Here is a 57,671-nt window from a genome sequence, read left to right as displayed (position 1 = left end):
CAATGGATTTACTTCAACCAGTGATGCGTCATTCTCCATGAAAATTTTGTAGAGTGCTTGCAGAATAGCGGCCATTCTGCCGGCTTGTTCTATGTGAGGGAAGAGCGAGAATGCGAAACGGCGTGCCAGATAATCAGGCAGACCGATGAATGGGTCAATAGCATAGCGAATGATTTTTTCCGGTGATTGCCGGGCTACTTCTTCGATATCCATACCACCGGACGCACTCATCATAAGGATGACCGAGCGTGTGTTTCTGTCAATGGTGAAGCTGACATAGTATTCTGCGGCAATATCAACCGCCTCGCTGACCAGTATCTGATTGACAGGAAGCCCTTTAATACTCATACCCAGAATGTTTTTAGCTTCCTGATAGGCATCTTCTGTATTATCTACCAGTTTAACACCTCCGGCTTTTCCCCGTCCGCCGGTCAGCACTTGTGCTTTAATAACCACTCTGTCCGAGCCCATTCTCCTGTATGCGGCAACTGCACCGGCGGCCGTTCGACATAGGGTATGCCTTTCAACGGGGATCCCATACTTGGAGAAAATTTCTTTTGCTTGATATTCATGTATTTTCATGGTCCGCGAATTTGAATAAATGATTCCTATAATGAAAACAAGTGAAAGATTCGGAATGTTTGCTGACAGAGAGAACTAATGATGTGTTTTACAGCATATTAATTATTTTATATTTTACTAATAAGCATAAAAAAAGCGTGTCAGCAAACTAGCCGACACGCTCTATCATTGAGAAAAGGTAAAGTATATCTACGGATGCTTATGCAATGCCGTGAGCGCTTACTGTACCATCTATTTTCTTGATCAAACCCTGCAATACTGCACCCGGTCCGCATTCTGTAAAATCAGTAGCACCATCGGCAACCATATTCTTAACAGACTGAGTCCAACGTACGGAAGCAGTCAGCTGGGCAACCAGATTCTTTTTGATTTCTGCAGGATCAGTATGAGGAAGTGCATCCACATTCTGATATACCGGACATTTGGGAGTATGGATTTCTGTTGCGTTGATAGCAGCTTCCAGCTCAACTTTAGCCGGGTCCATCAACGGAGAGTGGAAAGCACCACCTACTTTTAATGGGAGAGCACGTTTTGCACCGGCAGCTTTCATCAGTTCGCAGGCTTTTTCGATGCCTGGTACAGAACCGGAGATTACGATTTGTCCCGGGCAGTTATAGTTGGCAGGTACGCAAACTTCACCTTCTGCATTAACAGATGCACAGATTTCTTCTACTTTTTCATCCGGCAATGCAATGATAGCGGCCATCGTAGAAGGAGTTGCTTCGCAAGCTTTCTGCATAGCCATCGCACGGGCATAAACCAGTTTCAATCCGTCTTCAAAGCTCAAGGCACCGGCAGCTACCAATGCAGAGAACTCACCGAGTGAGTGTCCGGCTGTCATTTCCGGTTTGAAATCATCGCCCATACAAAGAGCAGAGATAACAGAGTGAAGGAATACGGCAGGTTGAGTAACCTTTGTCTGACGAAGATCTTCGTCTGTACCATTGAACATGATATCTGTAATGCGATATCCGAGGATATCATTTGCTTTTTCAAACAATTCTTTTGCTAAAGCTGAGTTTTCATACAGGTCTTTACCCATTCCTACGAACTGAGCACCTTGACCGGGAAATACAAATGCTTTCATATCTTTATTATTTAATTGATTTTTAAATGCGGGTGCAAAGTTACAGATTTTTATGATACGACCGCACAAAATGTACACATTTGTGCAATGGAGTCGGGAAAATGCCACAGAGGTCCGTTGCCATGGCCTATATTCAAGTTCTTGCCTGCAATGATGGCATGAGTAATGTATTCTTTAGCGTGACGGATGGATTCTTTCATCGAATATCCCTTTGCCAGATAGCTTGCAATAGCGGAGGAGAGGGTACACCCGGTCCCATGCAGGTTTTTACTTTCTATCTTTTTCTCTTCATATATATAATAGGTGTGCCCCGGAGAATATAAGAGGTCGCACATTTGATCGCCTTCCAGATGTCCGCCTTTAATCAGGATATGGGTCTGATAACTGTCGGAGAGTTGTTTGGCAGCTTCCAGCATATCCTGTGTATTTTGGATGCTCTTGCCTGTCAGCACCTTTGCTTCATCGATATTGGGGGTGACTAATGTAACAAGCGGCAAAAGTTCTTTCTTAATCTCTTCGATGGCTTCATCTGTCATCAGCTTCCGGCCGCTGGTAGATACCATCACCGGGTCGTAAATGATGTGCTCCGGTGAATATTTCCGTATACAGTCGGCGATGACATGAACGATCTGAATATCGTTAACCATACCTATTTTTACAGCGACAGGCTGCAAGTCCTCCATCACCGCTTCGATTTGTCCGCAAACAATTTCGGGTGGTATTGCATGGACGGCGCGTACCCCTAAAGTATTTTGCACGGTGACAGCGGTGATGGCAGATGCCGCATAGCCTCCTAATGCCGAGATTGTTTTGATATCTGCTTGAATGCCCGCTCCTCCCGAACAATCGGAACCGGCAATGGATAAAATGACGGGATGACGTTCCATTTTAGATTTTTTAATATTTATCCGGCAAAGATAGAATAAAAACGGCAAGATACAAAATGGGATATCGTTTAAAATACAATAAGTCCGTTGTCAGAGAAGACAAAGGGTGAATATGAAAAGTACTGATAATAAAGAGCCATTCCACTTTTTGTACTTTATACAATTACTCGTTGCCGGAACGGGTAAAATACATATTGTAATTCAGAAGATAACACTAAGTACTCATATTGTAGATTGTATGATATGTATATCTATGAAAAACAATGTTTTATAGCATATCATTTGTTATTGTTCGAATCATAAAGCGCCCCTATATTTGCATCGTATTAAAGAAAAGGATATGCAAAGTATACAGAAAAAAGCACCCTTGGCAAACAATCACATATCAGTAGACTGTGTAGTGATTGGTTTTGACGGAGAACAACTCAAAGTGTTACTTGTAAAACGTGCGGGCGAAGATAATGGTGAAGTATATCACGATATGAAACTTCCCGGTAGCCTTATCTATATGGATGAAGATTTGGATGAAGCAGCACAACGTGTACTGTATGAATTGACGGGGCTCAGAAATGTAAACCTGATGCAATTCAAGGCATTCGGCTCTAAAAACAGAACCAGCAATCCAAAGGATGTACGCTGGCTGGAACGGGCTATGCAGTCAAAAGTTGAACGTATCGTGACAATTGCTTATCTGTCGATGGTGAAAATAGACCGGGCACTGGACAAGAATCTGGATGATCATCAGGCCTGTTGGATTGCCTTGAAAGATGTGATGACATTGGCTTTCGACCATAATCTGATTATTAAAGAGGCAATGACCTATATCCGTCAGTTTGTGGAGTTCAATCCTTCCATGCTGTTTGAGTTGCTTCCACGTAAATTTACCGCTGCCCAGTTGAGGACTCTTTTTGAGTTGGTATATGACAAGCCTGTGGATGTACGCAACTTCCATAAGAAAATAGCGATGATGGAATATGTAGTTCCTTTGGAAGAAAAACAGCAGGGGGTAGCCCATCGTGCAGCACGTTATTATAAATTTGATAAGAAGATATATAATAAGGTGAGACGGTAGTAGGTAATAAGTAATAAGTGAACAGGCTGTCTGTTCAAATATATAATTCAAAATTTTAAAAATCATCATGTTTCTATTAGGTTATGATATAGGTAGCTCGTCCGTTAAAGCGAGTCTGGTCAATGCTGAAACAGGTAAATGTGTATCGTCAGCGTTTTTCCCGAAAACAGAAGCGAAGATTATCGCAGTTAATCCCGGATGGGCAGAACAAGATCCTGAGAGTTGGTGGGAAAACCTGAAGTTGTCCACTCAAGCTATTATGGCGGAGTCAGGAGTGAGTGCTGCTGAGATTAAAGCTATCGGTATTTCCTATCAAATGCACGGACTGGTATGTGTAGATAAGAATCAGCAAGTATTACGTCCTGCTATTATCTGGTGTGATTCTCGTGCGGTACCTTTTGGGCAGCAAGCATTTGAAACAATCGGAGAGGAGAGATGCCTTTCTCATTTGCTGAACTCGCCCGGTAACTTTACAGCGTCTAAACTGGCTTGGATCAAACAAAATGAACCGGCTGCCTATGAGCAGATATATAAGATCATGCTTCCAGGGGATTATATTGCCATGAAGTTAAGCGGAGATATCTGCACAACTGTTTCCGGTCTTTCGGAAGGAATGTTCTGGGACTTCAAAAATAATCGTATAGCCGATTTCCTGATGGATTACTATGGTTTCGACTCTTCACTTATTGCGGATATCAAACCGACTTTTGCAGAACAAGGGCATGTGAATGCAGTTGCTGCGAAAGAACTGGGATTGAAGGAAGGAACACCGATTACTTACCGTGCCGGTGACCAGCCGAACAATGCGCTTTCTTTGAATGTGTTCAATCCGGGTGAAATCGCTTCTACGGCAGGAACATCGGGAGTTGTCTATGGGGTGAATGGTGAAGTGAATTATGATCCTCAATCCCGTGTCAACACCTTTGCGCATGTGAATCATACGATGGAACAGACGCGTCTGGGAGTGTTACTTTGCATCAACGGAACAGGTATTCTCAATTCATGGGTAAAAAGAAATATAGCTCCCGAAGGTATCTCGTACAATGAAATGAATGTGTTGGCTTCCAAGGCGCCGATCGGGAGCGCAGGTATCAGCATCCTGCCTTTTGGTAATGGTGCGGAACGTATGCTGAATAATAAGGAGATAGGTTGCAGTATTCGGGGGGTAGACTTCAATGCACATGGCAAACATCATATTATTCGTGCTGCACAGGAAGGAATTGTATTTTCTTTTAAATACGGTATTGACATCATGGAACAAATGGGAATTCCGGTCAAAAAGATTCATGCCGGACATGCAAATATGTTCCTTAGCTCCATCTTCCGTGATACATTGGCAGGAGTGACCGGAGCCACTATCGAACTTTATGATACGGACGGTTCTGTAGGAGCAGCGAAGGGCGCGGGTATCGGTGCAGGCATTTATAAAGATAATAATGAGGCATTTGCAACTCTTGATAAACTGGATGTTATCGAACCGAATATAGCTAAACGTCAGGAATACGCCGACGCATACGCCAGATGGAAATATAATATAAATAACGATATAATAACTTTTTAAATAACAAGAATTATGGCAACAAAAGAATTTTTTCCGGGAATTGAAAAGATTAAATTTGAAGGTAAAGATAGTAAGAACCCGATGGCATTCCGTTATTACGATGCAGAGAAGGTGATTAATGGTAAAAAGATGAAGGATTGGCTGAGATTCGCTATGGCATGGTGGCATACATTGTGCGCTGAAGGTGGTGATCAGTTCGGTGGCGGAACAAAGCAATTCCCATGGAATGGTAATGCAGATGCTATACAGGCAGCAAAAGATAAGATGGATGCAGGATTTGAATTCATGCAGAAGATGGGTATCGAATACTATTGCTTCCATGACGTAGACTTGGTTTCGGAAGGTGCTAGTGTAGAAGAGTACGAAGCTAACCTGAAAGAAATCGTAGCTTATGCAAAACAGAAACAGGCAGAAACCGGTATCAAACTACTGTGGGGTACTGCTAATGTATTCGGTCACGCCCGTTATATGAACGGTGCAGCTACCAATCCTGACTTCGATGTAGTAGCTCGTGCCGCTGTTCAGATTAAGAATGCGATTGATGCAACGATTGAGCTTGGCGGAGAGAATTATGTATTCTGGGGTGGTCGTGAAGGCTATATGTCTCTTCTGAACACAGATCAGAAACGTGAAAAAGAACACCTTGCACAGATGTTGACGATTGCTCGTGACTATGCCCGTGCCCGTGGTTTCAAAGGTACTTTCCTGATCGAACCGAAACCGATGGAACCGACTAAACATCAATATGACGTAGATACGGAAACTGTAATCGGCTTCCTCAAAGCTCATGGTCTGGATAAGGATTTCAAAGTAAATATCGAAGTGAATCACGCAACTTTGGCAGGTCACACTTTCGAACACGAATTGGCTGTTGCTGTAGACAATGGTATGTTGGGCTCAATTGACGCCAATCGTGGTGACTATCAGAATGGCTGGGATACAGACCAATTCCCGATCGACAATTATGAACTGACTCAGGCTATGATGCAGATTATCCGTAATGGTGGTCTTGGTACCGGTGGTACGAACTTTGATGCTAAAACCCGTCGTAATTCTACTGATTTGGAAGATATCTTTATTGCTCACATTGCAGGTATGGACGCTATGGCCCGTGCACTTGAAAGTGCAGCGGCTCTGCTTAACGAATCTCCCTATAAGAAGATGCTGGCTGACCGTTATGCTTCATTCGATGGCGGCAAAGGTAAAGAATTTGAAGACGGCAAGCTGACTCTGGAGGATGTGGTTGCTTATGCAAAAACAAAAGGCGAACCGAAACAGACTAGCGGCAAGCAAGAACTTTATGAAGCAATTCTGAATATGTATTGCTAATTAATATTTAAAACAGGCGGTAAAGCAGCGGTAGGGCTGCTGCTTTATCGCCTGATTTTTTCTAATCCAACTACTACACTACTTTATCCACTTTTTAAAACTATGAATAATACAACGAACGAAGGAAGTAAACTCTACTTGTATTCGATTACTTCTGTTGCTATTTTGGGCGGTTTGCTCTTCGGTTATGATACGGCGGTTATATCCGGCGCGGAAAAAGGGCTCGAAGCCTTCTTCCTGTCCGCTTCCGATTTTCAGTATAATAAGGTAATGCATGGCATTACTTCTTCCAGCGCATTGATAGGCTGCGTGCTGGGTGGTGCTTTATCCGGTGTCTTTGCTTCCCGTTTGGGACGTCGTAACTCATTGCGGCTTGCTGCTGTATTATTTTTCCTCTCGGCTCTCGGTTCTTATTATCCGGAAGTTCTATTCTTCGAATACGGAAAACCGAATATGGATTTGTTGATAGCATTCAATCTGTATCGTGTTCTGGGAGGTATCGGAGTAGGACTGGCTTCAGCGGTATGTCCGATGTATATTGCTGAAATTGCTCCTTCCAATATTCGTGGAACCCTTGTTTCGTGCAACCAGTTTGCCATTATCTTTGGTATGTTGGTTGTGTACTTTGTGAATTATCTGATTATGGGTGACCATCAGAATCCGATTATTCTGAAAGATGCTGCCGGTGTGTTGTCAGTAAGTGCTGAGTCGGATATGTGGACAGTTCAGGAAGGATGGCGTTATATGTTTGGTTCGGAAGCTTTCCCGGCTGCTTTCTTCGGTCTGTTGCTGTTCTTTGTTCCAAAGACTCCTCGTTATTTGGTTCTTGTACAGCAGGAAGAAAAGGCTTACACTATTCTGGAGAAAATTAACGGTAAGAATAAAGCTCAGGAAATTCTTAATGATATTAAGGCTACTGCTCAGGAAAAAACAGAGAAACTCTTTACTTATGGAGTAACAGTGATTGTGATCGGTATTCTATTGTCCGTATTCCAGCAGGCGATCGGTATTAATGCAGTACTTTACTATGCTCCGCGTATTTTCGAAAATGCAGGTGCCGAAGGTGGTGGCATGATGCAGACAGTGATTATGGGTATTGTGAACATTATCTTTACGCTGGTTGCTATCTTTACGGTAGACCGCTTTGGTCGTAAACCATTGCTGATTATCGGATCTATTGGTATGGCTGTAGGAGCATTTGCAGTGGCAATGTGTGATAGTATGGCAATCAAAGGTGTTCTTCCGGTACTTTCCATCATCGTATACGCTGCTTTCTTCATGATGTCATGGGGACCGATTTGCTGGGTCTTGATTTCAGAAATCTTCCCGAATACGATTCGTGGTAAAGCGGTTGCTATTGCAGTGGCTTTCCAATGGATATTCAACTACATCGTATCTTCTACTTTCCCGGCATTGTATGACTTCAGTCCGATGTTTGCGTATAGCTTATACGGAATCATCTGTGTCGCTGCCGCTATCTTTGTCTGGCGTTGGGTACCCGAGACTAAAGGGAAGACGCTGGAAGATATGAGTAAGCTCTGGAAGAAAAACAAATAAATTAGGTTAGTGTTTTTTATCATGTCATTGTGACGTGAGATTATTAAGATTATGACATCATGCAAATTGTATGATGTCATAATCATATATGGATATTATAATCTGTGAATCAGTGGTTTATTTTGCATTATCTATTTCTGGATACTCCGAACCATCCCGGCACAGGAAAATAAAAAGGAGAACGGATATAGCCCGGATGAGTCAGCTTTCCTTCATCCACCCGCTTTTGTAATCTGCGGAGTGCAGTGGCTTTTCGAAGTCCACATAATGAACAAAGCTGCTGTGTGGTAATACAAGGGTTATCTTTGAAGAATTCAGCTAATCTCCCGTCTATTTCTATATCGCTCAATTCCTGTGACCTGCGGGTCTCACTAACCTTTTCAAAAGTCGTAGCCTTTAATTCGCGAAGCAAATCTTTTTCCGGAGTAAAAACGATTCCGCTGCAATGGATATTTTCGGCACGGATTTCTTTGGGAGAACGTACTTCGGGTGATTCCGCTTTGATACGGAATGAACCGATTCCCGGAATGTGAATACTATTCCCGTTGGATAATTCTTGTTTGAAAACATTGGCAAACTCTATAAAAGACCCTATTACGTCGCTTTGTCTTAAACTACTTCTGGATTCAATCGTTTCGGCTATATCTTCCAGTGTGATGGTGTCCCGTACAACCAGTCGGGCGTGATATCTGGTTTTATTGGAATCTTTAGGTTGGGGAGTCAGGAAGAAATCATAAAGTGCATTCATTGCTTTAGTTGTTTTGTGCGTATCAATTAGCAGACTTACGCAGTCATTTTATTTATTTTGTGCCTTTCTATTGATTGGCTCACATTATGTGCAACAGCTAACTCACATATTGTGTAATAACTGTCGCTCATTATGTGCGACAGCTATCGCACGAATGGTGCTACGCCTAATATGATGCGTCAAAATTACTAATAATTCTAATCAAAAACAACACTCCAAAGGCTTATTTCTGTTAGATCATTTTTCAAAAAAGAATGAGTCGGCTTATTTGCAAATCCGGTATTCGGTAGTCTATTTTTGTGTCTCAAACCTCATAATAATTAAAAAAACAGCAAGTATGAAAACAATAATTAGAGAAATGGTAGAGACAATAAAACAATTGTTTGCACAGAAACAACAAATGCAGGAGCCGGTAGTTGCCAATTACGAGGTATCCGGAATCGTGGAACAAAAGACACTGAAGAAGAAGGAGGAGCTTGAGAAGGCAGGTGAAAAAACGGGTAAATCTAATAAATGGAGTCAATCGTTGACTTTGCAATTAAAAGAGTATTTGAATGACAATTTTGATTTCCGTTATAACAATCTGACAGGAGCTACGGAATATAGGGAGAAGAGTGGAAAGAACTGTTTCCGACCTATTGATGAACGCGAAATGAATGGAATGATTGTGGATGCCCGCCTGGAAGGAATACCTTGCTGGAGAGGGGATGTACCCACCATGATTCTTTCAAATAAAGTGGAGTCTTATAATCCTTTCCATCTTTATGTAAAGGAATTGCCGGGTTGGGATGGAGTAGATCGTGTGACTCCTTTATTGTTACGTGTTTCAGATAATAAGATATGGCTCAGAGGAGGACGTTGCTGGTTACGGGCAATGCTTTCACAGTGGAGTGGGGAAGAACGTCTGCACGCCAATGTACTTACTCCTGTATTGATAAGCGGGAAGCAGGGATTGAGTAAAAGTACTTTTTGCCGATTGCTGATGCCCGACTCATTACGGCATTATTTTATTGATAATCTGAATCTGACAGCAGGTAGTTCGCCGGAGAAGAAACTCGTGAAAAACGGATTGATTAATTTAGACGAATTTGATAAGATTAAAGAGAGTCAACAGGCTACATTAAAGAATCTTCTTCAAATGGTGAATGTTCCCGTTTTTCGCGGCAAGCGACTGGGATGGGTGAATGAGTCCCGTCTTGCTTCTTTTATAGCCACAACAAATGTCTATCAGGTATTGATTGACTCCACAGGAAGTCGTCGTTTTCTGTGTGTGGAGGTGTTAAAACCTATTTCGGAAGAACCTTTGGAGCATAAGCAAATATATGCGCAACTGAAAGAAGAGCTGAAATCCGGCGCACCGGATTATTTAAACAAAGAAGAAGAAAAGGCTTTGCAGAAACATAACAAGGCATATTATCGCCAATCCTTACTAGAAGATGTGTTTCATTGTTGTTTCCGTCATCCTTTGGAAACGGAAAAAGGTATCTGGCTGACAACAGCTGAAATATTTCAAGTGATGCGTAAATTCAACTCTGCAGCTTTGAAAGAAGTCTCTGCACGTCAATTGGGTCTGAAACTTTCAGCCATGGGATATATGGCAAAGCATACGTCTTTTGGAAATCGGTATTATGTGTTTAATCTTTCGGCTGAGAAAAAAGAAGTGTCATTGTAATGCGTTATTATACAGGTGGTTATTGTGAAAAGTGATTTGCTGGTATATACATTTTATGCTTACTCCTTGAAAAAATACCGAATTAATTTTGCGGATTAAAATATTGTTCGTTGTTTTGCGAACAATAAATATAGAGGAGATATTGAAGTGAAAGAAAAGCAGTATACAGTAGAGCAGGAGCAGATAGCTCGTTTTGCTAAAGCTATGGGACACCCGGCACGAATGGCTATTCTTAGTTTCTTGGCTAAACAGGAAAGTTGTTTCTTTGGAGATATTCACGAAGAATTGCCTATTGCTAAAGCAACCGTTTCACAGCACTTGAAAGAGCTGAAAGATGCAGGATTAATTCAGGGAGAAATAGAAACGCCCAAGGTGCGATATTGTATTAACAAGGAAAATTGGGAACTTGCCCGCAAATTATTTGCAGCATTTTGGGGAGATTGTAAATGTACAGGAACATCGTGCTGTGGATAACAGCACTTTTTTTTGAGAATATTGTTCGTAGTTCTACGAATTACGATTAAGAGAAAAACTTTAATATAGAATAGAAAATGGAAATCAAAGTATTGGGAACCGGGTGTGCAGGCTGTAAGGCATTGTATGAAACAACTAAACAAGCAATTTTTGAATTGGGTTACGATGTCGTATTAATCAAAGAGGAAGATTTATTAAAAATCATGGAATATAATGTTTTAAGTCTTCCGGCTTTAGTCATTGACGGAAAAATCGTATCCGCTGGGAAAAGATTATCACTTGCAGAAGTAAAAGAATTGATAACCCAATAATACTATAGTTATGAAGAAATTCTTTTATTTACTATTCTCAACCATTATCTTAATATCCTGTGGTAATGGTGCAAAAGCAAAAACAGAGGCACAGAGTATGGAAGAAAAGCAGCCTGACCATATTGAGGTGCTTTATTTCCACGGAGCGCAGCGTTGTATCACCTGTCGGGCAATAGAAACTAATATAGTAGCCCTTTTGGATAGCCTTTATTCCAAAGAGCAGGCAGACGATAGGATTATCTATAAGGTTATAGATATTTCAAAAAAAGAAAATGGGCAAATTGCAGACAAGTACGAAGTTACTTGGTCGTCCCTGTTTGTGAATGGTTGGAAAGATGGAAAAGAAAATGTAAACAACATGACAGAGTTCAGTTTTTCCAATGCAAGAAAATCACCGGACAAATTTAAAGAGGGAATTAAAAATAAAGTTGATGAATTGCTAAAACAGTTGTAGGATGGATTTTCTTCAATCACTATTAGACAATAGTTCTGTCCCTGTTATAACAGCCTTTATCTTAGGAATTTTAACGGCAACCAGTCCGTGCCCTTTAGCTACTAATATAACGGCAATAGGTTTTATAGGTAAGGATATAGAAAACCGTCACCGTATATTCATAAATGGGTTACTTTATACATTTGGCAGGATAGTGACTTATACAGTACTTGGGTTTATTCTTATTCCGGTTCTTCGTGAGGGGGCAAGTATGTATATGGTTCAAAAGGTGGTAAGCAAATACGGTGAGATGTTGATTGCTCCGGTATTAATTATCATAGGGATATTCATGCTCGATATTATAAAGCTAAATATACCCAAAATCAATATTGGCGGAGAGGGGCTAAAGAAGAATATAAAAGGTAGTTGGGGAGCTTTGTTATTGGGTATTTTGTTTGCTCTAGCCTTTTGCCCCACCAGTGGAATTTTCTATTTCGGTATACTTATGCCTTTGGCGGCAGCAGAAACGGGCGGGTATTTTTTACCCGTAATATATGCTATCGCTACAGGGGTGCCTGTAATCCTTGTTGCTTGGATATTGGCGTATAGTGTAGCCGGATTAGGTCGGTTTTATAACAGCGTACAAATTTTTGAAAAATGGTTTCGCAAAATTGTTGCTATACTCTTTATAGTCATAGGAATCTATTATGCGGTCGTTTTTTATTTCTGAACAATTTGATAAATTAAAATAAAAGACAGTATGAAAAAGATAGAAATTTTTGACCCGGCAATGTGTTGCCCTACAGGTTTGTGTGGAACAAATATCAATCCTGAATTAATGAGGATTGCAGTTGTTGTCGAAACATTGAAAAGACAGGGTGTTATTGTTATCCGTCACAACTTACGGGATGAACCACAGGTGTATGTGAGTAATAAAACAGTAAATGAATATCTTCAAAAGAATGGTGCAGAAGCTTTACCTATTACTTTGGTAGATGGTGAAATTGCAGTTTCTAAAGTTTATCCTACCACTAAACAAATGAGTGAATGGACGGGAGTAAATTTAGATTTAATGCCCGCTAAATAAATGTATAACAGATTTATATTAAAAAAGAAATGAAAGCATTCAATTTATCCGATATAGAACTGACTAAATACCTGTTTTTTACAGGTAAAGGTGGAGTAGGAAAGACTTCCATTGCTTGTGCCACAGCAGTTGGCTTGGCTGATATGGGAAAGAAAATACTTCTTATCAGTACAGATCCGGCTTCTAACTTACAAGATGTTTTCGATCAATCCTTAAACGGACACGGTACAGCTATTTCAGAAGTGCCGGGACTGACTGTTGTAAACCTCGACCCTGAGCAGGCAGCAGCAGAATACAGAGAAAGCGTTATCGCACCTTTCAGGGGAAAATTACCTGAAAGTGTTATTCAGAATATGGAAGAACAGCTTTCAGGTTCCTGCACGGTGGAAATCGCTGCTTTTAATGAGTTCTCAGATTTTATTACCGATGCTGTTAAAGCAAAGGAGTATGACCATATTATTTTTGATACAGCACCTACCGGACATACATTGCGAATGTTGCAGCTTCCATCTGCGTGGAGTACATTTATTAGTGAAAGTACCCATGGTGCATCCTGTTTAGGGCAGTTATCAGGCTTGGAAGAACGGAAAGGAATTTATAAACAGGCGGTAGAAACCCTATCTGATACAAGCGCAACTCGGTTAGTATTGGTCAGTCGTCCAGAAATTGCTCCATTGAAAGAAGCTGCCCGCTCTTCACATGAATTACAGCTATTGGGAATTAAAAATCAGTTATTGGTGATAAATGGTATTTTACAGCAACTGAATGAAGCGGATGATGTGTCACGACAACTGCATAACAGGCAGCAAAAAGCATTACAGGATATGCCTGCTGAACTATCTGAATATCCTATGTACAGCGTTCCTCTACGTTCTTATAATTTATCTGATATAGCTAATATACGCCGTATGTTATACAGCGACAGTCTAACGGATGATATTTGTTATCAGCCGATAAGTGATGCCAAAAGTATAGACGATTTGGTTAATGACCTCTATACTTCCGGTAAGAGGGTAGTGTTCACAATGGGAAAAGGCGGTGTAGGTAAAACCACCTTAGCAACTGAAATAGCTCTGAAATTAATAAAACTTGGTGCAAAGGTACATCTTACTACCACTGACCCGGCAAATCATCTGAACTATGACATCGCTATAAAATCGGGTATCACAGTCAGTCATATTGATGAAGCGGAAGTATTGGAAAACTACAAGAATGAAGTTCGTAGCAAAGCGGCAGAGACCATGACTGCCGAAGATATGGAATATATTGAAGAAGATTTACGTTCGCCATGCACACAAGAAATAGCAGTTTTCAAGGCATTTGCCGAAATTGTAGATAAGGCGGACAATGAAATTGTAGTGATTGATACAGCACCGACAGGTCATACATTGTTGCTTTTGGATGCTACCCAAAGCTACCATAAAGAAGTAGAACGTACACAAGGAGCAGTTACGGGAGCAGTAGCCAATTTATTGCCTCGCTTGCGTAATCCAAAGGAAACGGAAGTTGTAATTGTTACTTTACCTGAAGCGACACCTGTGTTTGAAGCTGAACGCCTGCAAATGGATTTGCAACGTGCCGGAATTAATAACAAATGGTGGGTAGTAAATGCCTGCCTGTCAATGACAAATACGGAAAATACATTCTTGCAGGCGAAAGCGCAAAATGAAGTGAATTGGATTGAGAAAGTAGAACAATTGTCAAAAGGTAATGCTGCCTTGATCGGATGGAAAAATATATAGGAATTGGATTTTTTGAAAGATACCTGACTGTTTGGGTAACTTTGTGTATTGTTGCTGGTATTGCTATCGGACAATGGTTTCCGGCAATATCGCAAACATTGAGTAAATTAGAATACGCCAATGTGTCTATACCTGTGGCTATCCTGATTTGGTTAATGATTTATCCCATGATGCTGAAAGTGGATTTTCAGAGTATTAAAAACGTTGGTAAGCGTCCGAAAGGAATTATCATCACTTGTATTACAAATTGGCTTATAAAGCCTTTTACAATGTTTGGAATAGCTTATCTATTCTTTTACGTTATTTTTAAGTCTCTAATATCTGCCGAATTGGCCGAGGAATATTTAGCCGGGGCAGTCTTATTGGGTGCTGCACCTTGTACGGCAATGGTATTTGTATGGAGTTATCTGACCAAAGGGGATGCTGCCTATACATTGGTACAGGTTGCAGTGAATGATTTAATCATATTGGTTGCTTTCGCTCCTATTGTTGCTTTTTTATTGGGTATAGGTGGCGTTACGATTCCGTGGGATACATTATTGCTTTCAGTTGTATTGTTTGTTGTCATTCCTCTTTCTGCCGGAATAATAACCCGTATACTGGTCATCCGGCGAAAAGGGATAGAATATTTTAATACTGTATTTATCCGTAAGTTTGATAATTATACGATTGGCGGATTACTATTAACGCTTATCATTTTATTTTCATTTCAAGGAGAAACCATATTGAACAATCCATTGCACATCGTATTGATTGCTGTTCCGCTTGTGTTGCAAACAGTTCTGATATTCTTTGTGGCCTATAGTTGGGCGAAATGGTGGAAATTGCCTCACAATATAGCTGCACCTGCCGGAATGATTGGTGCAAGCAATTTCTTTGAATTGTCGGTGGCTGTGGCCATATCGCTTTTTGGTTTGCAATCCGGTGCAGCATTGGCTACAGTGGTAGGGGTATTGGTAGAAGTTCCGGTCATGCTGATGTTAGTGAGAGTTGCAAATAATACATGCAGTTGGTTTACAATAAAATCAAGTATGAGTAAATAGAATACTCCGGACTGTGCGTATAGGAAATCAAGACATCGAATAGGAGACTTTGAAGTAAGAATGATAAATATTCATTGGTTTAAAAACACTATTAAAGTATAAGCTGTACCTTTGCACTGTCTTTTTATAAAACATGTATTGTTATGGAACAACATCCTATTAAAATCAATAAAGTACAGATACGTAATCTTCAAATTGAAGACTATGCACAGTTATCCCAATCGTTTACCCGTGTTTATTCTGATGGTAGCGATGTCTTCTGGACTCATGCCCAGATAAAGAAATTAATAAGTATTTTTCCGGAAGGGCAGATTGTTACAGTCGTTGACGACAAGATTGTAGGTTGTGCTCTTTCTATTATAGTTGACTATGACAAGGTAAAGAACGATCATACGTATGCACAAGTTACGGGTAAGGAAACATTCAATACTCATAATCCGGAAGGAAACATCCTGTACGGTATTGAGGTATTTATTCATCCGGGATACCGCGGTTTGCGCCTGGCTCGTCGTATGTATGAATATCGCAAGGAACTTTGCGAAACATTGAATTTGAAAGCTATCATGTTCGGTGGTCGTATTCCGAATTATCATAAATATGCCGATAAGATGCGCCCGAAAGAATATATCGCACGGGTACGCCAGCGTGATATTTATGATCCGGTTCTTACCTTCCAATTATCGAATGATTTCCATGTTCGCAAGGTAATGACCAATTATTTGCCGAATGATGAGGAATCCAAGCATTATGCCTGTTTGTTGCAGTGGGATAATATTTATTATCAGCCGCCTACACAGGAATATATCAACCCAAAGACGACTGTCCGTGTGGGACTGGTACAGTGGCAGATGCGTAGTTACAAGACATTGGACGACCTCTTCGAACAAGTGGAGTTCTTTGTAGATGCCGTATCAGATTATAAAAGTGATTTTGTTCTTTTTCCGGAATATTTCAACGCTCCTTTGATGTCGAAGTTTAATGATAAAGGAGAATCACAGGCTATTCGTGGATTGGCAAAGTATACCGATGAGATCAGAGACCGTTTTATAAACCTGGCTATCAGTTACAATATCAATATTATCACAGGAAGTATGCCGTATGTAAAGGAAGATGGTTTGTTATATAATATAGGCTTCCTTTGCAGGCGTGACGGAACTTATGAGATGTATGAAAAAATGCACGTTACTCCGGATGAAATCAAGAGTTGGGGATTGAGTGGTGGTAAACTGCTGCAAACTTTCGATACAGATTGTGCGAAGGTCGGAGTGCTGATCTGTTATGATGTGGAATTTCCTGAACTTTCCCGTTTGATGGCAGATCAGGGAATGCAAATCTTATTTGTACCTTTCCTGACTGATACACAGAATGCTTACTCCCGTGTTCGTGTTTGTGCCCAGGCACGTGCGATTGAAAATGAATGCTTTGTAGTCATAGCAGGTTGTGTCGGAAATCTTCCCCGCGTTCATAATATGGATATTCAATATGCACAGTCGGGAGTATTCACTCCATGTGATTTTGCTTTTCCGACTGATGGAAAACGGGCGGAAGCCACTCCGAATACGGAAATGATTCTGGTTTCGGATGTCGATCTGGATTTATTGAATGCACTCCATACTTACGGTAGTGTGCGCAATCTGAAGGATCGTAGAAATGATGTATATGAAGTGCGGCTGAAGAAGTAAAAGGAGACTGTTTAGTTGGTTTCAAACCAAGACCCCGTTGGTTTAAAACCAACGAGGCTTTCCTTTTAAACCAATAAAAGGAATGTTTTTTAACCCTTTCCGGAAGTACCGCTTTCGAGGATGCTGACGATAGAAAACAGTGTGAAGCAAATAGCTCCCAGTCCTACTAAAACCCGTGCCGGAATAAAATAATCAGTGTTTACGGTAGCAAGCTCGAATACAAAGGCAGCCAGAAACAGGCATGTTAATGCTGTCAGTACCGGAATCATAGGGATTCGGTTGGCCAGCTTGAACTCTCGTCTCCATATCTTAGCGAGCAGAATCACCTTGCTGGAAATACTGTAACATACCAGACCAAGGCCAAGCATGATGTATCCGGTAGTGCCGTTTGCACTTCCCGAGTCGGCAAGGATGACGAATATGCCCCATACAAAAGAGATCGATCCCATGAGTAAAACCAGTTTCGGCCATTTGTTACGTTCTCTTTCCGAATAGTCGTTCCGGACCTGACGGGCTATGGTTGCTACTAATGCAATCAGACTGGTACAAATACATGCGAGCCCTACCATCACATGCCCTGCTACAAAATAAGCAGGATGGGAATGACTGTTACTTAACAGGATGAACGCCCATATCCATGCGATACAGGAAATGACGATTGCGAGAAAGATCATTGCCCGTCTTTGGCCAATAGAGAACGCTCCCTCCGGCACTTCATTTCCGGTAGCTTTGGCATTGGCCGGAATCAAAGAAAATCGGGTGGAAGAGGTAGCGGCGGTAGCTACACAAGCTGTGATAAATCCTACACCGGTTATGACATGCCCTGCGACGAAGGCTGAAGTAGTGGTAGCACTATTGAAAATGCATATACCTCCGATAATTGTTATGATAGCTGCCAGATAGCCCACAACAGGTAAAACGTATTTTGTCGCTTCATTATAGGTATGTATGATTTGCCGGATTATTGTGGCTGCCGTACAGAACAGCGCAATGCATATCATACCTAGTGAAAATACAACAGGACCTGCCACCAGACGGTTTCCCGCATCACCATAACCGTAAATGAATGCTCCGTATCCGAAGCAAAAGACCGCCATCGCCAAAGGGATTGCTCTGAATAAAATACTAATACCGTAATTCATAACTTAAGTGCTTTTTATTTTCCCACTAAAACAAGGAGATATCGGTTTTGTTTAATGCAACATCCATTTATAAACGATAACTTCACATGATTCCAATTAAAAGTCCTTGCTTTTTGCTCAACTAAACAAATGTTTTTGTAAATTTGCACCCTTAAAAATGGGGATACCCCTCAAATTGTAAATTGTAAATTGTAAATAGTAAAATCGTAGATATAGCTATGGGTAAGAGATTTACTGAATATTCGCAGTTTGACCTTTCACAGGTGAACAAAGATGTGTTGAAGAAGTGGGACGAAAACCAGGTTTTCGCCAAGAGTATGACAGAACGTGATGGCTGCCCTTCGTTTGTGTTTTTCGAAGGACCTCCCTCGGCTAATGGTATGCCGGGCATTCACCATGTAATGGCTCGTACCATTAAGGACATTTTCTGTCGTTACAAAACAATGAAAGGTTACCAGGTAAAGCGTAAAGCCGGATGGGATACCCACGGACTGCCTGTGGAACTAAGTGTAGAAAAAGCATTAGGTATCACAAAAGAGGATATTGGTAAGAAAATCTCTGTAGCAGATTATAACGCTGCTTGCCGTAAGGACGTGATGAAATATACCAAGGAATGGGAAGACCTGACTCATCAGATGGGATATTGGGTGGATATGAAGCATCCTTATATCACGTATGACAATCGTTATATCGAAACATTGTGGTGGCTGCTGAAGCAACTGCATAAGAAAGGTTTGCTGTATAAAGGATACACAATCCAGCCATATTCTCCGGCTGCCGGAACAGGACTGAGTTCTCATGAACTGAACCAGCCGGGCTGTTATCGTGACGTAAAGGATACGACAGCTGTTGCCCAGTTTAAGATGAAGAATCCGAAACCGGAAATGGCGGAGTGGGGAACTCCTTACTTCCTTGCTTGGACAACAACTCCCTGGACATTGCCTTCAAACACAGCGCTTTGTGTAGGACCAAAGATTGATTATGTTGCAGTTCAGACATATAATGCTTATACAGGAGAACCTATTACAGTTGTTCTGGCTAAAGCTTTATTAAATACACATTTCAATCCGAAAGCTGCTGATCTGAAACTGGAAGATTATAAGGCAGGAGATAAGCTCGTACCATTCAAAGTAATCGCCGAATACAAAGGTGCTGACCTTATTGGTATGGAATATGAGCAACTGATTCCCTGGGTGAAACCGGTTGAAGTATCGGAAGACGGTAGCTGGAAAGTAAGTGATAAAGGCTTCCGTGTTATCCCGGGTGATTATGTAACGACAGAAGACGGTACAGGTATCGTTCATATTGCACCGACATTTGGTGCGGATGATGCGAACGTGGCTCGTGTGGCAGGTATACCATCACTTTTCATGATTAACAAGAAGGGCGAAACCCGTCCGATGGTAGACCTTACCGGTAAGTTCTATATACTGGACGAACTGGATGAAAACTTCGTGAAAGAATGTGTGGAGGTAGACAAATACAAAGAATATCAGGGTGCATGGGTAAAGAATGCCTATGATCCGCAGTTTATGGTAGACGGCAAATATGATGAGAAAGCAGCACAGGCTGCCGAATCTTTGGACGTCGCTCTTTGTATGATGATGAAAGCAAACAATCAGGCTTTCAAAATCGAAAAGCATGTACACAACTACCCTCATTGCTGGCGTACAGACAAGCCGGTGCTTTATTATCCGTTGGATAGCTGGTTTATCCGCTCTACAGCCTGCAAGGAACGTATGATGGAGCTGAACAAGACGATCAACTGGAAACCGGAGTCTACCGGAACGGGTCGTTTCGGCAAATGGCTGGAAAATCTGAATGACTGGAACTTAAGCCGTTCCCGTTATTGGGGTACTCCACTGCCTATCTGGCGTACAGAAGATGGAACGAGCGAAATATGTATCGAATCTGTAGAAGAACTTTATAATGAAATCGAGAAATCGGTAGCTGCCGGATTTATGAAATCCAATCCGTACAAGGATAAAGGTTTTGTACCTGGTGAATATACCGAAGAAAATTATGATAAGATAGACCTTCATCGTCCGTATGTAGACGATGTCATTCTGGTATCGGAAGACGGCCAGCCGATGAAGCGTGAATCTGACCTGATTGATGTCTGGTTTGATTCCGGCGCTATGCCTTATGCGCAGATTCATTATCCGTTCGAGAATAAAGACATTCTGGATAACCGTGAAGTATATCCGGCTGACTTTATCGCGGAAGGTGTGGATCAGACACGCGGATGGTTCTTTACACTGCATGCTATCGCTACTATGGTATTTGATAGTGTGTCGTATAAAGCCGTGATCTCTAATGGACTGGTACTTGACAAGAACGGTAATAAGATGTCCAAGCGTCTTAACAATGCTGTCGATCCGTTTACTACGATTGAGAAGTATGGTTCTGATCCGTTGCGTTGGTACATGATTACTAACTCATCTCCATGGGATAATTTGAAATTCGACGTTGAAGGAATCGAAGAAGTTCGCCGTAAGTTCTTCGGTACCTTATATAATACATATTCGTTCTTTGCGCTGTATGCCAATGTAGACGGATTCGAATATAAAGAAGCAGATGTTCCGATGGCAGAGCGTCCGGAAATTGACCGTTGGATTTTGTCAGTATTGAACACCTTAATCAAGGAAGTAGATACTTGCTATAATGAATATGAACCGACTAAGGCAGGACGTTTGATCTCCGACTTTGTCAATGACAATCTGTCTAACTGGTATGTTCGTCTGAACCGTAAACGTTTCTGGGGCGGTGAATTTACTCAGGATAAACTGTCTGCTTATCAGACATTGTATACTTGCCTTGAAACAGTTGCGAAGCTGATGGCGCCTATTTCTCCGTTCTATGCCGATCGTCTGTATACGGATTTGATCACTGCTACAGGACGTGATAATGTGGTTTCCATTCATTTGGCTGAATTCCCGAAGTATCAGGAAGAAATGATAGACAAGGAACTGGAAGCCCGTATGCAAATGGCACAGGACGTAACTTCTATGGTATTGGCATTGCGTCGTAAAGTGAACATCAAAGTTCGCCAGCCGCTTCAGTGTATCATGATTCCTGTAGTGGATGAAGAACAGAAAGCTCACATCGAAGCAGTGAAAGCATTGATCATGAACGAGGTGAATGTAAAAGATATCAAGTTTGTGGATGGTGATGCCGGTGTATTGGTGAAGAAGGTGAAATGTGACTTTAAGAAGTTAGGCCCGAAATTCGGCAAACAGATGAAGGCAGTGGCTGCTGCTGTAGCGGAAATGTCTCAGGAAGCGATAGCTGAACTCGAAAAGAACGGAAAGTATACATTGAATCTGGATGGCGCGGAAGCTGTGATCGAAGCTGCGGATGTCGAAATCTTCAGCGAAGACATTCCGGGATGGCTGGTTGCCAATGAAGGTAAACTGACTGTTGCTCTTGAAGTTACTGTTACCGAAGAACTGCGTCGTGAGGGTATAGCCCGCGAATTGGTGAATCGTATTCAAAATATACGTAAGTCCAGCGGTTTCGAGATTACGGACAAAATAAAGATCACAATCTCCAAAAATACGCAAACAGATGATGCGGTGAACGAATATAATACTTATATTTGTAACCAGGTTTTAGGAACATCCCTTGATTTGGCAGATGAAGTGAAAGACGGCACAGAACTTAATTTTGACGATTTCTCATTGTTTGTCAATGTGATAAAAGACTAATACTAATATTGATTAACCTTTTAAACTAGTAAAGTTATGGCAGAAAAGACTAGATATTCGGATGCGGAACTCGAGGAATTCCGTGCCATTATTATGGAGAAGTTGGAGTTGGCTCAACGTGATTACGATCAGTTGAAGATGAGCTTGATGGGATTGGATGGTAATGATACCGACGATACATCTCCTACTTATAAAGTGTTGGAAGAAGGAGCTAATACGCTTTCAAAGGAAGAAACGACACGTCTGGCACAGCGCCAGCTGAAGTTTATCCAAGGATTGCAGGCAGCTTTGGTACGTATTGAGAATAAAACGTATGGCATTTGCCGTGAGACTGGAAAGTTGATTCCGGCAGAACGCTTGCGTGCTGTTCCTCATGCTACACTCAGCATCGAGGCTAAGAACAGTGGTAAAAAATAATAGATAGCTACAAGCTACGGATGACGAGCTACAAGTAGCTGCGCAATGTTTACGCACGGCAACTTGTAGCTCGTTATGTTTAATTTATGATGAACAAATGAAGAAACTATTCACGAAGGGTAGAATTGCCCTGCTTGTTATCTTTTCCGTACTGATTATTGACCAGATCATTAAAATCTGGATTAAGACTCACATGTATTGGCATGAAAGCATACGTGTGACGGACTGGTTTTATATCTATTTCACCGAAAACAACGGTATGGCTTTCGGTATGGAAATATTTGGAAAGTTGTTTCTGACCACTTTCCGTATTGTAGCAGTAGGGCTGATAGGCTACTATCTTTATAAGATTATAAAAAAAGGCTTCAAGACCGGATATATCGTCTGTGTGGCCCTCATCCTGACCGGAGCTTTGGGGAATATTATAGACAGTGTATTCTATGGCGTCTTTTTCAATGAAAGTACTCATTCACAGATTGCCAGTTTTATGCCCGAAGGCGGTGGATATTCTACCTGGTTCTATGGCAAAGTAGTGGATATGTTCTATTTCCCGATTATCGACACAAACTGGCCCACATGGATGCCTTTCGTAGGTGGAGAACATTTTATATTCTTCAGTCCGATCTTTAACTTTGCAGATGCTGCCATCAGTTGTGGTATCATTGCTTTGCTACTTTTCTATAGCAAGTATCTGAATGAATCTTACCATTCACTGGATAAAAATAAAAAGGAAAGTTTAGGTCATGAAGAGTAGGTTTCGGTTTCATCTGTGTTGTGTTTGCATGTTGGCGCTTGCGATAGTAGGCTGTAAAGTCAAAAGACCTGACGATGTAATCTCAGAATCGAAGATGGAGAATTTGCTGTATGATTATCATCTGGCAAAGTCTATGGGAGATAATCTGCCTTATAGTGAGAATTATAAGAAGGCTTTGTATCTCGATGCCGTTTTCAAGAAATATGGTACGACAGAAGCCGTATTCGATTCGTCTTTGGTGTGGTACACACGCAACACGGAGGTATTATCGAAAATTTATGAAAAGGTGAGCAAACGCCTGAAAGCTCAGCAGAATGAAATTAATCATCTGATAGCTTTGCGTGACAATAAACCGAAGATGTCGGAATCGGGTGATAGTATTGATGTCTGGCCCTGGAAACGTCTGATACGTCTGACGGGTGAGATGATGAATGACCAGTATGCCTTTGTATTACCTGCCGATACTAATTATAAAGATCGTGATACATTAGTTTGGGAAGTACGTTATCATTTCCTCGAACCGATGCTTGCCGATTCTTTGAGAGCTGTTACGATGGCCATGCAGGTTATTTATGAAAAGGATACATTAAATCGCCTGGAAACAATCACTGATCCGGGTGTTCACCAGTTACGTTTGTATGCAGATACATTGGGTGTGATGAAGGAAATAAAAGGTTTTATCTATTACCCGGGAGTACAGGGAGAGAAAGCCGGTGCATTACTGGCTGATCGTTTTTCTTTAACCCGTTATCATTGCTCAGACTCGCTTTCTGTAGCCGAACGTGATTCGATTAATCAGCTGGAAGCTCTGAAGACAGATTCTTTAAAGAAAGTATCTGATCAAAAAGATACTAAGATTTCGAAAGACTCTTTGCGAAAAGTCGATGATCTGAAGGATAATCAACGTATATCACCGGAAGAAATGAATCGCCGTCGTACGGTGACTCCTGAAAAGAAGCCGGAACAGATTGAAGTAGAGCAACATATCCAGCAGGAGAAGATTGAGCAAAGAAGGGAACGGCAATTGAATCAGCGTAGAAATCAGCAAAGACGTCAGTCACCTTCCCGTTAATATTATGAAACGCTTTGCCGCTCATTATTTGCTTCTGCCTGATGTAGGCTTTATCAGACAACAAGTAGTAGAGATTGCTGATGAAGGATATGTACGGGATGTTTTTCCGTTGACAGAAGAAATAGAGTCTGTTGAATGGATGCCCGGGCTGATAGCATTACTCCCCGTGAATGAAATAAAAAACACTGAGATGTTCAGCAAAAACATCTCAGTGTTTCAGTTTAATTTTCCTATAGTTTCGGATCAAACTTCCCAATGTTTTAAAGAGGCTCTTGCGGCGTCTGAAAAGAGGGGAGAAGTACTGTTTCCTTATTTATTTTATCCTTTTGATTTTACTTCCATGCAGCCTGTCGCCGGAACTCGGCACAGATTACTGCGGTAGCGATAGCCACGTTGAGAGATTCCGAGGTTTCCTTTCCTTGTGGATAATTGGGGATATAAAGTTTTCGATTGATGAGTGCTTCCACTTCTTTTCCTATTCCGTTGCCTTCATTCCCCATTACAATCAGTCCGTTGGTGGATAATGGTTGTTCGTACATGTTTTCTCCATCCAAAAATGTTCCGAATACGGGAGTATCACCAAGTGAATGAATAAATTCGGGAAGAGAGGTATAATGAACCTTAACACGGGCAATTCCTCCCATAGTGGCTTGTATGGTCTTGGGATTGTATACGTCTACCGTATTCTGAGAGCAGATAATATGTTCGATACCGAACCAGTCCGCCAGTCGGATAATCGTACCCAGGTTCCCCGGGTCCTGAATATCATCCAGTGCCAGGCAAAGAGACTGGCGTGCGAACTCCGGACTTAACGTATATTGCGGTTGCTCGAAAACAGCAAGTACTTGCTGTGGCGTTTTTAGTAGACTGGCACGTGATAGTTCTTCTTGAGAGACTTCTGCAATTTCATTTGCTTGAATGTCGGGATGCGCTTGTAGCCAGGAAGAAGTCGCAGCCAGAAAACGGCAAGGGAAACGTCCTAGTAAATCGCCTGTTAATTTAGGCCCTTCGGCTAGGAATACTTGTTCTTCTTTACGTGTTTTCTTTAGTTCCAGCGAATGGATATACTTTATTTTATTTTTGCTTAGCATTATTCTTTTACTTCTTTATTTACCGCAAAGCTATAAATATATTTTTAATAAATCGGCTGTTGAACAAGTTTTTTGAAAATAATTCTTTCTCATATTAACAATATTTGTATGAATAAAAAATGATTATCTACTTAATTTTAGTAGATTTGCTTAAAATTAGTAGTTTGATATTCAGTATAAAAGATGACGATATGGAAAGATTGACACAACAAGAGGAAGAAGTGATGATTTACTTTTGGAAAATGGGACCGAGTTTTATCCGGGAGATTGTGAATGAAATGCCGGAACCAAAACCGCCATATACAAGTGTTGCCTCTGTAGTCCGTAATCTGGAGAAAAAGAAATTCTTGTCTCCTTTCAAGTTAGGGAATTCTATTCAGTATCATGTGCTGGTGAAAGAAAGCGACTATAAGCGTAGCTTTATGAATGGAGTAGTAAGTAACTATTTTACAGGTTCGTACAAAGAAATGGTTTCCTTTTTTGTCCGCGATCGTAAAATCAGCAAGAAAGAACTCGAGGATTTAATCAATATTATTGAGGATGAAGAATCATAAATCAAGATAGGCATGGAATCTTTTGCAATCTATTTGATTAAAGTAAATGTAGCTTTGATTGTATTATATGCATTCTATAAGCTCTCTTTCAGCAAGGATACATTTTTCAGGCTGAGACGGATCATGTTGCTGCTGATATGTGTGACTTCGCTGATTTATCCATTGATTGATTTTTCAGGCTGGACGGACGAGTATGCAATAGGAGAAACGATTACTACCGTTTACAATAAACTGTTACCGGAAGTGCTGGTTACTACAGCTGTACCCGTTGCTACAACTGAAGTTGAAGGGACAACCTGGCAGGCCGGTACTTGGTTATGGATTATTTATGGATTGGGAATAGGTATGTTGTTACTGCGTAATCTTTTAGAAGTTAGTAAAATACATCACTCTTTAGCCTGCTCTCAGCGCTATTCTCTGAAAGGTGTACCTGTTTATCAGTCGGAAGACGTAGGGGAGCCCTGTTCCTTCTTTCACTGGATATTCATAAATCCGATGCAATATTCGGATAAGGAAATTAATGAGATATTGATACATGAACAAACTCATGTCCGTGAGTTGCATTCATTGGATATAATACTGGTTCAACTGGTTATATTATTATGTTGGTTTAATCCGTTCTCCTGGTTGATACGCAGTGAAATACGTATGAATCATGAGTATCTGGCGGACAAGCAAGTAGTGACGTCCGGCTATGACAAGAAATCGTATCAATATCATTTGTTGGGAATTAAACATACTTCATTGGCTGCAGCAAACTTCTATAACAACTTTAGTGTATTACCCTTAAAAAAACGAATTAAAATGCTAAACAGAAAAAGAACTCATAACATCATGGTAGGTAAGTATCTGATGTTTATACCAGTGGCCGCATTATTGCTGTTATTCAGTAATTGTGCTAATAAGAAAGCGGATAAAGTCCAGTCTGATACCGAAAAAGCAGATACCATAGAGTTGACTGCTGAACCGGAGAAAACAGCAGAACCTCAAGTTGATATAACGATCACGGAGACGAAGGGTGATTCTATTTATTCAGTAGTGGAAACGATGCCGGATTTCCCTGGGGGACAGAAAGAACTACTGAGCTTTTTGAGTCGCAATATCAAGTATCCGACAAAGGCGATAGAAAGTAAAATTCAGGGTCGTGTTATTGTACAGTTTGTAGTTAACAAAGATGGCAGTATTTCTAATGCGAAAGTAGTACGTAGTGTTGATCCGGATTTGGATAAAGAAGCTCTTCGAGTCATAAATTCGATGCCCCAATGGAAGCCGGGAATGCAAAAAGGGGAGCCTGTATCTGTGAAGTATACAGTTCCTATTGTATTTAGAAATCAACAAAATTAGGAATCTTATTCGCCACGATTTATAGAAATAATTGCAAGGATACATAGTCAGTAATATATAGGTATTAGCAAAGCATACTTTGCAAATTTCTATAATTCGTGGTGAAAAGAACTTTTGTCGCATTAATTATTGTTTTGATAATTTCCCCGAACGAAAAATATGCTCTATCTTTGTCCCTATATATTTGCTTCCGCTTTTATAGAGATACTGTATGAGGAAAGGATTTCTTTACTTATTTACTTTTGCCATTATCATTCTGTCGCTCGCTTCGTGCACTGCCACTAAGTATGTGCCGGATGGCTCTTATCTGCTGGATGAAGTCAAGATTCATACAGATCAGAAAAATGTCCGTCCTTCTTCCTTACGAATGTATGTGCGACAGAACCCTAATGCCAAATGGTTCAGTTTAATCAAAACACAGCTTTATGTTTACAACCTTTCAGGACGAGACTCTACTAAATGGGGAAATAAGTTCCTGAGAAGAATCGGGGATGCTCCTGTAATCTATAGTGAGACTGAAGCGCAGCGCTCGCAAGATGAAATTACAAAGGCAATGCGCAATATGGGCTATATGGCGGCCACAGTGAAGCGTTCGACTAAAATAAAGAAGAAAAAGATCAAGCTGTATTATGAGGTGACAGCCGGCGATCCTTATATTGTCAATTCATTAAAATATGATATTCGTGATCCTAAGATTGCTGATTTTCTGAAGCAGGATTCCGCCAAAAGTCTGCTGAAAGAAGGAATGATATTTGATGTGAACGTGCTGGATGCCGAGCGTCAGCGAATTACTGACAAGTTGCTTCGGAATGGTTATTATAAGTTCAATAAGGATTATGTCGGTTATACGGCAGATACGGTTCGGGGTACTTATCAGGTAGACTTGACCTTGCATTTGCACGCCTACAGAGCGCATGTGAGCGATTCGGTGAAAGCACACCAACAATATTGGATAAATAAGATTAACTTTATTACGGATTATGATGTCCTGCAATCTTCTGCGCTGAACAGTATGGATATCAATGATTCTCTTCATTTTAAAGGGTACCCTATTTATTATAAAGATAAACTCTATTTACGCCCGAAGATGCTTACTGATAATCTTCGCTTTGCTCCGGGGGATTTGTTCGATGAACAGGATGTGCAGCAGACTTATTCCAATTTCGGACGTCTGTCCGCCTTGAAATATACCAATATCCGTTTTCTTGAAAATCAGGTAGGGGATACGGCGAAGCTTGACTGCTATGTGATGTTGACCAAGAGTAAACACAAGTCGGTAGCTTTTGAATTGGAAGGAACCAATTCAGCCGGTGATTTGGGAGCAGCAGCTTCCGTCTCTTTTCAAAACAGGAATCTCTTTCGCGGTTCGGAGACTTTTATGATCAAGTTTCGTGGTGCTTATGAAGTGATTTCCGGACTTCAGGCAGGCTATTCTAACAATAATTATACGGAATACGGGGTGGAGACAAGTATCAACTTTCCTAATTTCCTGTTTCCTTTTCTCTCTTCGGACTATAAACGGAAGATTAGGGCCACTACAGAGTTCGGATTACAGTATAATTATCAGATGCGTCCCGAATTTCTACGTACCATGGCATCGGCTTCATGGAGCTATAAGTGGACTCAACGCCAGAAAATACAACATCGTATCGATTTGATTAATATCGGTTTCCTTTATTTGCCGAGAATTTCGGAGAGGTTTAAGGATGATTTTATTAACAAAGGGCAGAGCCATATTCTTCAGTATAATTATCAGGACCGTTTGATTATTAATATGGGATATAGCTATCATTACAATAGTATTGGTGGTGCCATCATTAATAATACAATTGCTTCCAATTCATATTCCATCCGTTTTAATTTCGAATCAGCGGGAAATATCATGTATGCTTTATCCAAAGCAACGAATATCCGTAAGAATAATGATGGGGAATATGCTATTCTGGGCATTCCATATGCACAATATGTGAAAGGAGAATTTGACTTTTCTAAGAATATAAGGATAGATCATCGTAACTCGTTTGCGTTTCATATAGGTATGGGCATTGCTGTTCCTTACGGGAATGCGAAGACTATCCCGTTTGAGAAACAATACTTTTCCGGTGGTGCCAACAGTGTTCGCGGGTGGACGGTACGTGACTTGGGGCCGGGCTCTTTTGTGAGGGATGAAAATACCAATTTACTGGATCAGTCCGGTGATATCAAGCTGGATGCCAGCATTGAATATCGAAGCAAATTATTCTGGAAGTTTCAGGGAGCCATCTTTGTGGACGCCGGTAATATATGGACCATTCGTGATTATGACAATCAGCCGGGAGGAGTCTTTAAATTCGATAAATTCTATAAGCAAATAGCGGTAGCGTACGGATTAGGGCTTCGTCTGGATCTGGATTTCTTCATTCTTCGTTTTGACGGAGGTATGAAGGCGCTTAATCCTGTTTATGAAAAGGGGAAAGATCGTTATCCGATTATCCATCCTAAGTTCAGTCGTGATTTTGCTTTCCATTTTGCGGTAGGATATCCTTTCTGATCAATCATTGCTAATAAAAAAGGAGATGAAACTGGTTGTACGGTTTCATCTCCTTTTTGTTTATGGTATATGCTTTTAACGAGCGGCAAACATCAGGTTGCTCATAGTAGCCTGACGGGCAGCCATCATACCTTGAGCGTCCAATGTAACGTTCATTTTTTCGCCGTTTGGTAAGAACAGATCAGCAGTACCGTCGTTATTCATCTTTAGCAACTCAGAGCTTTCGCCGTTTGCAACTACATTCCAGGTATTAGCTTCTTTGTTGTAGATCAAATCCATAGAAGCTGTTTCGCCTTCCTTCGTAATTGAATAGCCATTTTCAAGTGTTTTAACCATATAGTTACCGTTTTCTCCTTTTACCTTCTTCACGTCGCCCACATTAGCCATCGGGTTGGAACCACTCCAGAATTCGATAGAGTTGATTACTAAGGCATCAGCAAGGTATGCTACGCCATAAACCGGAACAATGTTGAAAGCTAAAAATACAAGCTCATTTACAAATTTGTTTCCGACTCCTTGATTCCAGGAACTTAAACGGTTGAATAAGCCAAATGATCCAACACAGGAGCTGAATAATAAGCTACCACTAAGTACAACCGCTACTAATGTCAGTTTGCTTTTTTTCATGTTTACTTTACTTTTTGATTAATAAAATGTTGATAAATTCTCTTTTTAATAGATGCAAATATAACATTTTTAAATTAATCAAGGTTATTATTTCTTGTTTTTATATCATTTACGTTTGTTGTGTGCCAACTTGTTTCCAATGAAATGATCTATGGAAAATTTACCGGGTCCGGCAATGTACATTAATACAAATACTACTAAGTAGATGAATGCCAATTCTTTTACTGCAAATACGTCATTAGCATGGATGACAAAAAAGGCAACTATCATCGTAAAAATCATCGGGATCATTGCCAAGCGGTACAGAAAGCCGAAGATGAAGCCCATTGAACATACCAACTCACCAAAGATCGCCAAACCGAGGGATATGGAACTGCCCAGCCCGATCGGATCAGGAAAAGCCGTGGATAACTCCTGGAAATTGCTCCATTTCTGTATACCGTGGTTCATTAATAATATTCCGAAAATGATGCGGACTGCCAATAAAAACAAGGATACTTTTGTTGTATTTGGCTTTGTGGGGAATAAGAAATTATAAATCATAAGTCGTTCTTTTTATAAGTTTGCTTTTTATTTATATAAACATAAAAAATATTGAAATTGTTCTCTGAAAACGATAAAACATAGAAACAAAAAAAGATACCGGAAATAAAATGACTGATCAGCCGCTTTGTTTCCGGTATCTTTTGATAAGGACAGGATTTTCTTGTCTATTCTTTGTTTAGAATATAATGTTCGGCAAGTGCTCCCGTTATTTCTTGTTTGTCATCGTTTAACAGACGAACTTTGTTTTCTTCTACTTTATAATAAGATATTTCTCCACCTTCTTCTTTTAAAGTCAGGATATTACCTTCCAGTGTATAAGTTCCTTTTTCATCAAATGAACTGTCCCGGTCGATGTATACAGAGTGAAGAGTAAACGTCTTGTCAGGATTTAATGTCAGAGTTGTTTCAATGCCCGGACAGTCGGCAGCAGGAAAGACACCTTTATAGGTCCCTTCATAATCAAGCGATGTTTCGGCATTATGTATATCAGCCACTTGGGTTGCTGTACTGTCCGCACTTGTACTATTGTTTGTTTTCGCACTGTTTCCGCATGCTGCCAGAAGAAAGCAGGAACATGCCAGAATGATAACTTTTTTCATGATCGTTACTTTTAATAGTTTATCTAATTAAGTTTATAGTTCGTAAAGGTATAAATAATAAGTTGAATCCGGGCAATAAAAAGAACCGAACAACTTAATTTATGAATTTATAAACGGTCAATACTATCAGAGTACTTAGATAAACTTTATAATTGTATGTTAACATATAACTTACCATTTCTTTGAGAAGAGTTCAAGCAACTGACTTTTCTTCAATGGTTTGGCAAGAAATTCATTGCATCCTGCGTCAAGAGCGCTGATTCTGTCAGCATCAAAAGCATTGGCTGTAAGTGCAATAATAGGTATCCTATTATTAAACTCACGGATTTTGCGGGTTGCTTCCAGTCCTCCCATGACAGGCATTTTCATATCCATGAGAACAAGATCGAACTCTTCCTCACGTACTTTATTTACTGCTTCCGCTCCATTTTGAACATGGGTTAGATGGTAGTTTTTGAGAATATGTTGCACTAACGAATAGTTACTTTCATTATCTTCGGCAATTAATATCTTCAGTTCCTTCTTGTCGATTTCGTTCAAAGAAAGCTGGTGTTGCAATGGCTGTGAAATAGTTGGGGTATGCTCTTCCTGAGTGCTGATTTCACAAGGGATCCATGCCCAGAAAGTCGATCCTATACCGGGAGTGGAAGTAAATCCGACTTCTCCTCCGGCTCCTTCAATGATAGCTCTTGAGATAGCCAGTCCGAGTCCGGTGCCCTGAGCAAACTCATTGAGCTTCTGGAAACGTCCAAACACTCGTTCCTGTAATTCTTCCGGGATACCGACTCCGGAATCTTCCACATAGATCCGGATTCCTTCTCTTTCGATGCTGTATCCCATTTTTATATATCCGGATTTGGTGCATTTGACAGCGTTTGTAAGATAGTTCATCCATACTTGCTTGAGCCGGCTTCTATCCAGGAAAATCCAACAGTCCGGGCTGGAATTGTCCATTTGAAACTCAACATCCGGATTGGTAATCTTTGGCTGGATCATGGTATAAAGCTCGTTGCATACTTTGGCTAAATTGAATGTTTCTCTTTTGCGATCAAGAATTCCTGATTCAATCTTGGAAAGGTCGAGGATATCATTGATCAATCGCAATAACAACTCATTATTGGATTGGATGATGCTCATGTATTCTTCTTTTTCTGCCGGATCTTCAGAATATACCATCAGTTCGGAGAAGCCGACGATCGCGTTCAGGGGTGTACGTATTTCGTGACTCATATTGGCAAGGAAAGCCGATTTCAGGCGGTCGGAAAGTTCAGCTTTGTCTTTCAGCTCTTTTAGTTGCTGTGCCATTTTCTCCCATTTCGTATTGTTGACTTTAATACCGGTGTAGCGAATTACATTGCCTTTCTTGTCCCTTTCCACTGGTATGCCGGTAACAATGAGAGTCTGCCATTCTTTGTCCCATTTAGTTTTGGATCGGAATTTGAAGTTGAGATCTTTAGTTGTTCCTCCAATCATATAATTAATATGGTTGCGGACCTGCTCAATGTCTTCCGGGTGGGTGACATGCAGATAGTCTTCGGGTGTGATTGCATTTTCAGAATGGAAGTCATTCACGGGGTCATTAAATGCTTTGAATTGTTTGCTTTTTACTTCAAAATCCCAGTAAGACATGCCTACAGTCTTGAAGGTGAGCTGCATTTTGTAGTTTCTTTCTTCAAGTTCTTCATTCAGTTGATGAAGTTTGGAGATATTTTGTCTGAATCCGGTATATCGTACGTTGTTACCATATTCGTCTTTCTCGAATGGAACACCTATGATATTACAATATTGCCAGGATTCATCATACTTCGTTTGCATACGGCAAGTGAAGTTAATGGTGAGTTCCTTGCCTGATAGCATAGACTGTATGGCATCATAGGATGAAGAACGGTCTTCAGGATGAATAACATCCATGTATCGTTGGATGCTCACCAGTTTATCACTGGCATAATCATTGATCGGGTCATTATAGGCTTCGAACTTTTGAGTCCGTACATCGAAATCCCAATGAATGATATTGCTGACTTTCATGGCCAGTTCACGCTTGGCGATTAATTCCTGCGTCTTCTTTACCATTTGCATTCTTTCCGTTATATCCAGTTGGGTTCCTATAATCAGCAATTTCCCAAAATGTTCGAAAGATAACCGCATCATGCTTTCATAATAGCGATATTGCTTTTCTTCTTCATTATAGAAACGTAAGGTGATGTTTCCTTGCAGAATTTCTTTGTTGGTCAGTTGTGATAAAAGTTGTATTAAAGGTTCATGATCTTGTGGATGCAGTATATTTAGAATCTGATCTAATGTCGTGTTATTTTTAGCTACAGGATCTCCATGTAATGGATTGAATGTTTTCTTATACACGTCATATACCCAAGACGACATAGAGGCCGCTTCCATCGCCATTTCCAGATTCTTTTTGCTTTCATCCGTACGAAATTCAGCTTCTTTTATGGCAGTCACATCGTTGGAAAGCAATATATGCCCGATGATTTCTCCCTCCTTGCTTCGCAGCGGAACGACCTTTGCTTCATAAATGATCGTGTTCTTATTTTGGGTAGAGAAGTATGCGTTGTCTTTTATCCGGTCAAAGTCGTATTCGAATTCCAGAACAATATCTTCGCCTCTCTGAATGCGATTTTTGAGAGTTTCGTCCATATAAGGACTATTAAAAAGATTGACGATATTAACCACAGTCGTTTTATCAGTGACTCCATACATCTGCAATGCATGTTCATTGATACTGCGCAAGATACCATTTGTGTCATAGATCTCAATACTCATTGGCAGACAAGCATAAATACTTTCTGCAAACAGAAGTTGATCTTTTGTTAAAGGGAATGTTTCTGGTTCTGAAGATGACATTACATTTTGGGTAGTAGGTTCTGTTTTACTTGGGTTCATTTGTCCTTTGTTTTTGTCTATGTATGATGCTCTGATTTGTTTGCTATTGATTAATTTATACAACTTCTTGATTGCTGCAAGAAGCTATATGTTCACAAACATACAATAAAAATATGGAATAAAGAAATTAACACTAATAAAAGTGAATGACAACTTTGCATTTGATTAATGTCAGGAAAGCATGAAAGGCATCTTTTCACTCTCAAGAAATCTATATTATATAAGGTGAAATACTAAAAGTGCTTGTCCGGGTCTGCATATTCTCGTTTTTATCTTTATCTTTGTAGGAAAATATAAAAATATGGCACAACATACTTATGATGAAGAATCGGTCCAGGAGCTGTTGGGCTGGGCGAAGAAGATGCTTGAAACGAAGAGTTACCCGACAGAAAAGTATCAGGTTAATGCATGTACTTCAATCATTGATGGTAAACTTTATCTGGAGTCTTTAATTTCGATGATTTCCAAAAATTGGGAAAATCCGACTTTTCATCCTACTATTGAACAACTGTGGGAATATAGAGAAAAGTGGGAAGGTCAAAAGGAGTAATGTAAGTTTCAGACCTCCTCAGAAAATACATAATGCACTCTGAAGCGATGTGCCCGGAGTGCATTATGCATTTTTATTAATGGATGTAAGTCTGATCTTTCGCGTCGGAGATTAAAACGGCAACCATTTTCTTTTTTTCTTCTGACTGGTATTTTCTTCTCTTTGCTGGCTGTATATATCGGCAAATGTCTTTTTCTCTTTTATCATTTCATAGATAATTCCCCAGTCGGGAATACCGCCGACATTCCGGTCGTCTATAAACAGATCGGCTTTCAGTTTTCGGGAAAAGCCCTGATGATCTCTTTCTTCTTCCGGATAGTCTTTATTGGCTGCATAAAACTCCAGTCCTCTGGCTCTGCACCATTCTATGGCTTCGTCCAGAAGTTCTCCCTCGCGTACACTCCACAAGATTAAACGGTGCTTTTCTTGTTGTAACAATTTCAGCGTTTCAACTGCAAATGGAATTTCTTCACCAATACGTGGATAACGATGCTCTACAATCGTTCCGTCAAAATCAACAGCTATAGTCATTATGATATATTTAGAATACGTAATTTAGGACAAAGATACGGACTGTAAGCTAAAAAAACGTATATTTGCGCTGAATTAACATTTTAATAAAAAAACAGAGATTACATGAACAATTCCCCTCAGCGTGCCGCCAAAGGTTTTACAAGAGCCTTTTGGGTGAGTAACACAGTCGAACTGTTTGAACGTATGGCATATTATGCTGTTTTTATCGTTCTCACTATTTATTTATCCAGTATTTTAGGTTTTAATGATTTCGAAGCAAGTATGATTTCCGGCCTTTTCTCCGGAGGATTATATCTGCTTCCTATATTTTCGGGTGCTTATGCAGATAAGATAGGTTTCCGGAAGTCGATGATTATTGCCTTTTCTTTATTATCTATCGGTTATTTGGGGCTGGGCGTATTCCCTACATTGCTCGAAGCGGCAGGGTTGGTGAGTTACGGTGCGACTACCCGGTTTAATGGTTTGCCGGACAGTTCTTCCCGGTGGATTATCGTTCCTATCCTGTTTATCCTTATGATAGGAGGTTCTTTTATCAAGTCTATTATTTCCGCATCTGTGGCTAAGGAGACAACGGAAGCGACCCGCGCCCGTGGTTATTCTATTTTTTATATGATGGTCAATGTCGGTGCTTTTACGGGTAAGACAATTATCGACCCTTTGAGAAATGTGATCGGCGAACAAGCTTATATTTACATTAACTATTTCTCCGGGGCAATGACGGTGATTGCCTTGCTGGCAGTGATCCTGCTATATAAATCGACTCATACGGCAGGTGAAGGAAAAAGTCTGCGTGAGATAGGGCAGGGCTTTATGCGGATTATGACTAACTGGCGTTTATTGATTCTCATTTTAATCGTAACAGGCTTCTGGATGGTACAACAGCAACTTTATGCCACTATGCCTAAGTACGTCATCCGTCTCGCAGGCGAAACAGCTAAACCGGGATGGATCGCGAACGTTAATCCTTTTGTGGTGGTATGTTGTGTCAGCTTTATCACTCGTTTGATGGCAAAGCGCAGTGCGATTACTTCGATGAATGTGGGTATGTTCCTAATTCCTGTTTCTGCATTGCTGATGGCTTGTGGAAACATATTGGGAAATGATATTATCTCAGGAATGAGCAATATTACTCTGATGATGGTGGCTGGTATTGTTGTACAGGCGCTTGCCGAATGTTTCATTTCGCCGCGGTATCTGGAGTATTTCTCTCTGCAGGCTCCTAAGGGAGAGGAAGGTATGTATTTAGGATTCAGTCATCTGCACTCATTCCTTTCTTCTATATTCGGTTTCGGGCTGGCTGGTATTCTGTTGACAAAATATTGTCCGGACCCTGCCTTGTTTGAAACTCGTGCGGCATGGGAGGCCGCCAGTGCGAATGCGCATTATATCTGGTATTATTTCGCTGCTATCGGGCTGATTGCCGCTATAGCTTTGCTATTATTCGCAAAAATCACCGAATCCATCGACAAAAAGAAGAAATCTTCTCGGTAATTATCTTCTTTTTTCACTATATTTGCCGTCACTTTGCTGTAAAAGTTGACGGCATTTTGCATTTTAATAAAGAAAGATAAAACATGAAAGTAAGATTTATAAGCCTGGCGAGTGGCAGCAGTGGGAACTGCTATTATCTGGGTACTGATACCTATGGAATACTGATAGATGCCGGTATCGGCATCCGTACCATCAAGAAAACACTGAAAGATTTCAATATTCTGATGGAAAGTATACGTGCCGTATTTGTAACGCACGATCATGCGGATCACATCAAGGCTGTAGGGCATTTGGGGGAAAAGATGAATATACCTGTTTACACCACGGCTCGTATTCATGAGGGGATTAATCGTAGTTATTGTATGACGGAAAAGCTCAGCACATCGGTTCGTTATCTTGAAAAGCAAGTGCCTATGATGCTCGAAGATTTCCGTATCGAATCTTTTGAAGTTCCTCATGACGGGACGGATAATGTAGGATATTGTATAGAAATAGACGGCAAAGTCTTTTCTTTCTTAACCGACTTAGGGGAAATCACTCCGACGGCGGCAGATTATATCAGCAAGGCAAACTATCTGATTCTGGAAGCGAACTATGACGAAGAAATGCTTAAAATGGGACCTTATCCCCAATATCTGAAGGAACGGATCATGAGCAGGACCGGACACATGAGCAATTCTGCTACTGCTGAATTCCTGGCAGAAAATATCACCGAGCACCTGCGTTATATCTGGTTGTGTCATCTGAGCAAAGACAATAATCATCCGGAGCTGGCATATAAAACGGTAGAATGGAAATTAAAGAACAAAGGTGTAATTGTAGGTAAAGATGTGCAACTACTTGCTTTAAAGCGAAATACGCCTTCTGAGCTTTATGTGTTCGAATAATAACGAAAAAAAGATAGTAAAAAAGCTGCATTATTGTTTGGTCAAATGAAATAAAAGACCTACTTTTGCAACCGCAAACGAGGAAATAAGCACTCTTAGCTCAGTTGGTAGAGCAACTGACTCTTAATCAGTGGGTCCAGGGTTCGAATCCCTGAGGGTGTACAAATCCAAAGTTGCAATATAAAAAAATGTTGCACTCTTAGCTCAGTTGGTAGAGCAACTGACTCTTAATCAGTGGGTCCAGGGTTCGAATCCCTGAGGGTGTACAAAGAATGAAGAAGTAACTTAGTTACTTCTTTTTTTGTTTATATGAACTGCCTTGTAAGGGATCAGTTGTAAATCTTGTGAGGACTACTCTTCAACTCAATTTGAGCCTACTCTTCGGGACTTGTTGCTCCTTAGCCCGAAAGATGCTTGCCGATTTAATCAGACCTGCCTGGTTTAATAGTCTATGCTTCGTTGATTAATCCCTTTTGTATGCTAAGTTAATGTCTTTTGAAAGCAATAAGAACAAGTTTCAGGTACGTGATCCCATCGGTTCATGTACGTGGGCTGATGGGATCACGTGCGTAGTCTGAATGTTTCACGTACGTAAAACGAGAGCATATATCCTGCAAAATGTATTAATCAAGGCTTGTTGATGTATTAAGTATACTGGCTTTAACTATTATACATGCCATCTAAAATGTCTTAGGAGGCCAAAGAAGCATCGTTTAATGCTTTAGCAAATAAAATTTTGTTGTGACTGGGGGGAGAAATAATTGATTAATAGGAATTATAGAAGGTAAAAAGGGGGTAAAATACAATTTTCGGGTCGAAAATCCAGTTCTCTGTGATAAAAAGAAAAAGAAGTTAGTTCCTGTTTAAATGTTGGTAATCAGTGTAGTAGGAGATATGGGTGATAATAGAAGGTGATAAATGAATTCATATAAATTCTATTATCACCTTATTATCACCGCTTATTGTCACCACTATTTTATTGATTACTAACTATTTAACTATAAAAGGTGACAAGTGACAATAGAATCGTATATGAAACTACAGGGAGAGGAGCGTTATTTTAAAAAAATACCGCTGTGGAGCATCGTGCCCCGACAGCGGTATTACTATTTAGTAATTCTTGTTTTAGAATTTGAAGAAGTTCTTGGCATTGTTGTAGCTGATGTCTTCGATCATCTGATTTACTCGATCCATTTCAGATACCGGAATTTCTCCGTTCTCCACATCACGTCCTACCAAATTACATAATGTACGGCGGAAGTATTCATGGCGTGGATAGGAAAGGAATGAACGGGAGTCTGTCAGCATACCTACGAAACGGCTCAAAAGTCCAAGTACTGACAACGCGTTCATTTGTTTTTCCATACCATCTTTCTGGTCGAGGAACCACCATCCGGAACCGAACTGAATCTTGCCGGCTATCGAGCCATCCTGGAAGTTGCCCAGCATAGTGGCAATCACTTCATTGGCGCAAGGATTCAGGTTATAAAGGATTGTCTTGGTCAACTTGCCGTTAACGTTCAGGCGGTCGAGGAATTTAGACATTGCCTTGGCTGTTGTAAATTCGCCGATAGAGTCGAAGCCTGTATCGGGTCCTAACAATTTGAACATCTTCGTATTGTTGTTACGGATAGCACCGTAGTGGAACTGCTGGGTCCATCCTTTTTCCCAGTCCATTTCTCCGAAGATTACCAACATAGCAGACTTGAATTTCAGAATTTCTTCTTTAGTCAATTCAGCTCCGCCATATACCTTATTAAATATAGCTTTGATTTCTGCGTCGGTGTAATCTTCTGCATAGAACTCTTCGATACCGTGGTCGGACAAGCGGCAACCCTGTTCGGCGAAGAAGTCATGACGTTTGCGGAGAGCCGCAATCATATCGTCGAAATTGGAGATTGTCACGCCGCTTACTACAGACAGTTTTTCTACATAAGCGCGGAAGTCGGCAGGAACTTCTACTGCCATTGCCTTGTCTGGGCGCCAGGTAGGCAACATTTTGATTTCAAAACCGCTTTCGCGTGTCTGGATATGATATTCCAGAGAATCAATCGGATCGTCCGTAGTACATACTACTTCCACGTGGTAACGACGCATCATTCCGCGAGCTGAGTATTCCGGCTGAGCCAGCTTCTCGTTACACTCGTCGTAAATCTCGCGTGCAGTCTTCGGGCTTAAAATCTTGTCGATGCCGAAAGCAGTCTTCAATTCCAGGTGTGTCCAATGATACAACGGATTGCGGAAGGTATAAGGAACGGTTTCAGCCCATTTTTCGAACTTTTCCCAGTCTGTGGTATCTTTTCCTGTACAATAGCGTTCGTCTACGCCATTTGTACGCATTGCACGCCATTTGTAATGGTCGCCACCCAACCAGATTTCAGTCAGTGATTTAAACTTGTAGTCGTCAGCTACCATTTGGGGGATTAGATGACAGTGGTAGTCAATAATCGGCATTTTAGCCGCATGCTCGTGATACAACTTTTGTGCAGTTTCTGTCTGCAGCAAGAAGTTTTCATCCATGAAGTTCTTCATTGTTACTGTGTTTTTAGTATATAAAATTATTACTTTCTGCATTTATACCTATATAGTATTGATTTTAAAGCTAATAGGTGTAAATCTTCGTTTTAGTTTTATTAACCGTTATCGAACACAAAAATAGAAAATTTACTTGGAGTAACAAAATAATTCGTATATTTGCAGCGATTATTTATAATATTTAAGTTTTAGCACTATGGAGGACCAGAACTATACCATCAAAGACATTGCCCGTATGGCGGGTGTTTCCGCCGGAACGGTTGACAGAGTGCTGCACAATCGCGGCGACGTATCTCCTCAAAGCAAGGCTAAAGTACAAAAGGTATTGGATGAAATTCACTACCAGCCTAATGTATTTGCTATCGGACTGGCTGCCAAGAAGAAATATTCTTTCGTTTGTCTGATACCTTATTATATAGAGCACGACTACTGGCATTCGGTAGTGGGAGGCATCGAGCGGGCACGTCAGGAATTGCGTCCTTTCAATGTGAGTGTGGATTATCTTTGCTATCATCAGGGGAACAAGGAAAGTTATCTGGAAGTGTGTCGCAGAGTTGAAGAAAGCAATGTCGACGCTGTACTGATCGCTCCGAACTTCAGAAATGAGACATTGGCTTTGACAGACTATCTGCAAGCTAAAAAAATAGCTTATGCATTCATTGACTTCAATATGGAGGAAGCGAACGCACTGACCTATATCGGACAGGACTCTTATAAAAGCGGATACATTGCCGCCAAAATATTAATGCGCAACTATCAGGCCGGCGAGGGGCAGGAGCTGGTTTTGTTCTTGAGCAATAATAAGAACAGTCCGGCAGAAATACAGATGCAACGGCGTTTGGCAGGATTTATGAGCTTTATCACCGAAGAGTATGAAGAGTTGGTGATTCATGAAGTGGTACTGAACAAGTCTAATCAGGAAAATAATCAAAAGACATTGGATGAATTTTTCCGGCTGCATCCGAAAGCTACGTTGGGTGTCGTATTCAATTCCAGAGTTTATCAGCTGGGCGAATATCTCCGTAGTGCGGGACGTAGCATGAAGGGGCTGATAGGATATGACCTTCTGAAAGCAAACGTGGAATTGCTGAAATCCGGTGATGTGCATTATCTGATCGGACAACGTCCGGGGCTGCAGGGATATTGTGGCGTAAAAGCTCTTTGCGACCACGTTGTTTTCAAGAAATCCGTTGAACCGGTAAAGTACATGCCCATCGACATTATGATAAAGGAAAATATTGATTTTTATTTCGAATTTGTATAATATCAACTTTATAAATTACAACTAACATGAAAGCATTAAACAAAGAAACAGCTCCTAAAGTACAACGTCCGGAGCGCATTATCCAATTTGGCGAAGGTAACTTTTTACGTGCATTTGTAGATTGGATTATTTACAACATGAACCAGAAGACTGACTTCAACAGCAGTGTGGTAGTGGTTCAACCGATTGATAAAGGTATGGTCGATATGCTGAATGCACAAGATGATTTGTATCATGTTAACCTTCAAGGATTGGATAAAGGAGAAGTGGTTAACAGCTTGACAATGATTGATGTAATCAGTCGCGCATTGAATCCTTATACGCAGAATGACGAGTTTATGAAGCTGGCTGAACAACCGGAAATGCGCTTTGTTATCTCGAACACTACAGAAGCCGGAATCGCCTTTGATCCGACTTGCAAACTGGAAGATGCTCCCGCTTCATCTTATCCGGGCAAGCTGACTCAATTGCTGTATCATCGTTTTAAAACATTCAACGGTGACAAGACGAAAGGTCTGATCATTTTCCCTTGCGAACTGATCTTCCTGAATGGCCACAAGCTGAAAGAAACGATTTATCAGTATATCGACCTGTGGAATCTTGGCAATGAATTCAAGACTTGGTTTGAGGAAGCTTGCGGAGTATATGCGACATTGGTAGACCGTATCGTTCCGGGATTCCCTCGCAAGGATATTGCTGCTATCAAGGAAAAGATACAGTACGATGATAACCTTGTTGTGCAGGCTGAAATCTTCCACCTGTGGGTAATTGAAGCTCCGCAGGAAGTGGCAAAAGAATTCCCGGCTGATAAGGCAGGGCTGAATGTATTGTTTGTTCCGTCGGAAGCTCCTTATCACGAACGCAAAGTAACTTTGCTCAATGGTCCTCACACGGTTCTTTCTCCGGTAGCATACTTGTCGGGTGTGAATATCGTGCGTGATGCTTGCCAACATGAGGTAATCGGCAAGTATATTCATAAAGTGATGTTTGATGAATTGATGGAGACATTGAATCTTCCGAAAGAGGAACTGAAGAAGTTTGCAGAGGATGTATTGGAACGTTTCAACAATCCATTCGTCGATCATGCGGTAACAAGCATTATGCTTAACTCATTCCCGAAATATGAAACTCGTGATCTTCCGGGATTGAAGACTTATCTGGAACGTAAAGGGGAACTGCCGAAAGGACTGGTACTCGGATTGGCTGCTATTATCACTTATTATAAAGCTGGTGTACGTGCAGACGGGGCTGAAATTGTACCGAACGATGCTCCTGAAATCATGAACTTGCTGAAAGAGCTTTGGGCTACCGGTTGCACGAAGAAGGTTACCGAAGGTGTACTGGCAGCAGAGTTTATCTGGGGCGAAGATTTGAATAAGATTCCGGGACTGGCAGCAGCTGTAAAGGCTGATCTGGATTCTATTCAGGAGAAAGGTATGCTTGAAACGGTAAAGGGTATCCTTTAAGTAAGTAATATCATATAAAAACAGCGTCACTGTTCGTTGTGAATGGTGACGCTGTTTTTATGTGTATATATGATATCAAAGATAGTTCTGATAGAAAGGAGAAAAACAGTTTTCTTTCTATTCAGCTTCAGCTGTATGAAGAATGAATGTGGTAGCTCCGATAGTTACGATTGCTCCGTCTTCCATGCGGACGCGGTCTTTATCTCCCAGAATCTCATTCATGAGAAAGGTACCTGTGAGGCTGGGGGCGTCCCGTAATGTGTAGACAAGCTTTCCCTGTTTGTTACGCTTCACATTAATGATGCAGTGGCGTCTGTCCATACTCATGTCACCGCTTTCGATCGGAGTATTGATAACGGTACCCACGCAACGACGGCCTATCACATTATCACCTTCTTGCAACGGAAGTACTTGTTTGAAACCAAACACGTTTTCAATAACCGTAATATAACCGAATTCTTCTTTATGAACCTCCGCTTCTTCTTCCAGGTTCTCTTCCTTTCTAAGGGCTTTTACTTTGCTTTTTCCGAGACGGATGCTGAATTGTTTGCCACAATGTTCGCATTCGAATACAAGCGATTGACCTTCGCTGTATTTGGTTTCATCAAAAAAAAGGTAATTCTCACATTTAGGACAAAGAACTCGTTTCATGTTTCAAAAGGGGATTTATTTTGCCAGTAACCAGGCATTCTTATAAGTTTCGTTTTTTCTAAGCTCCAGTAGTTGTTTGGTAGCTTCTTCGCGATTTCCGAATGAACGGATGCTGACACGTACTTTGCCATCGCTGTTCAAGGCTTTCGCTTCGGCAAATCCTTTTGCCTTTAATTGTTCTGCCATTGCTTCAGCATCTTTCAGACCGATTCCTCCTGCTACGATAATGTGAAAGGGATGATTGGCCTGTGGCTGAACTGCGGGTGCAACCGGAGTTGTCACTGCGGTCGTAGTCGGTATTGTTGCTGTCGGTGCGGCCGGTGTTGTTTCCTGCTTGGCAACCTTGACTTCTTTGACAGCGATAGGTCTTGAAGTTCTGGCTTTATCTGCGGTAACTTTCTTCGTCTGACCAGTCGCATTCTTTTGATTATGCTTTGTCTCTACAGAAACAGGAGTGACTGCAACTGATTGTTTTTCTATTTGCTCAAAAAGCTCGGCAGGCAGCAGCTGGGCATAATTGTTCTTCTCGACATACGTATTTTCTACAGGAGTAGAGAATGCGAAGAACATAACGATAACGGCAATCATTGCCGCAGCATTACGAAGAAGGGTACGGCTGATGCTGATTTCATACGTTTTCTTTTCTTTCGTCAGACTGGCAGGTACCAGTATTCTTTCTTTTCGCTGCAACGCAGAGAGCTCACGCATCTCAAAAGAATCCAGTCCATATAATGAAGGAGTCGTTATCTTATGATCATAAGGAGTGAATTCGTAGTTTCCGTAAATGTTATAACGGATTTCACCTACGTTTTCCAGATCGGCTTTACCTTCTTCATGAAGAATCTCGACGAATGCGTTCACCTCTTTCTCCACCATACGGGTAGCATCGGCAAAACTGGTGTCATGCGCAGACATATAGGACTGTACCAACACGCCGTCATTCAGTTTAAGCTGAGAATTGAAACCGATGATACGGGTAGGAGGTAAAAAAAGATTTTCTTCTTTTACATAGGTTGCGGGAGCGTAGTGTGCTACGAATCCGCCAAAATTAGGAACGATTACGCAATCGTTCTCTAACAACAGAGCCTCTATGTGTTGTGCTAATTCAATCATAGTGCAAAATTAAGAGATTAATTGAATATATCCCAGAAAACTTCGAAAAAATCACTACTTTTGCATCGTTTTACTTATTACTACTAACGATGAACTATATACAGACAGAAATAGATGGGGTGTGGCTGATAGAACCCAATGTTTATTCTGATGAACGGGGCTACTTTATGGAAGCCTTTAAGAAAGAGGAGTTTGAAGCGAAGATCGGTCCGGTAGACTTTGTGCAGGATAATGAATCGAAATCGTCCTTTGGCGTATTGCGGGGACTGCACTATCAGAAGGGTGAATACAGCCAGGCAAAGTTAGTTCGCGTTCTGAAAGGAAAGGTGCTGGATGTTGCTGTCGATTTGCGCCGGTCGTCACCGACTTTTGGAAAACATGTCAGCGCATTGCTCAGTGAAGAAAATAAAAGGCAGTTTTTTATTCCCCGTGGTTTTGCTCATGGCTTTGTGGTGTTGAGCGAAGAAGCTGTGTTCATGTATAAGGTAGACAATAAATATGCTCCGCAAGCGGAAGCGTCTATAGTATATAATGATGAAACGTTAGGCATCGACTGGATGCTTGGGGAGTCGCAGATGCTTTTGTCGCCCAAGGATAAAGAGGGCATGGCTTTCAGAGATGCTGTATATTTTGAATAAACTCTAACAAACGATAGATATGAAAATAGCGATTGTCGGAACCGGTTATGTTGGTTTGGTAACTGGAACATGTTTTGCTGAAATTGGCGTAAATGTAACTTGTGTAGATACGAATAGCGAGAAAATAGAATCTTTGCAGAAAGGAGTGATTCCGATCTATGAGAATGGATTGGAAGAAATGGTACTTCGCAATGTCAAGGCAAAAAGACTGAAATTCACGACTTCGCTTGAGAGTTGCCTGGACGATGTTGAGGTTATATTTAGTGCAGTCGGTACGCCTCCGGACGAAGATGGCAGTGCTGATTTGAGTTATGTGCTGGAAGTTGCCCGCACCATCGGTCGTAATATGAATCAATATAAATTGGTAGTGACGAAGAGCACGGTTCCTGTAGGTACTGCGCGCAGAGTTCGTGCCGCTATACAGGAAGAACTGGATAAAAGAGGAGTGAACATTGAGTTTGATGTGGCTTCCAATCCGGAATTTCTGAAAGAGGGCAATGCTATCAGCGACTTTATGAGTCCGGACCGTGTAGTGGTAGGAGTGGAGTCTGTTCGTGCGGAGAAACTGATGTCGAAACTCTATAAGCCGTTTTTATTGAATAACTTCCGTGTTATTTTCATGGATATCCCATCGGCTGAAATGACGAAATATGCGGCTAACTCTATGTTGGCAACCCGTATCAGCTTTATGAATGACATCGCGAACTTGTGTGAACTGGTAGGTGCCGACGTAAATATGGTACGTAGCGGTATCGGTTCTGATACTCGTATCGGACGCAAGTTCCTATACCCAGGTATCGGATATGGTGGCTCCTGTTTTCCTAAAGATGTGAAAGCATTGATCAAGACTGCCGAGCAAAACGGGTATACTATGCGTGTACTTCGTGCGGTGGAAGATGTGAATGAGGCGCAGAAAGGAGTCTTGTTTGAAAAACTGATGAAGCAGTTTAATGGTGATTTGAGAGGTAAGACCATCGCCTTGTGGGGATTGGCTTTTAAACCGGAAACGGATGATATGCGTGAGGCTCCGGGATTGGTATTGATCGATAAACTTCTGAAAGCAGGTTGTCAGATACGCGCATACGATCCGGCTGCAATGAATGAGTGTAAACGTCGTATCGGTGATGTTATTTATTACGCCCGCGATATGTATGATGCGGTACTTGATGCTGATGTCCTGATGTTAATTACCGAATGGAAAGAATTCCGTCTGCCTTCATGGGCTGTCATCAAAAAGACTATGAATCAGCAAATTGTGTTGGATGGACGCAATATCTATGATAAAAAAGAAATGGAAGAGCTCGGATTTATTTATTCATGCATTGGTAAATAAGATAATTAGAGTATCTTTATACACAAAATTTAGACAAATGACGAAATATGTAGCGATATCGTTAGTAGCGATCTTGCTCGCAGCATGTAACAGCAGTAAGAATCCGCACTCTTCCTCCGGACAAGAGGAGGATTTGAGTGCGAAAGAACTGCTGCAAGGAATCTGGCTGGATGATGAGACTGAGAGCCCGTTGATGCGTATAGAAGGGGATACCATCTATTATGCAGATTCGCAGAGCGCTCCTATTACATTCAAAATCATACGGGATACTCTTTATACTTATGGCAATGATACTACCTATTATAAGATAGATAAGCAGGGGGAGCATATTTTCTGGTTTCATTCGATTGCAGATAATATGATCAGATTGCATAAATCTGAAGATCCTAATGATTCGTTATCTTTTGTCGGTCAGGAAATGATTATTCCCACCTATACGGAAGTAACGAAGCGCGATAGTATTGTGAACTATAATGGTAGCCGCTATCGTGCTTATGTGTATATCAATCCATCCAAAATGAGGGTGATCAAGACGATATATACTGAAGACGGTATTAGTATGGATAATGTGTACTACGATAATGTGATGCACATTTGTGTGTATGAAGGCAAGAAGAGCCTGTTTGCCAGTGATATTACCAAGCAGATGTTTGAAAGTGTGGTTCCTGCGGATTTCCTGGTGCAGGCAATTTTATCTGATACTAAATTTGTAAAGGTAGACCGGAATGGTTTCCATTATCAGGCTGTTTTATCCATTCCGGAAAGTTCTATTTACAGTATAGCAAATTTGACTGTCAGTTTTAGCGGCAAGTTGACTATTACTCCGACGAAATAGCCAAATGTTTTTTAGTTTCTTGCAGGAGAAGAGGGGCGGTTATTGCCTTTTTTTCCATTGTTGTTATTCCTTTTTCCTCCGAAGCTTCTTCTTTTAGAACTGTCACCTCTCTTATTGTTGTAAGAGCGGGGCTTGTATTCCGGTGCTTCTCCTAATTCGGCGGGAACGGGAATTTTATATATTTCTTTTTCAAGAAAGTTCTCGATGGATTTGAAGTTGCTCTGTTCTTTCTCGCTGATAAAGGTGAGTGCTACTCCGTCATTGTTGGCACGTGCTGTACGTCCGATACGGTGCACATAATCCTCGCTGTCATGGGGGACATCAAAGTTGATAACCAATCGGATGTCGTCAATATCGATACCACGGGCAACGATATCCGTAGCAACCAGAATATTGATTCTTCCGGCTTTAAATTCGTGCATGACCACTTCACGTTGTGCCTGTTCAAGATCCGAATGCATTTCTCCTACATTCAGTTTCATCATTTTCAGAGCCTTTGTTACTTCTTTAACCTTGATTTTGGAGGAAGCGAAAATAATCACACGTTCGGGTACTTCGTCAGTAAAAAGGCTGCGTATGATACCTAGCTTCTGATTCTCGTAACATACATAAGCTGCCTGAATGATTTTATCTGCCGGTCTTGAAACGGCAAGTTTGATTTCCGCCGGATTATTCAGAATTGTTTTTGCCAGTTGCTGTATTTTGGCAGGCATAGTTGCCGAGAACATGATTGTCTGTCGTTCTTTCGGCAAATATTTCACGATTTGCATGATATCTTCGTAGAATCCCATATCAAGCATACGGTCTGCTTCGTCCAGTATAAAATAAGAAACCTTGGAAAGATCTACGTATCCAAGGCTTAAATGGGCTATCAGCCGTCCGGGAGTAGCTATTACTACATCTGCACCTAACGTAAGTCCCTTCTTCTGTTGTTCGAAAAGGATTCCGTCATTTCCACCGTATACGGCAACACTCGATGCGGGCATAAAATAGGAGAAGCCTTCCATTTGCTGGTCGATTTGCTGCGCCAATTCCCGGGTAGGGGACATAATGACACAGTTAATGGCATCTTCGGGATGTCCTCCTTCGGATAACTTATTCAGGATAGGCAGCAGGAATGCTGCTGTTTTACCAGTGCCCGTTTGTGCAACTGCTATCAAATCTTTACCTTCTAGTATGATTGGAATTGCTTGTTCCTGTATAGGCGTGCACTCGTCAAATCGCATGGCGTCAAGCGCATCAAGCACATTTGCATTTAGTTTTAGTTCGGAAAACTTCATTACTTCTTTTTATTTGCCGACAAAGATAAAATAATTTTTGGTCTCAATTACATATTCAAATAAGAATCTTTGAATCCCAGGAAATAGAGCACTCCGTCAAGCCCGATGGTATTGATGGATTGTTTGGCATTTGCCACTACTTTGGGCTTTGCGTGGAAGGCGATTCCCAGTCCGGCGATTCCCAGCATAGGAAGGTCGTTGGCACCGTCTCCAACGGCTATCGTCTGAGCAATATCAACCTTCTCTACCTGAGCGATCAGACGGAGGAGTTCGGCTTTTCGTTTGCCGTCTACTACGTCTCCCAGATAGCGTCCGGTTAATTTGCCGTCTACAATTTCCAATTCGTTCGCATATACGTAATCTATGCCGTATTTCTTTTGCAGATACTGACCGAAATAGGTGAATCCTCCGGAAAGAATAGCAATTTTGTATCCATATTTTTTCAGTACATACATCAGGCGGTCTACTCCTTCCGTAATAGGAAGGCTTTCTGCTATTTCCTGCATGACTGATTCATCCAGTCCTTTTAACAAGGCTACACGACGTGTGAAGCTTTCTGTAAAGTCTATTTCTCCACGCATGGCGCTTTCTGTAATGGCCTTTACTTCATCGCCTACACCTGCACGGATAGCCAGCTCGTCGATTACCTCAGTTTCGATCAAGGTAGAATCCATATCGAAACAGATCAGACGACGCATACGGCGGTACATATTATCTTGCTGGAAAGAAAAGTCCATCTCCTGTTCGCTAGCCAGCTGCATCAGTCGCTCCTGCATGGCGATACGGTCTTTCGGGGTACCGCGTACGGAGAACTCGATACAGGCACGGGTACGGGTATCCGTTTTGTCCTCATCCAAAGGGATACGCCCCGTCAGACGTTTGATGGCATCAATGTTTAAGTCTTGTTCTGCTAGTACGCGGGTAGCGGCAGAGATCTGGCGGGCGGACAGTTTGCGGCCCAATACCGTCAGTATATAGCGGTTTTTCCCCTGCATACCTACCCAGTTCTCATACTGGTCAGTTCCTATCGGTTCGAAACGAATGGTTACTCCCAATGAAGATGCCTTAAACAGCAGCTCCTTCATAATGAATCCGGAATGCCTTTCTTCGCTTCTGAAAAGGATGCCTAACGACAAAGTATTATGGATGTCCGCCTGTCCGATATCAAGGATAGTAGCGTCATACTTGGCAAGTATTTCAGTTACGGAAGCGGTAAGTCCCGGACGATCTTCGCCGGTAACTCGAATCAGAATCAATTCAGTATTTGATGGTTGCATAAGAAAATAGACTTTAACGCTGCAAAAGTAGGGAAAAAAGTTCGTTTTTATGCTAAATAACATAAAAAGTTATACCCCAAAAGTAAGAAAATGGCTTGTTTTTTTGGAAGTTAATTTAATAATTACTTACCTTTGCATCCGGTTTCAAAATTAAAGGCACTGATAATCAGCGGATTCCTCTTCGCCTGATGCCTGAAAAGACAACGTTTCGGGAAGAAACCACTGTTTAAGGACAGTCCCCGGATAGTATTAACTAAAACCGCATTACATGAATTCTTATGTAAAATGGATTTTTGTTGTATTACTGATTTGTTCCTTGACCGCTTTCGTTGAGAAAGACAAACCTACCGGAGGTTTGAGTGAGGGTGACGTAGCCCCTGATTTTAAAATCGAATCTGCGTCGAATGGGCAACCGGCTTTTAAGTTGGGTAATTTGAAAGGTAAATATGTGTTGCTTAGTTTTTGGGCAAGTTATGACGCGCAATCCCGGATGCAAAACGTAAGTTTGAGCAATGTGCTTCGTTCTTCCCGTAATGTGGAAATGGTTTCTGTTTCGTTTGACGAATACCAGTCAATTTTTAAGGAAACCGTTCGTAAGGACCAAATAGTTACGCCCACTTGTTTCGTGGAAACAGAAGGCGAGGACTCCGGATTATTTAAAAAGTACCGTTTGAATCGGGGGTTCACAAACTATTTATTGGATGGAAATGGTGTGATTATAGCCAAAAACATCTCTGCTGCAGATCTTTCTGCTTATGTAAGTGAGGTTGGTTGACAATCTCGAAAAGAGTAAGGAGAAAGAGGGATTTTCCGAATCACCCATTTGGTGATTAAAATGGAGAATAGACAAAAGAGGAAATGGATACAACAAAAAAGTTCCGCCTGTACTTGCTTTCGGCAAGAATAGGCGGAACTTCTATTTTAGATCTCCTTGATCTAAGTTTTATGTTTCCTTATTTAGGTGCTTTCTGATACAGATAGAATGCGATGCCTGCATAGAGGATATTGGGAATCCAGACTGCAATCGCAGGAGGCACGTTACCGTTTATGGCAAAGGTAGAAGTGATTGTCTGGAACAGGATATAAGAGAAGCTAAGCCCTAATCCAATACCCAGATGAAGTCCCATACCACCCTTCGTTTTTCGTGATGAAAGAGAAACCCCGATGATTGTCAGAATAAACGAAGCAAATGACATTGCAATTCGTTTGTGGTACTCAATTTCAAACTCTTTGATATTGGCAAATCCCCGTCGTTTCTGCTTTTCGATATATTCGCTCAGTTCCGGACTGGTCAGCATCTCCTGTTGATTCTTCATGATCAGGAAGTCCGATGGGTCCATATTTATAATAGAGTCGATCCGGTCTCCTTTGGTGATCTTTTCTTTTAGTCCGTCCAGTTCACGTACCATATAGTCGTGAATGGTCCATTTATTGACCGTTGTTGTATCGTAAGTGATACGGCGTGCCGTTAAGTGGGAGACAAGTTTCTTGTCGACAAACTTATCCAATGAAAAGCGGTTGCCGGTTTTCATTCCGTCATTGTAATTATCGATATAGGCTATGACACCACTGTCCACTTCCAACTGCACGTTTCGGACCGAGTTGACTTTCTTGGGTTTGATGTATTTATCTTCAAAGTTCAGACGGGTAACACTACCTTTGGGAATGATGAACGAACTCATCATGAATGTTGCCGCAGCAATGATGGCGGCAGAGATCATATAGGGGCGCATCATTCTTTTGAAACTCATACCGGTGGAGAACATGGCAATGATCTCAGAGTTCTCCGCCAGTTTGGAGGTAAAGAAGATAACGGCGATGAATACGAACAGCGGACTGAACAGATTGGAGAAGTAGGGGATGAAGTTCATGTAGTATTCAAAGATGATCTTGTCCCAAGGGGCTTCATGCTCCATCAGCTTGTCCATCTTCTCGTTGAAGTCGAATACCACCGCAATTGAGATAATCAATGCAATGGCAAATACGTATGTCCCCAAGAATTTCTTGATGATATACCAATCCAGCCGTTTTATTAATCGATTGCTTTTCATTCTTTATAATCTTGTTGACACTCTTTTTACCATCATCGGCTTCCAGGTAGAGAAATCTCCGGCAATGATATGTTTCCGGGCTTCACCTACCAGCCACAGGTAAAATGCCAGATTGTGTATAGAAGCAATTTGCATTGCCAGTAGTTCTTGTGCGTGGAAAAGGTGACGCAAGTACGCTTTGCTGTATAGCGTGTCTACAGCAGAAGCACCGTCTGCCTCGATGGGAGAGAAGTCTGTTTCCCATTTCTTGTTTCGCATATTGATGATACCGTCTTTGGTAAACAGCATGCCATTTCGTCCGTTTCGGGTAGGCATAACACAGTCGAACATATCGACTCCGCGTTCAATACCTTCAAGGATATTTACGGGGGTGCCGACTCCCATCAGATAGCGGGGCTTGTCTTTGGGAAGAATCTCGTTGACAACCTCTATCATCTCGTACATCTTATCTACCGGTTCGCCTACGGCCAAACCGCCGATTGCATTTCCATCCGCTCCTTTGGAGGCGACGAATTCAGCGGATTGCTTACGCAAATCCTGATAAACACATCCTTGCACGATGGGGAAGAGAGACTGGTTGTAGCCGTATTTCGGTTCAGTTTCGTTAAAACGCTGAATACAACGATCAAGCCATCTGTGTGTCAGCCCTAATGACTTTTTGGCATATGCATAATCTGAATCTCCCGGAGGACATTCGTCAAAAGCCATCATGATATCAGCGCCAATGGTACGTTCTATATCCATCACCTTTTCCGGGGTAAAGATATGTTTGCTGCCATCAATGTGCGAGCGGAATTCGGCTCCTTCTTCCCGAAGTTTTCGTATTCCTGCTAATGAGAATACCTGAAAACCACCGCTATCGGTCAGCATAGGGCGATCAAAACCATTGAAGCGATGTAGTCCGCCTGCCTTTTCAATTACGTCTAGTCCCGGACGCAAGTATAAATGATAGGTGTTGCCCAGAATAATCTGTGCCTGGATATCTTCTTTCAGTTCTGTTACATGTACTCCTTTAACAGTGCCCAGTGTTCCCACAGGCATGAAGATAGGTGTTTGTATCTGCCCGTGGTCTGTTGTTATCAGACCTGCACGGGCATTACTTTTAGTGTCTGTATATTGTAACTCAAATGTCATTCCTGGCTGGGTTTCTTTACAGATAAATCAATGGCATCCGCAACTTTTTCGTCTGTCAGCGCAATTGCGAATACTTCTTTTATGTCGTTTACATAGTGGAATTGCAGTCCTTTTAAATATATGTCCTGAATTTCATCTATGTTCTTTTTATTTTCGGCACTCATGATGATTTCTTTGATTCCGGCACGTTTGGCGGCAAGAATCTTCTCTTTGATACCACCGACAGGAAGCACTTTGCCACGGAGAGTGATTTCTCCCGTCATGGCAAGGTTTGCTTTTACCTTTCTTTGGGTGAGAGCAGAAGCTAAAGAAGTAGCCATAGTAATACCTGCCGACGGTCCATCTTTCGGAATAGCACCTTCGGGGACATGGATATGTATATTCCAGTTGTCAAAGATGTCTTCATTCAGATCGAGGATGGAAGCATGTGCTTTGATGTATTCGAGTGCCAGCATAGCTGATTCTTTCATTACATCTCCCAAATTACCTGTTAGTGTAAGACGCGCACCTTTACCACGGCTCAGACTCGTTTCTACAAAGAGTATTTCACCGCCGACGGCAGTCCATGCCAGTCCGGTGACTACGCCTGCATAGTCATTTCCCTGATATTTGTCACGAGTATACTCCGGTGCTCCCAGGTATTCATACAAATCAGTCGGTTTAATTTCTGATTTGGCGAAATAACCGTCTGTTGCATATTGACGGGCAGATTTGCGGAGAATCTTGCCGATTTTCTTTTCCAGTTCACGGACGCCGCTTTCACGGGTATATGATTCGATAATCGCTTCCAAAGTATCTTTCGGAATCTTGATATCCGTCTTTTTAAGTCCGTTTGCTTCCAGTTCTTTCGGCAACAGGTGCTTACGGGCAATTTCAACTTTTTCTTCCGTGATGTATCCGCTGACTTCAATCAGCTCCATACGGTCGAGCAACGGGCCGGGGATCGTATTCAGATTATTGGCGGTTGCAATGAACAGTACTTTGGAAAGGTCATAATCTACATCCAGGAAGTTATCATGGAAAGAGGTATTCTGTTCCGGATCAAGTACTTCCAGCAAAGCTGATGACGGATCGCCTTGACGGTCGGCACTGACTTTGTCGATCTCATCCAGTATAAATACAGGATTAGAGGCTCCTGCCTTAATCAGACTCTTGATGATTCGTCCGGGCATAGCGCCAATATAAGTTTTGCGGTGACCGCGAATTTCTGCTTCATCGTGCACACCACCCAAAGACATACGGACATATTTTCGTTTCAGTGCCGATGCGATGGATTTTCCGAGGGATGTTTTACCAACTCCCGGAGGGCCGTACAAACAGATAATAGGTGATTTCATATCGCCTTTCAGTTTTAATACGGCAAGGTGTTCCAGAATACGTTCTTTTACTTTTTCCAGTCCGTAGTGGTCTTTATTCAACGTCTTTTCTGCATTTTTCAAATTCAGATTGTCTGTTGTATAAACACCCCAAGGCAGGTTGAGCATTGTTTGCAGATAGTTGAGTTGTACGCTGAAGTCCGGTGATTGCGGATGTGTACGTTCCAGTTTCGCCAGTTCCTTCAGGAAAGTATCTCTTACTTCTGCATTCCAGTGCATTTTAACTGCTTTCAGGCGCATTTCTTCAATTTCCTGCTCCTGACCGCTGCCACCCAGTTCATCCTGGATCGTTTTGATCTGTTGTTGGAGGAAGTATTCACGCTGTTGCTGATCGATATCCTCACGGGCACGCATTTGGATGGATGCCTTGATTTCTGCCAGCTGTACTTCGCGATTCAAGATTTCCAATAGATGATAAGTACGCTCTCTTAATGAGTTGATACTTAATAAATCCATCTTCTCATCTTTCTTGAATGGCAGGTTGGCACAAATGAAATTAATGAGGAACATCGGATTACTGATGTTTTTTATAGCAAATGACGAGTCCTGATGCATTTCTGATGATTTGATATAACGCATCGTCAAGTCCTTGCATGTTTCAACCAGGGCTTGAAACTCTTTATCGTCTTTGTTTGGGACATCTTCTTCCAAAAGTTCGACCTCGCCCTTCAGATAAGGGTGTGTATCTACAATATCTTTCAGACGCAGACGTTTCATTCCCTGAAGGATGACTGTTGTTGTCTGGTCAGGCATTTCCAGTACCCGTACAATTCGTCCGACAGTGCCGACATTGTGCAAATCTTCCAGTTTGGGGTCTTCCGTGTGTGCCGATCTCTGGCAAATCACTGCAATATCTTTGTGTTTCTTTTCAGCTTCGCGAACCAGCTTTAATGAAGCCTTTCTGCCTACTGTAATAGGTAAAAATACTCCGGGAAACAACACCATATTACGAAGGGGGAGAACCGGAAGAATATCACCGGATTTTATATTCACATCAAACACATGTTCGTCATTGCCATCATAGTCGGTAATCAGTGAGAAGCCGTTCTCACCAACTTCTTCTTCCAATAAGTATCTTTCTTTCATCTTTTCGTTTTAATTTAGTTTATGTCATACATAATATGCATAAATCGTTTGCAAAGTTAATTGATTCTCTTTAATAATAAAGCACAGTGTGGAATAAAAACACAAAAACAATGCCAAAATATCGGGCGTTAATGGATTTATTCCATAATAATTATTTATTTTTGACGGTTTTCGGCAAAGATCAGTAAAAAACAGGTTTAGATGGCTAATAAGATGGCGAATCCTTTCTTTCAGTTTAAGCAGTTTACAGTATGGCATGACAAATGTGCCATGAAGGTAGGTACGGATGGGGTACTTTTAGGGGCGTGGGCTTCTGTTCAAGGGGCTCATCGAATTTTAGATATTGGAACCGGGACGGGGTTGGTTGCTTTGATGCTGGCTCAACGTAGTCTGCCGGATGCAAATATTGTGGCACTGGAAATAGACGAAGCCGCTGCCGGGCAGGCTAAGGAAAATGTAGCCCGTTCTCCCTGGAAGGATAGGATAGAAGTGGTGAAGCAAGATTTCTTGTCCTATCAGTCTCCGGATAAATTTGATGTGATCGTTTCCAATCCTCCTTACTTTGTGGATTCACTTAGTTGTCCGGACCAACAGAGAAGCATGGCGCGACATAACGATTCTCTGACTTATGAAAAGTTGCTGAAGGGTGTGGCTGATTTATTGAAGAAAGAAGGTACTTTTACAATCGTAATACCGACAGACGTGGCTGACAGGGTGAAGACTGCAGCTTCCGAATATTATTTATATGCAACTCGCCAGCTAAATGTAATAACCAAGCCGGGAGGAACTCCAAAACGGACCTTAATTACTTTTTCTTTTGATAATGGAGGATGTACTGTTGAGGAACTGTTGACTGAAGTAGCCCGTCATCAATATAGTGAAGAGTATAAAGCATTGACCCGTGAATACTATTTGCATTTGAAATAATATTTTTGCACAAATAAAAAAGGAGCTACTTAATGTAACTCCTTTTTCGTCGGGGTAGCGGGATTCGAACCCACGCCTCCCTGCTCCCAAAGCAGTTTGTTTAAGATGGATATTCAGCTACAAATCAATTAATTACAATGATGTGAGCTAACCATTTCAAAGATAGTTCAAAGAACGCTATTTCGAGGGCTTTATTTTAGCCTTTTCTAACTCATAATTCAAGAGTGCTATTTCTTGTTTTTGAGCACTATTTTCCTGTAGTACTTTTCGAAGTTGTTGCCGGAGCAAAGTTATTATTTTGTCTTTTTCTTCCATACCTTATATCTCTTACATTACTACTTTCAAATATGTACTTATGGGAAAACTATAACTTGAACAGATGAATTCTCTTCGCAAAAATCATCACTCCATGTAAACCGTACATTATATTGCTCTTTATAAGAATCGTTCCGATATGAAATATCTACATGTTGTGTAGGCAATAGTTTCGCATAAGGAAAGAAATCATCTTCAACAAAGAAAAAAACTTCTTCATTATCAATTATTTCTATATTTATATTCCTAGCATCAGACAATCCCATATTTTTCATTCTCAATCGCCGAGCTTTTCCTTTCTCTATAGGGTCTAAAATTTCGCAAATGATGGTAATCCCCCGATAAAGTACCCGTATAAAAAAGAATCGCTATAGCAA

The 57,671-nt window shown here is 41.3% G+C and carries 52 protein-coding genes and 2 tRNA genes (1 of these 54 running past the window's edge); 33 read left to right on the top strand and 21 right to left on the bottom strand.

What is annotated here, in order from left to right; all coding sequences use genetic code 11:
• The 3 genes from sucC to thiD all read right to left on the bottom strand — a co-directional run.
• On the bottom strand, positions 1-582 hold the 5' portion of the coding sequence (gene sucC / locus DW640_RS14990) for an ADP-forming succinate--CoA ligase subunit beta (protein ID WP_074855606.1). It extends 549 nt beyond the left edge of the window; 582 of the gene's 1,131 nt are visible here — the first part of the coding sequence; the start codon lies at positions 580-582; its stop codon lies off the left edge, out of view.
• Positions 583-781: 199 nt separating this feature from the next.
• Positions 782-1,669: an ACP S-malonyltransferase gene (gene fabD / locus DW640_RS14985; RefSeq protein ID WP_008765648.1), complete on the bottom strand. Its 888-nt coding sequence runs from the start codon at positions 1,667-1,669 to the stop codon at positions 782-784.
• A 50-nt stretch (positions 1,670-1,719) separates the two neighbouring features.
• Positions 1,720-2,556: a bifunctional hydroxymethylpyrimidine kinase/phosphomethylpyrimidine kinase gene (thiD, locus tag DW640_RS14980; protein WP_074855608.1), complete on the bottom strand. Its 837-nt coding sequence runs from the start codon at positions 2,554-2,556 to the stop codon at positions 1,720-1,722.
• Positions 2,557-2,896: 340 nt separating this feature from the next.
• On the opposite strand from thiD, the gene DW640_RS14975 reads away from it, so the two are divergent.
• The 4 genes from DW640_RS14975 to xylE all read left to right on the top strand — a co-directional run bounded on the left by DW640_RS14975 (position 2,897) and on the right by xylE (position 8,075).
• A complete protein-coding gene (locus DW640_RS14975; protein ID WP_011107446.1) occupies positions 2,897-3,628 on the top strand; it encodes an NUDIX domain-containing protein in 732 nt (243 codons plus the stop codon).
• A gap of 67 nt (positions 3,629-3,695) precedes the next feature.
• A complete protein-coding gene (locus DW640_RS14970) occupies positions 3,696-5,189 on the top strand; it encodes a xylulokinase (protein WP_074855610.1) in 1,494 nt (497 codons plus the stop codon).
• Positions 5,190-5,201: 12 nt separating this feature from the next.
• A complete protein-coding gene (xylA, locus tag DW640_RS14965; RefSeq protein WP_055217966.1) occupies positions 5,202-6,518 on the top strand; it encodes a xylose isomerase in 1,317 nt (438 codons plus the stop codon).
• Positions 6,519-6,620: 102 nt separating this feature from the next.
• On the top strand, positions 6,621-8,075 hold the full coding sequence (gene xylE, locus DW640_RS14960; RefSeq protein WP_055217964.1) for a D-xylose transporter XylE: 1,455 nt from the start codon (positions 6,621-6,623) through the stop codon (positions 8,073-8,075).
• A 127-nt stretch (positions 8,076-8,202) separates the two neighbouring features.
• Here the strand turns inward: xylE and DW640_RS14955 are convergent, their stop codons facing one another.
• Complete coding sequence (locus DW640_RS14955; RefSeq protein ID WP_074855612.1) at positions 8,203-8,823, bottom strand: HU family DNA-binding protein; 621 nt, start codon at positions 8,821-8,823, stop codon at positions 8,203-8,205.
• Between the two features lie 337 nt (positions 8,824-9,160).
• Between DW640_RS14955 and DW640_RS14950 the strand changes: the two genes are divergently transcribed.
• The 9 genes from DW640_RS14950 to DW640_RS14910 all read left to right on the top strand — a co-directional run bounded on the left by DW640_RS14950 (position 9,161) and on the right by DW640_RS14910 (position 17,267).
• Entirely contained in the window at positions 9,161-10,495 is a 1,335-nt protein-coding gene (locus DW640_RS14950) for a DUF3874 domain-containing protein (RefSeq protein WP_055228745.1), read from the top strand.
• 147 nt (positions 10,496-10,642) lie between these two features.
• Positions 10,643-10,969: a helix-turn-helix transcriptional regulator gene (locus DW640_RS14945; protein ID WP_055228746.1), complete on the top strand. Its 327-nt coding sequence runs from the start codon at positions 10,643-10,645 to the stop codon at positions 10,967-10,969.
• 77 nt (positions 10,970-11,046) lie between these two features.
• Entirely contained in the window at positions 11,047-11,280 is a 234-nt protein-coding gene (locus tag DW640_RS14940) for a thioredoxin family protein (RefSeq protein ID WP_055228747.1), read from the top strand.
• A gap of 10 nt (positions 11,281-11,290) precedes the next feature.
• On the top strand, positions 11,291-11,734 hold the full coding sequence (locus DW640_RS14935) for a nitrophenyl compound nitroreductase subunit ArsF family protein (protein WP_055228748.1): 444 nt from the start codon (positions 11,291-11,293) through the stop codon (positions 11,732-11,734).
• 1 nt (position 11,735) lies between these two features.
• Positions 11,736-12,443: an aromatic aminobenezylarsenical efflux permease ArsG family transporter gene (locus DW640_RS14930; protein WP_117578602.1), complete on the top strand. Its 708-nt coding sequence runs from the start codon at positions 11,736-11,738 to the stop codon at positions 12,441-12,443.
• Between the two features lie 30 nt (positions 12,444-12,473).
• Positions 12,474-12,800, top strand: a complete 327-nt coding sequence (gene arsD / locus DW640_RS14925; RefSeq protein ID WP_008765660.1) for an arsenite efflux transporter metallochaperone ArsD — start codon at positions 12,474-12,476, stop codon at positions 12,798-12,800.
• A gap of 29 nt (positions 12,801-12,829) precedes the next feature.
• Positions 12,830-14,542: an arsenical pump-driving ATPase gene (arsA, locus tag DW640_RS14920; protein ID WP_055228750.1), complete on the top strand. Its 1,713-nt coding sequence runs from the start codon at positions 12,830-12,832 to the stop codon at positions 14,540-14,542.
• A complete protein-coding gene (gene arsB / locus DW640_RS14915) occupies positions 14,527-15,585 on the top strand; it encodes an ACR3 family arsenite efflux transporter (RefSeq protein WP_016267526.1) in 1,059 nt (352 codons plus the stop codon). Before arsA ends, arsB begins: the two co-directional genes overlap by 16 nt.
• A gap of 143 nt (positions 15,586-15,728) precedes the next feature.
• Complete coding sequence (locus tag DW640_RS14910) at positions 15,729-17,267, top strand: carbon-nitrogen hydrolase family protein (RefSeq protein WP_016267527.1); 1,539 nt, start codon at positions 15,729-15,731, stop codon at positions 17,265-17,267.
• 89 nt (positions 17,268-17,356) lie between these two features.
• Here the strand turns inward: DW640_RS14910 and DW640_RS14905 are convergent, their stop codons facing one another.
• A complete protein-coding gene (locus DW640_RS14905; RefSeq protein WP_016267528.1) occupies positions 17,357-18,409 on the bottom strand; it encodes a DUF2776 domain-containing protein in 1,053 nt (350 codons plus the stop codon).
• 218 nt (positions 18,410-18,627) lie between these two features.
• Between DW640_RS14905 and ileS the strand changes: the two genes are divergently transcribed.
• The 5 genes from ileS (at position 18,628) to DW640_RS14880 (ending at position 24,741) form a co-directional block, all read left to right on the top strand.
• A complete protein-coding gene (gene ileS, locus DW640_RS14900) occupies positions 18,628-22,116 on the top strand; it encodes an isoleucine--tRNA ligase (RefSeq protein WP_074855613.1) in 3,489 nt (1,162 codons plus the stop codon).
• Between the two features lie 36 nt (positions 22,117-22,152).
• Positions 22,153-22,533, top strand: a complete 381-nt coding sequence (locus DW640_RS14895) for a TraR/DksA C4-type zinc finger protein (protein ID WP_005931903.1) — start codon at positions 22,153-22,155, stop codon at positions 22,531-22,533.
• A gap of 97 nt (positions 22,534-22,630) precedes the next feature.
• On the top strand, positions 22,631-23,287 hold the full coding sequence (locus DW640_RS14890; RefSeq protein WP_008761496.1) for a lipoprotein signal peptidase: 657 nt from the start codon (positions 22,631-22,633) through the stop codon (positions 23,285-23,287).
• On the top strand, positions 23,277-24,359 hold the full coding sequence (locus DW640_RS14885) for a DUF4296 domain-containing protein (protein WP_048696414.1): 1,083 nt from the start codon (positions 23,277-23,279) through the stop codon (positions 24,357-24,359). Before DW640_RS14890 ends, DW640_RS14885 begins: the two co-directional genes overlap by 11 nt.
• A gap of 4 nt (positions 24,360-24,363) precedes the next feature.
• Positions 24,364-24,741 carry a hypothetical protein gene (locus DW640_RS14880; protein WP_048696412.1) on the top strand — a complete coding sequence of 126 codons (378 nt, stop codon included), beginning with the start codon at positions 24,364-24,366 and terminating at the stop codon, positions 24,739-24,741.
• Here DW640_RS14880 and DW640_RS14875 read toward each other — a convergent pair.
• Positions 24,692-25,450, bottom strand: a complete 759-nt coding sequence (locus DW640_RS14875; protein ID WP_048696410.1) for an RNA methyltransferase — start codon at positions 25,448-25,450, stop codon at positions 24,692-24,694. The genes DW640_RS14880 and DW640_RS14875 overlap by 50 nt on opposite strands.
• 191 nt (positions 25,451-25,641) lie before the next feature.
• Here DW640_RS14875 and DW640_RS14870 point away from each other — a divergent pair, with 191 nt between their 5' ends.
• The 3 genes from DW640_RS14870 to DW640_RS14860 all read left to right on the top strand — a co-directional run bounded on the left by DW640_RS14870 (position 25,642) and on the right by DW640_RS14860 (position 29,878).
• A complete protein-coding gene (locus DW640_RS14870) occupies positions 25,642-26,004 on the top strand; it encodes a BlaI/MecI/CopY family transcriptional regulator (RefSeq protein ID WP_008761500.1) in 363 nt (120 codons plus the stop codon).
• A gap of 12 nt (positions 26,005-26,016) precedes the next feature.
• On the top strand, positions 26,017-27,348 hold the full coding sequence (locus DW640_RS14865; RefSeq protein ID WP_048693412.1) for a TonB family protein: 1,332 nt from the start codon (positions 26,017-26,019) through the stop codon (positions 27,346-27,348).
• 211 nt (positions 27,349-27,559) lie between these two features.
• A complete protein-coding gene (locus DW640_RS14860) occupies positions 27,560-29,878 on the top strand; it encodes a BamA/TamA family outer membrane protein (protein ID WP_074855618.1) in 2,319 nt (772 codons plus the stop codon).
• Between the two features lie 75 nt (positions 29,879-29,953).
• Here the strand turns inward: DW640_RS14860 and DW640_RS14855 are convergent, their stop codons facing one another.
• The 4 genes from DW640_RS14855 to DW640_RS14840 all read right to left on the bottom strand — a co-directional run bounded on the left by DW640_RS14855 (position 29,954) and on the right by DW640_RS14840 (position 34,551).
• Positions 29,954-30,505 carry a DUF3332 domain-containing protein gene (locus tag DW640_RS14855; protein WP_008765673.1) on the bottom strand — a complete coding sequence of 184 codons (552 nt, stop codon included), beginning with the start codon at positions 30,503-30,505 and terminating at the stop codon, positions 29,954-29,956.
• Positions 30,506-30,610: 105 nt separating this feature from the next.
• Positions 30,611-31,048 carry a DoxX family protein gene (locus tag DW640_RS14850; protein WP_011107464.1) on the bottom strand — a complete coding sequence of 146 codons (438 nt, stop codon included), beginning with the start codon at positions 31,046-31,048 and terminating at the stop codon, positions 30,611-30,613.
• Positions 31,049-31,215: 167 nt separating this feature from the next.
• Positions 31,216-31,650: a copper resistance protein NlpE gene (locus DW640_RS14845; protein ID WP_011107465.1), complete on the bottom strand. Its 435-nt coding sequence runs from the start codon at positions 31,648-31,650 to the stop codon at positions 31,216-31,218.
• A 171-nt stretch (positions 31,651-31,821) separates the two neighbouring features.
• Complete coding sequence (locus DW640_RS14840) at positions 31,822-34,551, bottom strand: response regulator (protein WP_117578617.1); 2,730 nt, start codon at positions 34,549-34,551, stop codon at positions 31,822-31,824.
• A 301-nt stretch (positions 34,552-34,852) separates the two neighbouring features.
• Between DW640_RS14840 and DW640_RS14835 the strand changes: the two genes are divergently transcribed.
• On the top strand, positions 34,853-35,101 hold the full coding sequence (locus DW640_RS14835; RefSeq protein WP_008761507.1) for a hypothetical protein: 249 nt from the start codon (positions 34,853-34,855) through the stop codon (positions 35,099-35,101).
• Positions 35,102-35,212: 111 nt separating this feature from the next.
• On the opposite strand, the gene DW640_RS14830 is transcribed toward DW640_RS14835, so the two are convergent.
• On the bottom strand, positions 35,213-35,632 hold the full coding sequence (locus DW640_RS14830) for a BT0820 family HAD-type phosphatase (RefSeq protein ID WP_008761508.1): 420 nt from the start codon (positions 35,630-35,632) through the stop codon (positions 35,213-35,215).
• A 105-nt stretch (positions 35,633-35,737) separates the two neighbouring features.
• Here DW640_RS14830 and DW640_RS14825 point away from each other — a divergent pair, with 105 nt between their 5' ends.
• The 4 genes from DW640_RS14825 to DW640_RS14810 all read left to right on the top strand — a co-directional run bounded on the left by DW640_RS14825 (position 35,738) and on the right by DW640_RS14810 (position 38,279).
• Positions 35,738-37,126 carry a peptide MFS transporter gene (locus DW640_RS14825; RefSeq protein ID WP_011107468.1) on the top strand — a complete coding sequence of 463 codons (1,389 nt, stop codon included), beginning with the start codon at positions 35,738-35,740 and terminating at the stop codon, positions 37,124-37,126.
• A gap of 83 nt (positions 37,127-37,209) precedes the next feature.
• Positions 37,210-38,013 carry an MBL fold metallo-hydrolase gene (locus tag DW640_RS14820; protein ID WP_008761509.1) on the top strand — a complete coding sequence of 268 codons (804 nt, stop codon included), beginning with the start codon at positions 37,210-37,212 and terminating at the stop codon, positions 38,011-38,013.
• Positions 38,014-38,102: 89 nt separating this feature from the next.
• Positions 38,103-38,175 (top strand) — tRNA-Lys (locus tag DW640_RS14815).
• Positions 38,176-38,206: 31 nt separating this feature from the next.
• Positions 38,207-38,279, top strand: a tRNA-Lys gene (locus DW640_RS14810).
• Between the two features lie 859 nt (positions 38,280-39,138).
• Here the strand turns inward: DW640_RS14810 and uxaC are convergent.
• On the bottom strand, positions 39,139-40,545 hold the full coding sequence (uxaC, locus tag DW640_RS14805) for a glucuronate isomerase (protein WP_048692146.1): 1,407 nt from the start codon (positions 40,543-40,545) through the stop codon (positions 39,139-39,141).
• A 199-nt stretch (positions 40,546-40,744) separates the two neighbouring features.
• Here uxaC and DW640_RS14800 point away from each other — a divergent pair, with 199 nt between their 5' ends.
• Together DW640_RS14800 and DW640_RS14795 are read left to right on the top strand one after the other, a co-directional pair.
• Complete coding sequence (locus DW640_RS14800) at positions 40,745-41,812, top strand: LacI family DNA-binding transcriptional regulator (protein WP_008761511.1); 1,068 nt, start codon at positions 40,745-40,747, stop codon at positions 41,810-41,812.
• A 26-nt stretch (positions 41,813-41,838) separates the two neighbouring features.
• On the top strand, positions 41,839-43,278 hold the full coding sequence (locus tag DW640_RS14795) for a tagaturonate reductase (RefSeq protein WP_016267539.1): 1,440 nt from the start codon (positions 41,839-41,841) through the stop codon (positions 43,276-43,278).
• 117 nt (positions 43,279-43,395) lie between these two features.
• Here DW640_RS14795 and DW640_RS14790 read toward each other — a convergent pair whose 3' ends face one another.
• Positions 43,396-43,929 (bottom strand): FHA domain-containing protein, encoded by a 534-nt coding sequence (locus DW640_RS14790; protein WP_011107470.1) that lies wholly within the window; start codon positions 43,927-43,929, stop codon positions 43,396-43,398.
• 15 nt (positions 43,930-43,944) lie between these two features.
• A complete protein-coding gene (locus DW640_RS14785; RefSeq protein WP_011107471.1) occupies positions 43,945-45,042 on the bottom strand; it encodes an SPOR domain-containing protein in 1,098 nt (365 codons plus the stop codon).
• Positions 45,043-45,131: 89 nt separating this feature from the next.
• Between DW640_RS14785 and rfbC the strand changes: the two genes are divergently transcribed.
• Genes rfbC through DW640_RS14770 form a run of 3 tightly spaced genes read left to right on the top strand, consistent with a single transcriptional unit; the run spans position 45,132 to position 47,848 of the window.
• Positions 45,132-45,680, top strand: a complete 549-nt coding sequence (gene rfbC, locus DW640_RS14780) for a dTDP-4-dehydrorhamnose 3,5-epimerase (RefSeq protein WP_008761514.1) — start codon at positions 45,132-45,134, stop codon at positions 45,678-45,680.
• A gap of 19 nt (positions 45,681-45,699) precedes the next feature.
• A complete protein-coding gene (locus tag DW640_RS14775) occupies positions 45,700-47,013 on the top strand; it encodes a UDP-glucose/GDP-mannose dehydrogenase family protein (protein ID WP_022472009.1) in 1,314 nt (437 codons plus the stop codon).
• A 37-nt stretch (positions 47,014-47,050) separates the two neighbouring features.
• Entirely contained in the window at positions 47,051-47,848 is a 798-nt protein-coding gene (locus DW640_RS14770; protein WP_011107473.1) for a DUF4738 domain-containing protein, read from the top strand.
• Between the two features lie 11 nt (positions 47,849-47,859).
• Here DW640_RS14770 and DW640_RS14765 read toward each other — a convergent pair whose 3' ends face one another.
• A complete protein-coding gene (locus DW640_RS14765) occupies positions 47,860-49,128 on the bottom strand; it encodes a DEAD/DEAH box helicase (RefSeq protein WP_008765688.1) in 1,269 nt (422 codons plus the stop codon).
• 47 nt (positions 49,129-49,175) lie between these two features.
• A complete protein-coding gene (serB, locus tag DW640_RS14760; protein ID WP_008765689.1) occupies positions 49,176-50,405 on the bottom strand; it encodes a phosphoserine phosphatase SerB in 1,230 nt (409 codons plus the stop codon).
• Between the two features lie 268 nt (positions 50,406-50,673).
• Here serB and DW640_RS14750 point away from each other — a divergent pair, with 268 nt between their 5' ends.
• Positions 50,674-51,180: a thioredoxin family protein gene (locus DW640_RS14750; protein WP_016267542.1), complete on the top strand. Its 507-nt coding sequence runs from the start codon at positions 50,674-50,676 to the stop codon at positions 51,178-51,180.
• A 178-nt stretch (positions 51,181-51,358) separates the two neighbouring features.
• Here DW640_RS14750 and DW640_RS14745 read toward each other — a convergent pair whose 3' ends face one another.
• The 3 genes from DW640_RS14745 to lon are packed head-to-tail and all read right to left on the bottom strand — an operon-like array spanning position 51,359 to position 56,052.
• Positions 51,359-52,456 carry an LptF/LptG family permease gene (locus DW640_RS14745; RefSeq protein ID WP_008761518.1) on the bottom strand — a complete coding sequence of 366 codons (1,098 nt, stop codon included), beginning with the start codon at positions 52,454-52,456 and terminating at the stop codon, positions 51,359-51,361.
• A 3-nt stretch (positions 52,457-52,459) separates the two neighbouring features.
• Positions 52,460-53,590, bottom strand: a complete 1,131-nt coding sequence (gene tgt / locus DW640_RS14740; protein ID WP_008761519.1) for a tRNA guanosine(34) transglycosylase Tgt — start codon at positions 53,588-53,590, stop codon at positions 52,460-52,462.
• On the bottom strand, positions 53,587-56,052 hold the full coding sequence (gene lon, locus DW640_RS14735) for an endopeptidase La (RefSeq protein WP_117578600.1): 2,466 nt from the start codon (positions 56,050-56,052) through the stop codon (positions 53,587-53,589). The genes tgt and lon overlap by 4 nt, the downstream gene beginning before the upstream one ends.
• Before the next feature lie 213 nt (positions 56,053-56,265).
• Here lon and DW640_RS14730 point away from each other — a divergent pair, with 213 nt between their 5' ends.
• Entirely contained in the window at positions 56,266-56,979 is a 714-nt protein-coding gene (locus DW640_RS14730) for a tRNA1(Val) (adenine(37)-N6)-methyltransferase (protein ID WP_165938205.1), read from the top strand.
• A gap of 177 nt (positions 56,980-57,156) precedes the next feature.
• Here DW640_RS14730 and DW640_RS23775 read toward each other — a convergent pair whose 3' ends face one another.
• On the bottom strand, positions 57,157-57,294 hold the full coding sequence (locus tag DW640_RS23775) for a hypothetical protein (protein ID WP_165938203.1): 138 nt from the start codon (positions 57,292-57,294) through the stop codon (positions 57,157-57,159).
• A 38-nt stretch (positions 57,295-57,332) separates the two neighbouring features.
• Entirely contained in the window at positions 57,333-57,569 is a 237-nt protein-coding gene (locus DW640_RS14725; protein WP_119200222.1) for a hypothetical protein, read from the bottom strand.
• Between the last annotated feature and the right edge of the window lie 102 nt (positions 57,570-57,671).

Source organism: Bacteroides sp. AM23-12 (genome assembly GCF_003434395.1).
In the GTDB taxonomy this organism is placed as follows: Bacteria; Bacteroidota; Bacteroidia; order Bacteroidales; family Bacteroidaceae; genus Bacteroides; species Bacteroides thetaiotaomicron.
Note: the sequence above shows the minus strand (reverse complement) of the source record. Positions and strands in the feature narration are given on the sequence as shown.

Excerpts from the sequence above, each read along its gene's own strand:
- fabD (WP_008765648.1), bottom strand. The coding sequence starts at position 1,669 with ATGAAAGCATTTGTATTTCCCGGTCAAGGTGCTCAGTTCGTAGGAATG.
- thiD (WP_074855608.1), bottom strand. The coding sequence starts at position 2,556 with ATGGAACGTCATCCCGTCATTTTATCCATTGCCGGTTCCGATTGTTCG.
- DW640_RS14975 (WP_011107446.1), top strand. The coding sequence starts at position 2,897 with ATGCAAAGTATACAGAAAAAAGCACCCTTGGCAAACAATCACATATCA.
- DW640_RS14970 (WP_074855610.1), top strand. The coding sequence starts at position 3,696 with ATGTTTCTATTAGGTTATGATATAGGTAGCTCGTCCGTTAAAGCGAGT.
- xylA (WP_055217966.1), top strand. The coding sequence starts at position 5,202 with ATGGCAACAAAAGAATTTTTTCCGGGAATTGAAAAGATTAAATTTGAA.
- xylE (WP_055217964.1), top strand. The coding sequence starts at position 6,621 with ATGAATAATACAACGAACGAAGGAAGTAAACTCTACTTGTATTCGATT.
- DW640_RS14955 (WP_074855612.1), bottom strand. The coding sequence starts at position 8,823 with ATGAATGCACTTTATGATTTCTTCCTGACTCCCCAACCTAAAGATTCC.
- DW640_RS14950 (WP_055228745.1), top strand. The coding sequence starts at position 9,161 with ATGAAAACAATAATTAGAGAAATGGTAGAGACAATAAAACAATTGTTT.
- DW640_RS14940 (WP_055228747.1), top strand. The coding sequence starts at position 11,047 with ATGGAAATCAAAGTATTGGGAACCGGGTGTGCAGGCTGTAAGGCATTG.
- DW640_RS14935 (WP_055228748.1), top strand. The coding sequence starts at position 11,291 with ATGAAGAAATTCTTTTATTTACTATTCTCAACCATTATCTTAATATCC.
- DW640_RS14930 (WP_117578602.1), top strand. The coding sequence starts at position 11,736 with ATGGATTTTCTTCAATCACTATTAGACAATAGTTCTGTCCCTGTTATA.
- arsD (WP_008765660.1), top strand. The coding sequence starts at position 12,474 with ATGAAAAAGATAGAAATTTTTGACCCGGCAATGTGTTGCCCTACAGGT.
- arsA (WP_055228750.1), top strand. The coding sequence starts at position 12,830 with ATGAAAGCATTCAATTTATCCGATATAGAACTGACTAAATACCTGTTT.
- arsB (WP_016267526.1), top strand. The coding sequence starts at position 14,527 with ATGGAAAAATATATAGGAATTGGATTTTTTGAAAGATACCTGACTGTT.
- DW640_RS14910 (WP_016267527.1), top strand. The coding sequence starts at position 15,729 with ATGGAACAACATCCTATTAAAATCAATAAAGTACAGATACGTAATCTT.
- DW640_RS14905 (WP_016267528.1), bottom strand. The coding sequence starts at position 18,409 with ATGAATTACGGTATTAGTATTTTATTCAGAGCAATCCCTTTGGCGATG.
- ileS (WP_074855613.1), top strand. The coding sequence starts at position 18,628 with ATGGGTAAGAGATTTACTGAATATTCGCAGTTTGACCTTTCACAGGTG.
- DW640_RS14895 (WP_005931903.1), top strand. The coding sequence starts at position 22,153 with ATGGCAGAAAAGACTAGATATTCGGATGCGGAACTCGAGGAATTCCGT.
- DW640_RS14890 (WP_008761496.1), top strand. The coding sequence starts at position 22,631 with ATGAAGAAACTATTCACGAAGGGTAGAATTGCCCTGCTTGTTATCTTT.
- DW640_RS14885 (WP_048696414.1), top strand. The coding sequence starts at position 23,277 with ATGAAGAGTAGGTTTCGGTTTCATCTGTGTTGTGTTTGCATGTTGGCG.
- DW640_RS14880 (WP_048696412.1), top strand. The coding sequence starts at position 24,364 with ATGAAACGCTTTGCCGCTCATTATTTGCTTCTGCCTGATGTAGGCTTT.
- DW640_RS14875 (WP_048696410.1), bottom strand. The coding sequence starts at position 25,450 with ATGCTAAGCAAAAATAAAATAAAGTATATCCATTCGCTGGAACTAAAG.
- DW640_RS14870 (WP_008761500.1), top strand. The coding sequence starts at position 25,642 with ATGGAAAGATTGACACAACAAGAGGAAGAAGTGATGATTTACTTTTGG.
- DW640_RS14865 (WP_048693412.1), top strand. The coding sequence starts at position 26,017 with ATGGAATCTTTTGCAATCTATTTGATTAAAGTAAATGTAGCTTTGATT.
- DW640_RS14860 (WP_074855618.1), top strand. The coding sequence starts at position 27,560 with ATGAGGAAAGGATTTCTTTACTTATTTACTTTTGCCATTATCATTCTG.
- DW640_RS14855 (WP_008765673.1), bottom strand. The coding sequence starts at position 30,505 with ATGAAAAAAAGCAAACTGACATTAGTAGCGGTTGTACTTAGTGGTAGC.
- DW640_RS14850 (WP_011107464.1), bottom strand. The coding sequence starts at position 31,048 with ATGATTTATAATTTCTTATTCCCCACAAAGCCAAATACAACAAAAGTA.
- DW640_RS14845 (WP_011107465.1), bottom strand. The coding sequence starts at position 31,650 with ATGAAAAAAGTTATCATTCTGGCATGTTCCTGCTTTCTTCTGGCAGCA.
- DW640_RS14840 (WP_117578617.1), bottom strand. The coding sequence starts at position 34,551 with ATGAACCCAAGTAAAACAGAACCTACTACCCAAAATGTAATGTCATCT.
- DW640_RS14835 (WP_008761507.1), top strand. The coding sequence starts at position 34,853 with ATGGCACAACATACTTATGATGAAGAATCGGTCCAGGAGCTGTTGGGC.
- DW640_RS14830 (WP_008761508.1), bottom strand. The coding sequence starts at position 35,632 with ATGACTATAGCTGTTGATTTTGACGGAACGATTGTAGAGCATCGTTAT.
- DW640_RS14825 (WP_011107468.1), top strand. The coding sequence starts at position 35,738 with ATGAACAATTCCCCTCAGCGTGCCGCCAAAGGTTTTACAAGAGCCTTT.
- DW640_RS14820 (WP_008761509.1), top strand. The coding sequence starts at position 37,210 with ATGAAAGTAAGATTTATAAGCCTGGCGAGTGGCAGCAGTGGGAACTGC.
- uxaC (WP_048692146.1), bottom strand. The coding sequence starts at position 40,545 with ATGAAGAACTTCATGGATGAAAACTTCTTGCTGCAGACAGAAACTGCA.
- DW640_RS14800 (WP_008761511.1), top strand. The coding sequence starts at position 40,745 with ATGGAGGACCAGAACTATACCATCAAAGACATTGCCCGTATGGCGGGT.
- DW640_RS14795 (WP_016267539.1), top strand. The coding sequence starts at position 41,839 with ATGAAAGCATTAAACAAAGAAACAGCTCCTAAAGTACAACGTCCGGAG.
- DW640_RS14790 (WP_011107470.1), bottom strand. The coding sequence starts at position 43,929 with ATGAAACGAGTTCTTTGTCCTAAATGTGAGAATTACCTTTTTTTTGAT.
- DW640_RS14785 (WP_011107471.1), bottom strand. The coding sequence starts at position 45,042 with ATGATTGAATTAGCACAACACATAGAGGCTCTGTTGTTAGAGAACGAT.
- rfbC (WP_008761514.1), top strand. The coding sequence starts at position 45,132 with ATGAACTATATACAGACAGAAATAGATGGGGTGTGGCTGATAGAACCC.
- DW640_RS14775 (WP_022472009.1), top strand. The coding sequence starts at position 45,700 with ATGAAAATAGCGATTGTCGGAACCGGTTATGTTGGTTTGGTAACTGGA.
- DW640_RS14770 (WP_011107473.1), top strand. The coding sequence starts at position 47,051 with ATGACGAAATATGTAGCGATATCGTTAGTAGCGATCTTGCTCGCAGCA.
- DW640_RS14765 (WP_008765688.1), bottom strand. The coding sequence starts at position 49,128 with ATGAAGTTTTCCGAACTAAAACTAAATGCAAATGTGCTTGATGCGCTT.
- serB (WP_008765689.1), bottom strand. The coding sequence starts at position 50,405 with ATGCAACCATCAAATACTGAATTGATTCTGATTCGAGTTACCGGCGAA.
- DW640_RS14750 (WP_016267542.1), top strand. The coding sequence starts at position 50,674 with ATGAATTCTTATGTAAAATGGATTTTTGTTGTATTACTGATTTGTTCC.
- DW640_RS14745 (WP_008761518.1), bottom strand. The coding sequence starts at position 52,456 with ATGAAAAGCAATCGATTAATAAAACGGCTGGATTGGTATATCATCAAG.
- tgt (WP_008761519.1), bottom strand. The coding sequence starts at position 53,590 with ATGACATTTGAGTTACAATATACAGACACTAAAAGTAATGCCCGTGCA.
- lon (WP_117578600.1), bottom strand. The coding sequence starts at position 56,052 with ATGAAAGAAAGATACTTATTGGAAGAAGAAGTTGGTGAGAACGGCTTC.
- DW640_RS14730 (WP_165938205.1), top strand. The coding sequence starts at position 56,266 with ATGGCGAATCCTTTCTTTCAGTTTAAGCAGTTTACAGTATGGCATGAC.
- DW640_RS23775 (WP_165938203.1), bottom strand. The coding sequence starts at position 57,294 with ATGGAAGAAAAAGACAAAATAATAACTTTGCTCCGGCAACAACTTCGA.
- DW640_RS14725 (WP_119200222.1), bottom strand. The coding sequence starts at position 57,569 with ATGAAAAATATGGGATTGTCTGATGCTAGGAATATAAATATAGAAATA.